This is a genomic window from Treponema sp. OMZ 855 (assembly GCF_024181145.1).
Lineage (GTDB): Bacteria > Spirochaetota > Spirochaetia > Treponematales > Treponemataceae > Treponema.
Genome location: NZ_CP051194.1, coordinates 1,554,317 through 1,611,987, shown reverse-complemented (window position 1 = coordinate 1,611,987; position 57,671 = coordinate 1,554,317). Strand labels below are relative to the sequence as shown.

General features: G+C 44.8%; 48 protein-coding genes (2 of these 48 running past the window's edge). 30 read left to right on the top strand and 18 right to left on the bottom strand.

The features are described 5' to 3' along the window. On the bottom strand, positions 1-312 hold the beginning of the coding sequence (locus tag E4N65_RS07255; protein WP_253672513.1) for a cyclic nucleotide-binding domain-containing protein. 951 nt of this gene lie to the left of the window's left edge; the window shows 312 of its 1,263 coding nt (coding positions 1-312); the start codon lies at positions 310-312; its stop codon lies beyond the left edge, outside the window. A 105-nt stretch (positions 313-417) separates the two neighbouring features. After that, positions 418-1,386 (bottom strand): UDP-N-acetylmuramate dehydrogenase, encoded by a 969-nt coding sequence (gene murB, locus E4N65_RS07250; protein WP_253672511.1) that lies wholly within the window; start codon positions 1,384-1,386, stop codon positions 418-420. Positions 1,387-1,656: 270 nt separating this feature from the next. Between murB and E4N65_RS07245 the strand changes: the two genes are divergently transcribed. From E4N65_RS07245 to E4N65_RS12215, 6 genes are all read left to right on the top strand, one after another. Beyond that, positions 1,657-3,120: a cysteine--tRNA ligase gene (locus E4N65_RS07245; RefSeq protein WP_253672509.1), complete on the top strand. Its 1,464-nt coding sequence runs from the start codon at positions 1,657-1,659 to the stop codon at positions 3,118-3,120. A gap of 16 nt (positions 3,121-3,136) precedes the next feature. Further along, positions 3,137-3,679: an RNA polymerase sigma factor gene (locus E4N65_RS07240; protein WP_044015908.1), complete on the top strand. Its 543-nt coding sequence runs from the start codon at positions 3,137-3,139 to the stop codon at positions 3,677-3,679. Further along, entirely contained in the window at positions 3,663-4,376 is a 714-nt protein-coding gene (locus E4N65_RS07235; RefSeq protein ID WP_253672507.1) for an anti-sigma factor family protein, read from the top strand. Before E4N65_RS07240 ends, E4N65_RS07235 begins: the two co-directional genes overlap by 17 nt. Further along, positions 4,373-6,049, top strand: a complete 1,677-nt coding sequence (locus tag E4N65_RS07230) for a transglutaminase domain-containing protein (protein ID WP_253672505.1) — start codon at positions 4,373-4,375, stop codon at positions 6,047-6,049. The genes E4N65_RS07235 and E4N65_RS07230 overlap by 4 nt, the downstream gene beginning before the upstream one ends. A 135-nt stretch (positions 6,050-6,184) precedes the next feature. Further along, positions 6,185-6,871: a UMP kinase gene (gene pyrH / locus E4N65_RS07225; RefSeq protein ID WP_253672503.1), complete on the top strand. Its 687-nt coding sequence runs from the start codon at positions 6,185-6,187 to the stop codon at positions 6,869-6,871. Positions 6,872-6,875: 4 nt separating this feature from the next. Beyond that, the gene (locus E4N65_RS12215) at positions 6,876-7,412 is read left to right on the top strand and encodes a DnaJ domain-containing protein (RefSeq protein WP_305879866.1); all 537 of its coding nucleotides are present in this window, start codon (positions 6,876-6,878) and stop codon (positions 7,410-7,412) included. Here the strand turns inward: E4N65_RS12215 and infA are convergent. Beyond that, on the bottom strand, positions 7,409-7,627 hold the full coding sequence (infA, locus tag E4N65_RS07215) for a translation initiation factor IF-1 (protein ID WP_016523428.1): 219 nt from the start codon (positions 7,625-7,627) through the stop codon (positions 7,409-7,411). The two genes, E4N65_RS12215 and infA, sit on opposite strands and share 4 nt — an antisense overlap. Positions 7,628-7,747: 120 nt before the next feature. Between infA and E4N65_RS07210 the strand changes: the two genes are divergently transcribed. The 13 genes from E4N65_RS07210 (at position 7,748) to E4N65_RS07150 (ending at position 21,323) form a co-directional block, all read left to right on the top strand. Then, the gene (locus tag E4N65_RS07210; protein ID WP_044015918.1) at positions 7,748-8,104 is read left to right on the top strand and encodes a TraR/DksA family transcriptional regulator; all 357 of its coding nucleotides are present in this window, start codon (positions 7,748-7,750) and stop codon (positions 8,102-8,104) included. A gap of 20 nt (positions 8,105-8,124) precedes the next feature. After that, positions 8,125-8,712, top strand: a complete 588-nt coding sequence (locus tag E4N65_RS07205) for a DJ-1 family glyoxalase III (RefSeq protein WP_253672501.1) — start codon at positions 8,125-8,127, stop codon at positions 8,710-8,712. Between the two features lie 22 nt (positions 8,713-8,734). Then, entirely contained in the window at positions 8,735-10,762 is a 2,028-nt protein-coding gene (locus E4N65_RS07200; protein WP_253672499.1) for a hypothetical protein, read from the top strand. A gap of 90 nt (positions 10,763-10,852) precedes the next feature. Next, the gene (rpe, locus tag E4N65_RS07195; RefSeq protein WP_253672497.1) at positions 10,853-11,482 is read left to right on the top strand and encodes a ribulose-phosphate 3-epimerase; all 630 of its coding nucleotides are present in this window, start codon (positions 10,853-10,855) and stop codon (positions 11,480-11,482) included. Then, positions 11,479-12,600 (top strand): tetratricopeptide repeat protein, encoded by a 1,122-nt coding sequence (locus E4N65_RS07190; protein ID WP_253672495.1) that lies wholly within the window; start codon positions 11,479-11,481, stop codon positions 12,598-12,600. Before rpe ends, E4N65_RS07190 begins: the two co-directional genes overlap by 4 nt. Further along, positions 12,600-13,811, top strand: a complete 1,212-nt coding sequence (locus E4N65_RS07185; protein ID WP_253672493.1) for a hypothetical protein — start codon at positions 12,600-12,602, stop codon at positions 13,809-13,811. Before E4N65_RS07190 ends, E4N65_RS07185 begins: the two co-directional genes overlap by 1 nt. Further along, positions 13,811-14,965: a tetratricopeptide repeat protein gene (locus E4N65_RS07180; protein WP_253672491.1), complete on the top strand. Its 1,155-nt coding sequence runs from the start codon at positions 13,811-13,813 to the stop codon at positions 14,963-14,965. The genes E4N65_RS07185 and E4N65_RS07180 overlap by 1 nt, the downstream gene beginning before the upstream one ends. Positions 14,966-14,976: 11 nt before the next feature. Then, a complete protein-coding gene (gene ispG / locus E4N65_RS07175; protein ID WP_253672489.1) occupies positions 14,977-16,101 on the top strand; it encodes a (E)-4-hydroxy-3-methylbut-2-enyl-diphosphate synthase in 1,125 nt (374 codons plus the stop codon). After that, positions 16,098-17,201: a hypothetical protein gene (locus E4N65_RS07170; RefSeq protein WP_253672487.1), complete on the top strand. Its 1,104-nt coding sequence runs from the start codon at positions 16,098-16,100 to the stop codon at positions 17,199-17,201. Before ispG ends, E4N65_RS07170 begins: the two co-directional genes overlap by 4 nt. Before the next feature lie 48 nt (positions 17,202-17,249). Next, entirely contained in the window at positions 17,250-19,268 is a 2,019-nt protein-coding gene (locus E4N65_RS07165) for an NAD(+) synthase (RefSeq protein ID WP_253672485.1), read from the top strand. Positions 19,269-19,280: 12 nt separating this feature from the next. Continuing rightward, complete coding sequence (locus E4N65_RS07160) at positions 19,281-19,898, top strand: DedA family protein (RefSeq protein WP_044015937.1); 618 nt, start codon at positions 19,281-19,283, stop codon at positions 19,896-19,898. 44 nt (positions 19,899-19,942) lie between these two features. Continuing rightward, entirely contained in the window at positions 19,943-20,659 is a 717-nt protein-coding gene (locus E4N65_RS07155) for a potassium channel family protein (RefSeq protein ID WP_253672483.1), read from the top strand. Between the two features lie 100 nt (positions 20,660-20,759). Continuing rightward, positions 20,760-21,323 carry a hypothetical protein gene (locus E4N65_RS07150; protein WP_235619685.1) on the top strand — a complete coding sequence of 188 codons (564 nt, stop codon included), beginning with the start codon at positions 20,760-20,762 and terminating at the stop codon, positions 21,321-21,323. An 18-nt stretch (positions 21,324-21,341) separates the two neighbouring features. On the opposite strand, the gene E4N65_RS07145 is transcribed toward E4N65_RS07150, so the two are convergent. From E4N65_RS07145 to dpaL, 5 genes are all read right to left on the bottom strand, one after another. Further along, complete coding sequence (locus E4N65_RS07145) at positions 21,342-23,156, bottom strand: putative ABC transporter permease subunit (RefSeq protein ID WP_253672481.1); 1,815 nt, start codon at positions 23,154-23,156, stop codon at positions 21,342-21,344. 69 nt (positions 23,157-23,225) lie between these two features. Beyond that, a complete protein-coding gene (gene yihA / locus E4N65_RS07140; RefSeq protein ID WP_253672479.1) occupies positions 23,226-23,840 on the bottom strand; it encodes a ribosome biogenesis GTP-binding protein YihA/YsxC in 615 nt (204 codons plus the stop codon). Positions 23,841-23,864: 24 nt separating this feature from the next. Beyond that, the gene (locus tag E4N65_RS07135) at positions 23,865-25,439 is read right to left on the bottom strand and encodes a glucose-6-phosphate isomerase (protein WP_371921809.1); all 1,575 of its coding nucleotides are present in this window, start codon (positions 25,437-25,439) and stop codon (positions 23,865-23,867) included. Positions 25,440-25,495: 56 nt separating this feature from the next. After that, positions 25,496-26,599, bottom strand: a complete 1,104-nt coding sequence (locus E4N65_RS07130) for an MraY family glycosyltransferase (RefSeq protein WP_081984435.1) — start codon at positions 26,597-26,599, stop codon at positions 25,496-25,498. A 151-nt stretch (positions 26,600-26,750) separates the two neighbouring features. Then, entirely contained in the window at positions 26,751-27,962 is a 1,212-nt protein-coding gene (dpaL, locus tag E4N65_RS07125) for a diaminopropionate ammonia-lyase (protein WP_044015949.1), read from the bottom strand. 260 nt (positions 27,963-28,222) lie between these two features. Here dpaL and E4N65_RS07120 point away from each other — a divergent pair, with 260 nt between their 5' ends. From E4N65_RS07120 to rlmB, 4 genes are all read left to right on the top strand, one after another. Beyond that, positions 28,223-28,435, top strand: a complete 213-nt coding sequence (locus E4N65_RS07120; protein WP_044015951.1) for a hypothetical protein — start codon at positions 28,223-28,225, stop codon at positions 28,433-28,435. 187 nt (positions 28,436-28,622) lie between these two features. After that, entirely contained in the window at positions 28,623-31,775 is a 3,153-nt protein-coding gene (locus E4N65_RS07115) for a leucine-rich repeat protein (RefSeq protein WP_253672477.1), read from the top strand. A 130-nt stretch (positions 31,776-31,905) separates the two neighbouring features. After that, entirely contained in the window at positions 31,906-33,312 is a 1,407-nt protein-coding gene (locus E4N65_RS07110) for an MBL fold metallo-hydrolase RNA specificity domain-containing protein (protein WP_044017304.1), read from the top strand. 2 nt (positions 33,313-33,314) lie between these two features. Then, entirely contained in the window at positions 33,315-34,172 is an 858-nt protein-coding gene (gene rlmB / locus E4N65_RS07105) for a 23S rRNA (guanosine(2251)-2'-O)-methyltransferase RlmB (protein WP_044015953.1), read from the top strand. A gap of 9 nt (positions 34,173-34,181) precedes the next feature. Here rlmB and E4N65_RS07100 read toward each other — a convergent pair whose 3' ends face one another. The 4 genes from E4N65_RS07100 to cfpA all read right to left on the bottom strand — a co-directional run bounded on the left by E4N65_RS07100 (position 34,182) and on the right by cfpA (position 40,985). Further along, positions 34,182-34,946 (bottom strand): TrmH family RNA methyltransferase, encoded by a 765-nt coding sequence (locus E4N65_RS07100; RefSeq protein ID WP_044015955.1) that lies wholly within the window; start codon positions 34,944-34,946, stop codon positions 34,182-34,184. A gap of 62 nt (positions 34,947-35,008) precedes the next feature. Then, positions 35,009-37,687 (bottom strand): putative PEP-binding protein, encoded by a 2,679-nt coding sequence (locus E4N65_RS07095; protein ID WP_253672475.1) that lies wholly within the window; start codon positions 37,685-37,687, stop codon positions 35,009-35,011. 9 nt (positions 37,688-37,696) lie between these two features. After that, the gene (locus tag E4N65_RS07090; protein ID WP_253672473.1) at positions 37,697-38,722 is read right to left on the bottom strand and encodes a hypothetical protein; all 1,026 of its coding nucleotides are present in this window, start codon (positions 38,720-38,722) and stop codon (positions 37,697-37,699) included. 208 nt (positions 38,723-38,930) lie between these two features. Continuing rightward, positions 38,931-40,985 carry a cytoplasmic filament protein CfpA gene (gene cfpA / locus E4N65_RS07085; protein WP_044015959.1) on the bottom strand — a complete coding sequence of 685 codons (2,055 nt, stop codon included), beginning with the start codon at positions 40,983-40,985 and terminating at the stop codon, positions 38,931-38,933. 200 nt (positions 40,986-41,185) lie between these two features. On the opposite strand from cfpA, the gene E4N65_RS07080 reads away from it, so the two are divergent. Then, positions 41,186-41,848 carry a vWA domain-containing protein gene (locus E4N65_RS07080; RefSeq protein WP_044015961.1) on the top strand — a complete coding sequence of 221 codons (663 nt, stop codon included), beginning with the start codon at positions 41,186-41,188 and terminating at the stop codon, positions 41,846-41,848. A 33-nt stretch (positions 41,849-41,881) separates the two neighbouring features. Next, entirely contained in the window at positions 41,882-43,315 is a 1,434-nt protein-coding gene (locus E4N65_RS07075) for a pallilysin-related adhesin (protein WP_044015963.1), read from the top strand. Between the two features lie 125 nt (positions 43,316-43,440). Here E4N65_RS07075 and E4N65_RS07070 read toward each other — a convergent pair whose 3' ends face one another. Further along, entirely contained in the window at positions 43,441-44,649 is a 1,209-nt protein-coding gene (locus tag E4N65_RS07070; RefSeq protein WP_044015965.1) for an acetyl-CoA C-acetyltransferase, read from the bottom strand. A 299-nt stretch (positions 44,650-44,948) separates the two neighbouring features. Here E4N65_RS07070 and E4N65_RS07065 point away from each other — a divergent pair, with 299 nt between their 5' ends. From E4N65_RS07065 to metG, 3 genes are all read left to right on the top strand, one after another. Continuing rightward, positions 44,949-45,350 (top strand): DUF1284 domain-containing protein, encoded by a 402-nt coding sequence (locus E4N65_RS07065; RefSeq protein WP_044015967.1) that lies wholly within the window; start codon positions 44,949-44,951, stop codon positions 45,348-45,350. Between the two features lie 204 nt (positions 45,351-45,554). After that, positions 45,555-46,436: an Rpn family recombination-promoting nuclease/putative transposase gene (locus tag E4N65_RS07060; RefSeq protein ID WP_044015969.1), complete on the top strand. Its 882-nt coding sequence runs from the start codon at positions 45,555-45,557 to the stop codon at positions 46,434-46,436. Between the two features lie 280 nt (positions 46,437-46,716). Then, entirely contained in the window at positions 46,717-49,104 is a 2,388-nt protein-coding gene (metG, locus tag E4N65_RS07055) for a methionine--tRNA ligase (protein ID WP_044015971.1), read from the top strand. A 78-nt stretch (positions 49,105-49,182) separates the two neighbouring features. Here metG and E4N65_RS07050 read toward each other — a convergent pair whose 3' ends face one another. The 5 genes from E4N65_RS07050 to E4N65_RS07030 form a co-directional block, all read right to left on the bottom strand. Beyond that, positions 49,183-50,775 carry an ABC transporter ATP-binding protein gene (locus tag E4N65_RS07050; protein WP_044015973.1) on the bottom strand — a complete coding sequence of 531 codons (1,593 nt, stop codon included), beginning with the start codon at positions 50,773-50,775 and terminating at the stop codon, positions 49,183-49,185. A gap of 18 nt (positions 50,776-50,793) precedes the next feature. Beyond that, entirely contained in the window at positions 50,794-51,423 is a 630-nt protein-coding gene (locus tag E4N65_RS07045; RefSeq protein ID WP_235619687.1) for an energy-coupling factor transporter transmembrane component T family protein, read from the bottom strand. 41 nt (positions 51,424-51,464) lie between these two features. Beyond that, complete coding sequence (locus E4N65_RS07040; protein WP_044015977.1) at positions 51,465-52,082, bottom strand: MptD family putative ECF transporter S component; 618 nt, start codon at positions 52,080-52,082, stop codon at positions 51,465-51,467. A gap of 427 nt (positions 52,083-52,509) precedes the next feature. Beyond that, positions 52,510-53,925, bottom strand: a complete 1,416-nt coding sequence (locus E4N65_RS07035) for a tyrosine-type recombinase/integrase (protein ID WP_253672471.1) — start codon at positions 53,923-53,925, stop codon at positions 52,510-52,512. 151 nt (positions 53,926-54,076) lie between these two features. Further along, complete coding sequence (locus E4N65_RS07030) at positions 54,077-56,155, bottom strand: DNA topoisomerase (protein ID WP_253672469.1); 2,079 nt, start codon at positions 56,153-56,155, stop codon at positions 54,077-54,079. Between the two features lie 296 nt (positions 56,156-56,451). Here E4N65_RS07030 and E4N65_RS07025 point away from each other — a divergent pair, with 296 nt between their 5' ends. Together E4N65_RS07025 and E4N65_RS07020 are read left to right on the top strand one after the other, a co-directional pair. Next, entirely contained in the window at positions 56,452-57,624 is a 1,173-nt protein-coding gene (locus tag E4N65_RS07025) for a relaxase/mobilization nuclease domain-containing protein (protein WP_253672467.1), read from the top strand. A 31-nt stretch (positions 57,625-57,655) separates the two neighbouring features. Further along, positions 57,656-57,671: the start of a type IV secretory system conjugative DNA transfer family protein gene (locus E4N65_RS07020; protein ID WP_253672465.1), read on the top strand. 2,159 nt of this gene lie beyond the right edge of the window; only the first 16 of its 2,175 coding nucleotides appear in the window; the start codon lies at positions 57,656-57,658; its stop codon lies beyond the right edge, outside the window.

The window sequence follows — 57,671 nt, the reverse complement described above, 5'->3', positions numbered from 1 at the left end:
ATAGATAATTTTCATTGCGATAGGGGTGTTTTTTTCGATCAATTCGGGAAACTGCGTATAGTGAACGGCAATAAGCACTACATCGGTAACCGCAATAGCCGTTTCAATCTGACTATGATGTGCCATACAGGCAACAACCCCTAAAAAGTCGCCCGGTCCGAGGAGATTTCCCTCTTCTTCCGCTACAACCTCTTTTTGCTTTGCAATTTGTACTTGACCGCTTTGGATAATATAAAAACGGTCGGTATCGGATTTCCCTTCAATGAGGATATAAGACCCACGTTTAAAATTTACAAAAGATAGTTGAAGCACTTTATTACCCTCTTATTTTTTTGCTTGTCATTAGGCCTGTCCGATAACTTCGTTGTCGAACAGGTTTATTATAATACCAGGCTGTTGCAATATACGTAAGCCCCTTTATCCGGCAAAAATGATCTCCGGTTCAAGTTCAAAACCGGTTTTATCTTTCACCTGTCTTTGAACTGCCTCAATGAGTTCCACTACATCCTGTGCAGTTGCGGAACCGGTATTCACAATAAAATTCCCATGCCACGGCGCCACCTGGGCGTCTCCTATTCGCAGACCGCGTAAGCCGGCCTCATCTATCAGCTGACCGGATGGTTTTCCGAATGCATGATTATTTTTAAACACGCTCCCTGCCGAAGGGAGTTTAAAGTGTCCCTTCGACGTTCTGTCCGTAATGCGGCTCTCCATTATGTTACGGATGAGTATCGCATCTCCTTGTTCAACTCCAAACGTTGCGGAAACAATTACCGGTCGGTTACCATCGAGCGATGCATATCGTTTATTTGATGGTTGAAACGGCGATTGTTTATAGCCCCAATCTTCTTTACGGCAATTATATTCCTGCAATGTGCAGCCTTTTTCAGAAAAATACAACGCCGATACGGAAAATAATACATTGGAAATCGATTTTTCGTAACAACGGGCGTTCATAAAGACTGCCCCTCCCACCGTTCCGGGAAGCCCGGCAAAATCTTCCAACCCGGTAAGGCCGTGCTCCGCGCAGAATTCCGTTAGATCTTGCACGAGCGCTCCGGCTTCCGCTTGAACAAACAGGTGGCCTGCAGATTCCTCCAGCAGGATTTTATTTAATCTACAGGTATGGATAACGGCTCCCCGTATTCCTTCATCCGGAATTAACAGGTTGCTGCCACCGCCTAATAGTATTGCCGGTATGCGTTCCGCATGAATAAACATCAGTGCCGCTACCAATTCATCCTGAGATGAAGGCCTAATATATATATCGGCATTTCCACCGATTTTGAAACTCGTAAATGAACTCAATTTTACGTTTTTTTGTATTATATCACAGAATTTAACAGGGAAACTGTTTTTTTTCTCTTTTTCTCCTAGATTAAACATACTAAAACACTATATACTATCAGCGGTATTTATAAAAGACTTGTCTTTTGAAAATATACGGCGCATCTGCGTTGTCGCGCAACGTATCAGAACCGCCATGGACGGCGGTGGGTGCAAGCAGTAGCAAGTTTTTCGTTAGAAAAACTTGTCGTTAAAAAACGTACACGGATGTACGTTTTTTAACAGGCTATTTTCAAAAGGCTTACGGAAAATGTATTTTCAGAAATGGCAAGAAAAATACCAATTGGTTATCATACAGGAGATTTTTTTATGAGTTTACGCATATATAACACATTGGGGCATAAAATAGAGGACTTTGTGCCGGTTGATCCGAAAAAGGTGGGCTTCTACGGTTGCGGTCCGACTGTATATAACTATGCGCATATCGGTAACTTGCGGGCGTATGTATTCCAAGATACGCTGTCGCGCCTGCTGCGTTTTTTAGGGTATCCGGTAACCCATGTGATGAATATAACCGATATCGGTCATCTTTCGGGCGATGCCGATGACGGTGAAGATAAGATGGTTAAGACAGCGAAGGAGCGCGGACAGAGTGTGTTGGAGATTGCCGATTTCTACACTCAAGCGTTCTTTAAGGATACTGAACGGCTCAACATTCGCCGTCCCGATGTCGTATGCAAGGCCACCGAACATGTATCCGATATGATAGAGCTGATCAAACGGATTGAAGCGAATGGACACACGTATTCGGCAGGCGGGAATCTCTACTATGATATTATGACCTTTCCAAAATATGGAGAACTTGCGTCGATTAATCTCGAAGACCTCAAGGCAGGCGCTCGCATTGAAGTTGATGAAAATAAGCGGAATCCACATGATTTTGTGCTCTGGTTTACCAAGAGCAAGTTTGAAAATCAAGCTCTAGTGTGGGATTCTCCGTGGGGTAGGGGATATCCGGGCTGGCATATCGAGTGTTCCGCCATGAGTATGAAGTATCTAGGCGAGCAGTTTGATATTCACACGGGCGGTATCGACCACATCCGTATTCACCATACAAACGAGATAGCCCAGTCGGAAGGGGCAACCGGCAAAAAATGGGTAAAATATTGGCTCCATAACGAATTTTTGGTGATGAACAAGGGGAAAATGTCCAAGTCTACCGGCGATTTTATCACCTTAGATAAGGTGATTGAGGCGGGGTATGCGCCGCTCGATTACCGTTTCCTGTTGCTGGGAGGACATTACCGCAGTCAGCTTACCTTTTCGTGGGAAGCGATGGAAACGGCAAAGAATGCGCGTAAAAACCTTGAGCAAAGGATTTCCAATCTGCTGACTGAAGCAAAAACGCTTCCCGATTTCCCCTGTGACGGTCTAACAGCCGAACAATCGATTGCGCTGCTCCATACCGAAAAAGCACGCGGTTATTTTACGGACTTTGTACATGCGCTTGAAGAAGATATTTCAACACCGCGTGCACTTTCCGTACTGCAGCTGACCGTTAAAGATAAGGAGCTTGAAGCAAGTGAGGCCGTCACGTTAATTCGTATTTTCGATACGGTACTTGCCTTACATTTAATAGAAGAAGCAGAAGCGCTTCATACCGGCGCCGAATCAGTCGATAATGCAGAAGAAATCGAACGCTTAGTTACTGAACGGACGGAAGCGAAAAAGAATAAAGACTTTAAACGGGCGGATGAAATCCGTAACGTGCTGAAAGATCGTGGAATTGCTTTAGAAGATACGGCAAACGGAACGCTGTGGCGGAAGATGTAACCTTTGGGAGACTGAGTTGTTTGATGAATTAGCGCCGTTAGATGCGCTTTCCGATAAGGATTTTAAAACCATTTATGATGCGGTAATACCGGCACTGTACAAGGTTGCCTATAATGTTGTACGGGAAGAAGATGCTGCTGAAGACCTGTGCCATGATGCGCTGATTAAGATGACGGAAAAGGAGATGAAATTTCCGTCGTTAAATGATGCAAAGTATTGGCTTATCAGAGTGGTAAAAAATGCAGCGCTGAACTATGCGAAACGGCGAGTGCTGGAGCGGAAAGTATATACGCGTGCCTTTAAAGAAGATCAGCGTAAAATAGACTCCGGTGAGACTGCGCTCTTGAAAGATGAAACAATTCAAGATGTACAGCATGCATTGGAGCAATTGCCTGAAAAACTGCGGATAGCACTACAGCTTCGCGAATATACCGAGTTGAATTATAAGGAGATTGGACGTATACTCGGTATTAGCGAAGGAAATGTGAAAGTCCGTATTTTCCGTGCACGGGAATATTTAGCAAAAGTTATAGGAGAAGATAATGTCTACATGCCCTAATAAAGATCTTTTGTCTGCTTATATCGACGGTGAAATTCTGTTCCCTTGGAAAGGAACAATAGAACAGCATTTACAGCAATGTGCTACATGCAAAAAAATATACGGTCAATATATGATGGTGCACCGTTATATGCAAAAACCAACGGCCGAAGCGGAGTTTGATGCGGGGGATTCTTTTGCTAAATTGCTTGAAAAGCGAAATGCCGTATTACAGAATAAATCGCAAACCCAAAAACGGCGATGGGCATTAAGCTCAGGTGAACGGTGGTTTTCGTCTTCCATTCGCATTCCTGTTTCTGCCGCCGCAGCCGCTATTCTGGTTTTTGTCTTTTTGCCGCTTATATTATTCTTCAAAGTAGAACATACTATCAATTCAGTTACTGCGGCTCAGTCTTCTTTTACTCCGATTATTCCCGTTTCGCTTGAGAAACAAAAGCCTATTACCGAGATAGATTACGGCATTACCCAAACAAGCGGTACTCAAAACTATGCCGTATCGACTAAAGCAGTGAATACTAATGCTAAGTTCTTTACGGTCGGTGAATTTACCCGTTTGTATTCAAAAGATGAAAATTTATTTCAGCCGGTTGAATCTACAGTCGATCTTAAAATTTCTTCTTCGTCGTTTCCGCTTTCATCGGAGTATCAATCGCTTTATATCATCGCTGATCCCAATATAAGAATAAGCAATCGATGAAGCTTTTTTATCTCATAAGAAAGTATCCCTTTTTTCGCTTTCTTATTTTTTCATTTGTTATCGGCGGTATAGTAGCCGGTATTATTTTCTTTTCTCGATCTACCATTCGTTCCAATGTTATTACAGCCGTGTCTCCTCAAGTGACCGTGCCGGGTGAACGCGTTACTGTAGCAGGTAAGAATTTTGGACAGCCTTCAATCCATTCGTGGCTTATGATCGGCAATGACAGAATTAAATCCGACCGGTGTATTGAATGGACTGATACGAGGATCGTTTTTGAAGCACCTGATACTCTCTATGAAGATATGCTGTACGTAGTGACTAAGAATAAGCAAGGAAATGCAGTCATGTTGGTGAATCAGACTGTTTTTCCGGTTAGTTCAAAACGTACCGCAGACGAAAATCTTCCGTTTATCGACTCTTTGGAGACCGATTCGGGCAATGTGGGGGATCTGATTTCCATTCACGGCAAAAACTTCGGTCATGCGCGTAATAATTCGGTTGTACTATTTACAGGAATGCAGAATGCCATTTACGCACAAAATACTGCAAAAGAAGCGGTGTTGACCGGCGCCGAATGCAGCGAATCGGATTTTGATTACGAATTTTGGAGCGATCGTGAGTTGCGGATACGGGTACCCGATGCCGCGGATACGGGAAATGTCGTGATTATTACCGAAGCGGGGATGAGTAATCCTGTAGCGTTCCGGTTGAAAAACAAATACGGTACAAAAACCTATACGAATACGAGGACATATCGTCTTGTTTCCGAAGTTGAAATTTCCGATTTTCTGGCAGAGACGCCGAATACCTTCTTTTTGCAGATACCATTGCCGCAAAAAATGGAAACACAGCGTACCGTTACTATTAATTCCGTCCAACCGGAGCCGTTTGTACCCTCATATCAGGGTGCGAGTATTTACCGTTTTCATAATGTTGAATCCGGCAGTAAAATACAGATCCGGCAGGAATACAGCGTATCCCGCAGTATAGTTGAAACGAATGTTAATGTTGCGTCTCTCAGGAGGACGGAGCAAAATAATCCGCTTTTGTATGCCGCATATACCGAATCAGATGAGTTCCTTCCTGCCGATAACGCAGTAATTAAAAAGATATGCCGGCAGATTGTCGGCTCTGAAACGAACCCTTATAATAAAGCACGGCGTATCTACACCTTTTTAACCTCCGAGATAAAAGCACGGGAAAGCAGCGTGGCAGATGCAGGGCGATCTATTCTTACTGCCTTGGAAGAGAAAAACGGCAGTGCCTATGATCTTGCATTGCTGTTTTGTACGCTTGCCCGCGCTGCGGGGGTGCCGGCTATTCCGGCGGCCGGACTATTGGTTGATCAGGAGCAGAAAGCTGTGCTGCATTGGTGGGCAGCATTCTATATAAACGGTTTCGGCTGGGTTCCTGTTGATCCTGCCCTTGCGTCCGGCATTCCTTTTGATACCGGTATCGCTGATAAGGGAAGATGGTATTTCGGTAATTTGGATGCCTATCACATTGCGTTTTCTCGTGGGTATCAAAATCAAGCACCAATGCTGCCGAACGGTAAAACGACGGAAAAGGTTCGGAGCTATGCCTTTCGGTCTATTTGGGAAGAAGCAACGCCGAATATCAGCGGCTACAGTGCACTCTGGCGGACTCCGAAGATAACAGGCGTGTACTAAAAAGAATTGCATTTTTTTAAATTAATTATTACATTGTAAAATATAAAACAGCCTGTAAATGGGCGGTAACTGATAGTGTCTTTTACTTGTTTTATGATCTAAAGTAAACTTCCAATGTGAATGAGGAGGATCTTCATGGTACGTGTTTTATCGGTAGGCGGATCAATTGTGGTGCCTCAACAGCCTGATGAAGCCTTTTTACGGGATTTTGCCGCCCATATACGCAGATGGCTCAGTGTGTCGGCAGAGAGAAAACTGATTTTAGTTGTCGGTGGCGGCGGTCCCGCCCGAATGTATCAGCAAGCATATAAAAATATTACAGATAATACGCCTTCAAATGATGAGGCCGATTGGATCGGTATTATGGCGACACGGCTTAATGCGCAGCTCTTAAAAGCTATTTTTTCGGATATATGTCCTAATCCCGTTGTGTACGACCCTACGGCTGTGGAGCTTTTTTCCGGGCAGATATTGATAGCAGCCGGCTGGAAGCCGGGCTTTTCCACCGACAACGATGCTGTTTTGCTGGCGGAGCGTTTTTCTGCAAAGCAGGTTATCAATCTTTCCAATATCGAAAAAGTATACACTGACGATCCTAAGAAAAATCCTGATGCAAAACCGATTGATTCGATTTCGTGGGAGCAATTTATTCGGCTCGTTGGTACGGAATGGGTTCCCGGCAAAAATGTGCCGTTTGATCCGGTAGCAAGTCTGCGTGCTCAAAAAGCGGGGATACAGGTAATCTGCGCCGGCGGTACTGATTTGAATAATCTTGATAATATCTTAAATGGCTGTCCTTTTAAAGGCACGACAATAGGCTAGACGTATGGATTATTATGAGGTTCTGGGAGTTTCTAAAACTGCTTCCGATGAAGAAATAAAAAAAGCATACCGCGCAAAGGCGTTGCAATATCATCCCGATAAAAATCAGGGAAATGCAGCCGCCGAAGAAATGTTCAAAAAGATAAATGAAGCATATTCCGTATTGTCCGATTCCAAGAAACGCGCCGATTATGACCTCGGCGGTACCGCATCGCAGCAATACGGAGCCTATACACAACAGTATGCACGGCAAAATCCTTTTACCTATAACCCGTTCGCAGAAGAAGATGATGATCCGATATTCGGTCAATCGTATCACTGGACGTTCTACCATTCGCCACAGCAGGAAAACGAACCGGTTTCACGGCGCAGAGGATTGAGCGCTTTACTCGCCGGTATCTTATATCTATGGTTGGGCTTGTTAAGCTTCCGTGTGATATACCTCTTCGGCTTTTTAGGTCTTTTTATCGGTGTGCCGTTGCTGGTGAAAGGTGTTAAAAACCTGAAAATAGCATTTGTGTCATTTTTTAAAAGCAGTTAGCGTTCGCGGAAAATAATTCTTCCTCTGTTAAGGTCGTAGGGAGAGAGCGCAACCTTTACGCTGTCGCCGGGAACAATGCGGATAAAATGTTTGCGCATCTTTCCCGATAAATGCGCTAAAATGACATGACCGTTTTTTAATTCAACACGAAACATCGTATTGGGAAGGGATTCTTTAACTATTCCTTCAACTTCAATTGCTTCTTCTTTAGCCACAATTCCTCCAAAAAAAACACTTGCTTTTTTATTGAAATAACGCGTATAATTGTAGAGTCTATTCATTAGTTTGTCAACTAATGGAAAGGGGCATAAAAAGAAAGGAGTTATAAAAAATAGATGGAAAAAGAGTTTTATCAAGAGATGAAGCAATCGCTGCATGAGCGCCGTGCCGAAATTATCAAAACGTTTGTAGCAAACCATGAAAGTTTCAAACAGATTATTGAATCGGTCGATCCTAAAGATTTCGGCGATATCGCTTCGGAAGATACCGATCGGAAGATGCTGGAAAGCATGAATGAAAAAGATGCCAAACGGATGCAGTTAATTGAATCCGCTCTTGCCCGTCTCGAACAAGGTAAGTATGGCAAGTGCATCAAGTGTGCAAAAAAAATACCGGAAGACCGGCTGCGGGCGATCCCTTATGCATTGATGTGTATCGATTGTCAATCTGAAACCGAACGAAAAAAACGCTAACCCATACAAGGGGAGATACAATGCAAAGAGTTTTTTTATTCATCGCGGACGGATTTGAAGAAGTCGAAGCGATTACGCCGCTCGATTACTTGCGCCGCTGCGGAGCCGATTTGACGTTGGTTGGAGTCGGTGCAAAAATTATTCGCTCGTCACGCGGACTGGCCGTTACCTGCGATCTTGCCTTATCCGAACTGATCGGAGAGGGTGCAGACGCAAAAAAAAATGCCGAGCAGTTGGCAGCAGATACCGTATTGGCAATACTGCCGGGCGGTCTTCCAAACAGTCGTACACTCAGTGAAAGTACTGATCTTCGTTTTTTTATAACCGAGACGGCAAAACACGGAGGACTGGTTGCGGCAATTTGTGCGGCTCCGGCGCTTGCGCTCGGCGAATGGGGTTTGCTTGACGGGAAACAATTTACCTGCTATCCGGGCATGGGAGAAGATTTATCGACAAAACCCGTGACGGGCGCGCGGGTTATTCGGGATGGTCAATTTATTACTGCCTGCGGAGCGGGAGCTGCCGAAGAATTCGCTTTTGCTTTGGCGGATGCCTTGTACGGCGAAAAGAAACTTGCTGAGCTGAAAAGCTCAATCGTCGCCCGGTAGTACGGTACATATTGATAGTATAATGAAGATAAACGGTTATCAAGATTGGAAAGAAGCGATGCTGTTCCTTCCTGAACGGACGTTTTTTCTCTTAATGCGTCTGTATCTCGGGGAAATTAAAACGCCTTTTAATAAGCAACGTCTTGTAGAGAGTCTGGGCGGATTTTTGTCGAAGCCGGAGACACAGCGGACGATGATAGAAAGCCTTGACCGCCTCGACCTGCTGATTTTAACAGCCGTTCATACGCTGCCGGTGGCCAACCGCGGCGCATTGCTGATATTTTTATCTTCTGAAACTGCATTACAAACGCGGCTGACCAATCTGGAAGAGCGGCTTATTCTCTATCGGGATAGTTATACCGATGATTACGATAGAGTAATAAACAACTACAAGATTAATCCTTTTTTGTATAAAGCCGTCGAACCTTTGTTGGATTCGCGCTCGCTTTTTTTACCTCAGCAGGAAAATGACTCTCAGAGTGAGGCAACGCTTTGCGATGATATCGTATTGGCGGGACTCTACACCTTTTTTCTCAAAGAACCCGATGTGCTTAAAATGAATGGTGCTTTTAAAGTGAGAGCCGAAAAGCAGCTTAAAGTGATTTTTCAAGATACGGCAACGGATATCGGCGCTTTTAAAACGCTCTGTACCGGCTTAGAAAACCTCGGTTTGCTGATACGGAAGGATGTAAGCCTTATTCCTCAGCAAGGGCGATGGGAGGAGTTTTTTAAGCAAAAGCCGTTTGACAGAAAGATGTATATTGTTGCCGCAATGTATGGTCATGTACGCCGCGATAGTATGCAAAAAAGGGCACAGTTTTTTTCGGATTTTTTGACCTCCCTTGATCCTCGCGGATTGTATGATGATATTGCGTTGAAACGTTTTTTCGATTTTTTATATATGCGTTTATATGTCGAAACAACCGGAGATGCCTCGATTTTCCCTGATATGATGAGTGAGGATGAACTGCGTATGATCGATACGCTTAAAGCGCTCAAGTTTTTACTGCCGGTTGGAGACTATTGGCAGTTGAATACAGCTTCCTTTAATCAAGAATCGTTGGAGCAGCCGTTGATAGCCGCTCCTTCATTTGAGATAACAATATTGCCCTTTACGGCTCTTGGGCGGATATTTCCGGTACTGAGCTGCATGGAACCGGTATCTATTTTGACAACCGGCCGGTTTAGTATCACACGGACAGCCTGTTTGCGTTGTTTTGAGCGGTGCAGCACCGATAAAGCGTTGATCGCCTTACTGGAGGAAGCTTCCGGAGGGACGCTTCCTCAAAATATAAAGGTAAGTATTTCCGAATGGTATTTGCAGTGTACCGCCGTCGGTTTATACTACGGATTTGTGATAACCGTTGCAGAAGACAAACGGAAGCTTTTTAAGCAAAATGCCGGGCTGCAGGATATCATCTATAAGGAGTTAGCCGACGGTGTATATCTGATAAAGCAAATGGATTTGGATTCGGTTCGCACGATGGTCAAGTCTGCCGGTTTAGATGTAACTTTTTATACTACAGGTTCTACAGACCGTTATACTGCTACCGGATTTTCTTCTATTGAAAATCGGCATTCTGTGCTTGATAATTTTGATAAAAAAGCAAAAAAACAGCATACGGCGCAATGTAAACAGGAAAAAAACTATTCTGAGCATATTCGGGAGCTGCAAGCTGTTGTAGATACGATGCCCATCGATCAGTATAATAAACAAAGTTTAAAAGAAAAGATTGCAAAAAAGCTGATTATCACCAAAGAGCAGCTATATGGAGCGCCGGCTGACAACGAAGTCCGGGAGGTTTCCGGGCTTGATTTTTTAGGCAAAATCCACCTTGCAGAAACTGCGATTACCGATAACAGCCGTTTGGAGGTGTCGATTGATGGAATTGCCGGACGGCGGACAATTACCGGTATTCCTATTGCAATTGAAAAAACGGATCATGATGCGGTATTGGTGATGCAGGGAGAAAATGCGCCATACAAAGAAAAAATTTCGATTGCCGGTATCGTAAAGATGAGAGCATTCCGCAGTTCATTGTTTTCGTAATGCTGATGTCCGGTTCAAACTTTTGAAAAAAAATCCGATATTGTAATCGAGATATTGGGTTTTCTTGCGGAACGAGGAGGATTTAAGACGATGGGGGCATCGTTTATATTAGCGCCGTCTTTATTGAGTGCAGACTTTTCACGGCTTGCTGAAGAATTACAGTTTATTGAAGCAAACGGAGGGCAATGGGTGCATCTTGATGTGATGGACGGAGCCTTTGTACCGAATTTAACATTCGGCGCTCCGGTTGTACGCAGCTTGCGGCGTAAGAGCACTCTTCCTTTTGACGTGCATTTGATGGTTGCCCGTCCTCAAGATTTTGTAAAAGATTTTGCGGCGGCTGGTGCCGATTATTTTACGTTTCATATTGAAGCGGCAATTCATGCCCATCGGCTTATTACGGAAATCCGCGCGGCGGGTATGAAGCCCGGCGTGAGTATCGTACCGTCAACCCCTGTACATCTTTTGGATGAGGTGTTACCCTTTGTCGATCTTGTGTTGGTGATGACGGTTAATCCGGGCTTTGGCGGACAAACGATGATCCCCCACTGTCTCGGTAAAATTGAGAAACTGTGTGAGTACCGTAAAAAATACGGTTATCGCTATTTGATTTCGGTTGACGGCGGCGTCAATGCGGAAACGCTTCCTGCTGTATGTAATGCAGGTGCCGATGTTGTCGTTTCGGGATCATCTTTTTTTTCCGGAGAGATAGAGAAATGAAAAAAAAATTAGTATTGGTTTATCTTGTGTGTTTTGGTATGTGCAGCCTTTTTGCAGGCAACGATGACTTAATGGCCGGTCTTGATGCGTATAGCCGCGGTGATTGGACTGCTGCTGTGGAATCATTAGAACGGGTGATTACTACGGCAGAACCGAACGACCGTACTGAGGCGCTCTATTGGCTCGTAATGTCCGAAACTTCTGCACAAAACTATGAGCGTGCATTGGAGTATGCCGATGCGTTTTTGGAAGCAGCCCCTGAGGATGAACGTGCCGCCGAGGTGAGCTATCAAAAAGGACGGCTTTTACATCTGTCGGGCTGCTATGATGCATCATCGGAGAACTTCTATGAATTTATTGAAAAGTATCCCGACCATCCTAAGATTCCGTCCGCTCATTATTGGATAGGGGAAAATTTTTACGCAGCGGGGAATCACGCCGAAGCCCGCAAAATTTTTAACGACGTTGTAGTAAATTATCCGCAGTCGGGAAAAGTAAACGAGGCACGATATAAAATCGTACTTATCGATCAACAGGCGGTTCGGGAGGAACTTTTGCGGATGGCGAGCGAAACCCATTCCGCATCGGCAGAGACCGAAAAAACACCCGAATCTACCGAACCGGAGCCGAAATCCGATAAAGCCGCCCCGAAATTCGATGAATCAAGTGCCACTGTTGCGTCAGCCAGCTCGGACAGCAATACCGCAGATGCACTGATTACGGATGAATCTGTTATAACGGTTGCTGGAGATACTCCCGATACAACCACGGATGCCGGCAAACCCGATACAACCGAGACAGCGGTTGCATCAGCCGAGCGTACGGAAGCTGCACCAGTTGTGGAGGCTGCTCCGTTAATGGAAGAAGAAAAGCAGACCGAATACTTTACCGGCCGCTTAGCGGCATTGGAGAAAAAAATCAATGAAATTTCCGCAACGCTTTCTCTGATTGTTGAAGAACAAGAAAATCAGCGTATACGGGAACAGCAGCAACAAAAAGAACAAAAAGAAGCAGAACGGCAGAAACTTGAAAGACGTCGTCAGGAATTGGCAGAGCTGATGGCTCGTACCAAGACCTTGGAAAAACTTTATGAACAGCGTACAAAAGGAGCAAAATAATGCAGATACTCAATAAAAAGATGATTCTATTGTGCCTCTCGGTATGGTTGCTGAGCGGATTATTTGCAGCGGAAAATACAGTCGAAATGGTCAGTGATCCGCTCAAGCTGGTTATTTACCCTAATACTGGTAATTTCTGTTTATATCATTCGAAGGCCGAAGATGCACGCTCGTATGAGCCGCTGTATGATGACCGCTCTCAATCTTCCGTGAATCTTTATTCAGTGCTCTTTAATGGAGAGATACACCATCTCAATAATAAAAGCGGGAAGAAAATTATTATTAGCCAGTCAAAAAATGAGATAACGGTTATGTTCCAGATCAGTATGGACTTTTTGGCGACGCAGACGTTTTCATTTGTACCTTCAAAACAGCGGTCAACGGGGAAGCTCTTAAAGGTCGTAACCGAAATTCAAAACATTTCGGGAGATATTGCTGATATCGGTTTAAAGGCGTTATTTGACACGTCGTTGGGTGAAAAGAATCTTGTTCCGCTGTATACGGACTTACGCAGCGAAATCGGAGCGGAACTGATGCTGCAGCCTGTATTGGAAAAAGATTCTGTGATCTTTTCTGCGGATAGAGGATATGCCTGCCTCTTCTTCTTACGAAATGAATATGCGACAGTACCTACATCCGTATATATTGCGAATTGGGAGCGGCTGGTAACAAAGAAGTGGCTGCCTTCTTATGTAAACGGTAGATCCTTCCGTAAGTATGCATTTTCCGATCCCGGGCTTTTATACGTATGGTCTGAAAAGAAGATTCTTTATAAAGAGACGTTCAGTGTTACAAATTGCATCGGTTTTTACGATTACCGGAGTACAGCTGATAGCGTAACGGCATATTCGGCGTATACTCAACAGGTAGCGGGAGAGACGGTTGTGCCCGTTGCAGCACCGGTTATTAGCAAGCCTACCATTACTACCGTTTACCGGGCTGCTCCCATAACTCAACCGGCTGCTCCTAACACACAGCCGGCGGATAGTTCTGTTTCTTCGGCATCTGCAGAGCAGTCTGCTGCCGTTCAAGCCGCCGAACGGAATACACCGGTAAAACCGGAAGAACCTAAAAAAGATTACCGGTATGTGCAGGAGCTGTTGGATAAAATTGCGGAGCTTGAAAAATCATCCGACTCATTATCCATGGAAGAGATTGCAAAATTACGTATAGAAGTAGATAACGCAATAGAGGCTATGCAGGAACAATAATGCCGTCATCGATTCTTGAACAAGCAAAAAAACAATTTGCGAAGGGGAATTATCAACAGGTCATTAACTTATTGGAACCGCACGTTACGCAATACGTTGTGTCGGGTGATACCAAAGATGTCGTGTATAATGCTTCATTTAACAAATCGTTTCCTTTTTATTTGTATTTAGGGCTTGCTTGTTTACATGCCGGGGATATCGGCGGTGCCGTTGATTATTTGACCTGTGCGCGGCGTATTAAAATGACTGATCCCGATTTGCTGTGTGCGCAGGCCGTGCTGTTTTTACGGCGCGGTGATACTGCTCGTGCGATCGACTATTATTTGGAAGCCATTGAGTATAATCCTAACCATGAATTGGCACGCAGCGGGTTGGAGTTTATTCGAACTCATAATACGCCGGAGGCAATAGGAGACGCCGTTCAATCGGGCGAAATAAAGAAGTTTTATCCCCGCCCCGGTGTGCAGGCCTATATCAAAAAAAGAATAATCTTGTTTGCCTGCGTTGCAGCTGCAGTGTTTATTGCGGCGATTGCAGTAACGATATTGATAAAATATCCGCTGTCAATACGGACTCGGAATAATAATAGAGCCGACCTTTCGGCGTTCACATTGCTGTCGGATGAAAAAGCGCGTCCGATTGATACGGGCGGAACGTATCGGTATACGCTTTCTGAAAAAGAGGTACTTGCGGCATATCGGAATGCACAGAAATATTTTCAGGATTCACGGGATAACCTTGCTCAAATTGAAGTTAACCGGATTTTGTCTTCAAATGCCGCTCATTCGATTAAACAAAAAGCTCGATTGTTGATGGACTATTTTGCAACACCGGGTTTCGATACCGTTCGGGATATTCCTGCTTACAGTGATGTTCGGGCTGATATTCCGCTCTATCTTGATTGTTGGACAATCTGGTCGGGGCGTGCAACAAATGTGCAATCCGATGGGGACAATACGAGTTTCGATCTTTTGGTAGGGTATAGCGAGCGCATTCAGCTGGAAGGTGTTGTCCCTATCTTTTGTAATTTTTCGGTCAGGATAGATTCTGAGCGCCCGATAGAAGTATTAGGGAAAATTCAGCAGCGGGGCGGTATCCTTTTTTTAAAAGCTGCCGGTATTCATCAAAGCCAAGTACCGGAAAACAAACGCTGATTGGAGAAAATATGTATACGGCGGAAAAAGTACGGATAGGCGGCAAGGGCAGCGTTCGGAGTATTGAGCTCGGCGGAGATAGTCCTATTGCTATCCAGACTATGTGGAAACAGCCGCTGAGCGGAGATACCTTGCAGGAGACGGCACGGAAAATTGCCGAATTGGAGCAGCTCGGTTGTGATATTCTCCGGTTTGCCGTACCGGATTCCGAAAGTGCCGAAGCGTTTGTCAAGCTTACCGGAATGACGCCGATGCCGCTTGTTGCCGATATTCACTTTGACTATCGACTTGCGTTGCGCTGTATGGACGGCTGTGCTGCAAAAATACGTATCAATCCGGGAAATATCGGAACGGAAGATCGGGTAAGCGCGGTCATTAAAAAAGCACAGGATACCGGTACCGTACTCCGCATCGGTGTCAACAGCGGCTCTCTCCCCGCCGATATACGGAACCGTATGGAGCAGGAAATCCGCGAAGGACGCAATGCAGAGGAGGCGAGGGCAGCCGCATTGGTTGCCGGGGCGCAGCGGGAAGCGGCGCTTTTCGATAAACACGGCTTTACGCAGTACCTTGTGTCGATGAAAGCCTCATCCGTAAACGAAACGGTTATTGCCAATGAACTGTTTGCTGTCGAGTCCGCTGCGCCGCTCCATTTAGGTGTTACGGAGGCGGGGCCTTTGGTTTCGGGCATTGTCAAAAGTACGCTCGCATTTTCAAAGCTGCTTGAACGGAATATCGGCGCTACCGTGCGGGTAAGCCTTTCCGATACTATGGAAAATGAGGTTATTGCAGCGCGGGAAATTTTGACGGAATGCGGTAAACGGAAAGGCGGTATCAGGTTGGTGTCGTGTCCGCGCTGCGGCCGTAACGGTTTCGATGTTCACGGGTTCGTTGCACGTTGGCAGCACCGGCTTTTTGCTGAGAAGAAAGACTTGACTGTTGCGGTGATGGGATGTGTTGTCAACGGGCCGGGCGAGGGAAAATTTGCCGATATCGGGATTACCGGTGCGGAAAACGTTATCCTGTTGTTTAAGCGGGGCGTTATCGTTCAGCGTATCGATATACAAGGCTTGACGGAAATGGAAAAAAATACGGTTGTCGATGCAGCCTTTGAAAAGGAGCTGAGGAGTTTATGAAAAAGTTAGTAATAGCATGTTTTACAATCCTTATCAGTGTGTGTCTGTATGCACAAAAAGTATCGACCGACTCGTTGGAGTACCCTTGGCATCTGCTTGAGCAAGGAAAGGTTGCGTATGAAGGACGGGAATTCGGCAAGGCTCTCCTTTTGTTCAGACAAGCGCGGGAAATGCATAAAACACAGGTAACCGCTCAATATGATTATCTTTTTGCCGCACTTAAACCGCATCAGGTACGGGCTGCCGGTGATCTTATCTCGGATGTATACCGCGTGTTGGAAAAGCGGCAGGATTATGAAGCCTGTGCAATTCTTGATAGAATTTTTCTTATCCATCCTCCTGCTTATTTTGATAAGTCGATTTCTGCAGTACTTACATGGTTAAAAAAGAGCGATGTCTATCCCGAATGTGACTATCTTATTGGGAAGGTTTATGAGCTTGAAGGAGAGCTTACTCAGTCCCGCAGATTTTATCAATCTGCATGGGAAGCGAGAGAATTTTTATACATCCCCGATATGCGGTTTGAAATTATTTATTCGCTTGCACAAATTTCCGGTTTATTAAAGCAGTATGACGATCAGGAAAAATACCTTCTCCTTATTTTAACGGAAGATCCGGTGTATGGAACTACCAATGTAGAAAGTCCGACATTGAGGGCGATGATCCATACGATTAAAAATGAACAGACGGTTGAAAAGTTTTTTTCATTATATCGGCATCATAATGATATAGCGCTTCGTGCTTATATTGAACTGACCGATATTTATCTTCGTGCCGAAGAATACGATCGAGCATTTAGAACTGCGCTGCTCGGCGCCGATATTGCCGTTACGTATTTAAGCAATACCTTGAAAAAAGCTGATTTTATGTATACGTACAGTAACTTTTCCGATCTATTGCAGAGAATCGGTACAAATAATGAAATCTTACAATGGACGGAAACCAAGCAAATTTGGAATGTCTTTTTGCAGTTCGCAGATTTGTTGTACCGGCAGGGATTTGTCGTACAAGCAAATGATCTCTATCACAAATTGTCGGAGAGCTGTCCTTCTTTTACGTATGCAAAGGAAGCAACTTACAGGCTTTCTCAAACTTTTTAAACGAAAAGCACTGCTGCATCGGCAGCGGTAAGACCGGGGAGATGGAAGATGAATATACACGACTACGGATTTTATCGGGTTGCTGCGATAGTTCCTTCTTGTGCAGTTGGCGATTGCACCGGTAATGCTGAACGGATTATCGGTGCATTGCGGAAAAGCGCCGAAATGGGAGCCGATATTGCTGTATTCCCCGCATTGGCTCTAACATCCGCCAGCTGCGGTACTTTTTTCGAACACCGGTCATTACTAAATGCAGCAGAAGATCGGCTTGCGTATATCGTCCGGCAAACTTCCATGGAGCCGATTATCGGTGTGGTTGGTTTTCCGTTCTTTTTTTCGGGTAATATCTACAGTGCTGTTGCCGTCTTCAGTAGAGGAACTATTTACGGCATTGTACCGCTGGATGGAACCGCTCACTCCCGCGTTTTTTCCATGTATGACGGAAGAGAATCTTCGGCAATTCTTACCGGTTTGCAAAATACGGCTATTCCGTTCGGTTCCGATTTGCTGTTTGAAGTAGAAAAAAGCCGGTTTTCGTTTGTAATCGGCAGCCCAAAAAATGTACTGAATCAAAGTCAAGCCGGAACTAAAAATGCTTCTCCGGATGCGGGCAACGTCCTACCGGTAACCGGATCGGCGTTATACATTGAACCGCTCGCACAGGCTTCGTTCACCGGGTCTTTTACAGAACTTTGCCGTAGCGCTGCAGCCCGGTCAAAGCAAGAAAGAAATACGGTTCTGTTTGTCAACGCTGGTTGGGGAGAGTCTTCAACCGACACTGTCTGTGCGGGCGAGCGCGGCATTTACGAAAACGGCGAGCTGCTTGCGGCGGCAAACGGGTTTGAACTGTCTTCTTTTAATAAAACAGGCGATTTCAATTTTTCCGGCTATGAAGATGACGCCGCTATTACCCTTGCAGATATGGATTGCGAAGCGCCCTCCAGTCTCGGCCGCAGTTTATCGGTTTGCCGCCGTATTGTCATTCCTGCCATACCTTCCCGAGGGGTTCTACTTGTTCGTCCGCGTAACCCCAATCCGTTTATTCCGCTTGCGGTGCAAAATAACGAGCAAGCATGGGAAAGTTTTTTCTCACAGGTAACGGAGCTTCAAGCGCGCGGACTTGCAAAGCGGTTGTACCACACCGGTTGTAAAAAGACAGTACTTGGGATTTCCGGGGGTCTGGATTCCACATTGGCGCTCTTTATTGCGATACTCGCTTCGCGAATGCTCCGTCAGAAAGCCGATTCGGTTACGGCAATTACCATGCCCGGCTTCGGAACAACGGACAGAACCAAATCCAATGCGCTTAAACTTGCAGAATTACTCGGCTGTACCGTTCTTTCCATTCCTATAGAAAAGGCGATGCTGCAACATTTTGCGGATATCGAACACCCCGCAGATCTCTGTAATACGGTTTACGAAAACGCGCAGGCACGGGAACGAACTCAAATTCTGATGGATAAAGCAAACCAGCTCGGGGCGCTGCTTGTCGGGACTGGGGATCTTTCCGAATCCGCGCTCGGATGGGAAACGTATAACGGCGATCATATGTCGATGTATAATGTTAATGCCGGGCTCCCAAAAACCATGTTACGCCATTGCATCGGCTATGTTGCGGCATATCCGTCGGTATTTTTACCGGATGCCGATAAGCATACCGAATTCGGCGTTATTGTGCAGGATATTCTCGATACGCCGATCAGTCCCGAACTGCTGCCTGCACAAAAACAAGTCATCACGCAAAAAACCGAGGATATACTCGGCCCCTATGAGCTGCACGACTTCTTTTTATATTATTTGCTGCACACGGATTTTAGCCCTGCAAAAATCCTTTTACTTGCAGAGCATTGTTTTTCTACGGAGCAGCGGTATAACCGTCAGCAGATACTCGGCTGTATGCGTATTTTTTACCGACGCCTTTTTTCTCAGCAGTTTAAACGTTCCTGTGCTCCCGACGGTGTACAGGTAGGGTTCGGCAGTTTCTCTCCGCGGGGAGCATGGCAAATGCCGAGCGACATGAATGCCGCCGTATGGCTTGCCGAACTTGAAAAGTTGTCGGAAGTGTGATATATCTTTCTAATGTTTCAAACAATTGCCGCGTGGATAGGACAGTATATTTCTTATTTTCCGTTGGTTATTTTTATCAGCTTGTTTCTCGGAGGATTCAATCTTCCGATTTCGGAAGATATCATTGTTATTACTGCTGCTTTGCTCTGCAAACAAGAGAAGGCCTCTATTCCTGCCTTCTATGCTGCTCTTTATTTCGGTGCAGTGATCAGCGATTATCTTGTGTATTTTTGGGGATGGCTTTTAGGGCGCGGCAGAATTTCGGAGAAATTTTTTTCAAAATTGATAAGTGAAAATAATATAAGGCGTATTTCCAGTGCACTTGAACGGCACGGCTTTCTAACTTTTTTATTCGGGCGTTTTATTCCTTTCGGTATACGTAATATTATTTCAATGACATCCGGCTTTGTCAATTTTCCGTTTTATAAGTTCGCTTTTTTTGACGCTATTGCAGCAGTTTGCAATATTTCGGCTTTATTCTGGCTCGTCTACTTTCTTGGACAAAGGGGCAGTCATTTTATGAAGATCATCGGAATTGTCCTTTTACTTCTTTTTATCGGCTTCAGTATTTATGTTATGCGATCAGAGAAAATCTTTAAATCTTCACAAAAGAAATACAATGCCGAATGATGTACTTATAGAAAATAGATATATATCGGTAAAGAGGAGACTGTATGAATAAATTCGCAATTATTGGTTTAGGTGCGTTCGGTGTCCGTATGTTGGAAGAACTGCTCCATTTTACCGATGAAGTTATCATTATAGATAAAGATCCTAATCTTATTAAAAAGTATGAAGGCAAGGCCGTTAAAGGCTCTGTCGTGAATATTACCGATGAAGAGAGTCTCCGGAAAAATATCCCCCAAAGAATCGGTACTGCTATTGTTGATCTGGGCGGAAGGATTGAACTTTCGCTGATGGTAACCAAATATTTAAAGCAGCTTGGTATTAAAGAGATTGTTGTAAAGGCTGAAACCGACCAGCATGAGAATCTGTTGTCCATGGTTGGGGCAACTAAAGTGATTTTTCCCGACCGGGAAGCGGCAAAGCGAGTGATGCCGATGCTGGCATCGACTCTATTGTTAAATTTTATGCCGATTTCAGCGGATCTTGCATTGGCTGAGGTAAGCATTAATGAAAAATATATCGGTATGACTCTTCTTGAAGCAAATCTGCGGAAAGAACTTGGTCTCAATGTCGTTGCGGTACGGAAGCAAGACTGCGAAAGTTTTGAATTTATTGAACCGGACTATCGTTTTGCCGCAGATGATATTCTCCTCTTAGCAGGCTCGGAAGAGCATATTTTTGTTTTTTCTCATCATAAGGAAGATTTACATAAAAAAGAACATGCAAGCCTTTTCCGTATGCTTTTTCCGCGCTTTCATCTCTAAATATAGAGGCTAAAAAAGATATATTGACGGTCAGCTCGGTTTATGGCATTATAAATCACTTATGCAAAGACTAAGGAAAACGCTCTCTATTGCGGTTGTTATGATGTTTTTAACATCATTTCCTATTTTCGCCCATGACTTTAGTTTTGGGGTAAAGCTATTCGGCTTAAGTATCCATCCAAGTGGTGCCCCAAATTATCGGCTGTTTCCATGGAAGCTTGATCCTAAGGGTATCGTTGTCTTTAATCCTGGAGTAACGTTAAATTTTGAATATTTTGTGTGGCGGGATATTATTTCCATAAAAGTGGTACAGGGTCTTTATGGTGATTGTGCGATGCAGTTTGCGGGCTTTTCTCATCTTGGTTTTAGGGTACGCTTTTTAAAAATCGCTCGGTTCTCGATGAATGTAGGCATAGGACCGACATTTTTATATAAGCGGAGTTGGTATAAATTACCTAATTATGATCCTTCTTCAGAGTCTTATAAAGGGGGAACAAAAGGTGAGGATTGGCAGCACCTCTTTTATTGGTATGCCGGCGAAATTGAGACAAATATTAAGGTAAATGATAATTTTGATGTTTCTATTACCGTTATCCCGGGAATACCGGAAATAATCAATTTCAGTGCAGGTTTTCGGTATAATTATCACGGAAAAAAGGTATAAACCTCATAGTTTCTTAATCTAAATTTCAATTTTGTTGATTTGTCGTTCCGCATACGGCCAAAAGAAATGCGCAATAATACCGCTTGCGAGCAGCGGAATACCCGCAAAGCACGGCAGATAGTAGTCCTGCGGTATGGATATCAGCGATGCTGCCGTTATAGTGATGCTGAACAGCAGTAGGTCGGAAAATAGCATAATGATAGTGTTGAGATTATGCTTGACTGCCGCTACGGGCGTGTCCCAGTGGAGTTTGGGATGGGCGGTATCCAGCATCAGTGCAAGAAGGTTGCAGAAAAGGGCAAGCGAGAGTGCAATTAGCAGTGCTGCTATAGCGGCTGAAGGCTTAAGAGAAAAAAGTAGGGTCATGCCTCCAACGCCAATGAGTGAACCGATACCGGCAAAGAGCATTGCATGGGCGAGCTTAGCTTGCATATAGTGCTTTATCGAAAGGGGAAGGCTTTTTATCAGCCAAAGATTTTTTGCATCACGGGATACGGCTGTTGCTGCTGTACCGGTTGCCGATCCGAGAAAGGCTCCACATACTCCTGCAATCACAAGTCCTGTAGTGCTTTGCATAAATAATTCTACCTCCGGCGGCAAAGTAAGCGAGCCGGTAAGGTACATAATGCCGTAGATGAGTGGCAGTAGTATCATAGTGAATGGGCCGTTTAAAAGATAAGCCGGCTCGCGGTTCATCATATGAATTTCCCGTAATAGCAGCGTACTAAAGGCTGAGCGCTGTGTGAATCCGCGGCGGATAACCTTTACTGTTTCGGAAGCTGTGAGCCGTTTTAAGGCCTGTTCATCAAACCCGTCTAGTGTCTTTTCATACACCCCCGAAAGCAGCCCGATTATTACTACCGGCACGGCAATGCAGACTGCGAGAAACGGCAAAAAAGAACCGATTGCCGTAGAAAGAGAGTTTGCTGAAAGGGCCGCTGCAAAAAAACGCACGGGTAACAAACAGCGCGTAACGGCAGCAATAAATGGCCGGTAGCGTGTAAAAGCTTCTACTAAGTCTGAACTCCCGTGCAGCATATTGATTGATTGTACAAAATAATTGATTCCGAGTGCTATTACGATGCCGAGTAAACCGGTGATCATCATTACGAATCGGCGTTGCTTAAAAATCTTCGTTATCCTCATAACACCGATATTGATTAGATAGCATAGTCCGATAAGCGGCAACGGAAAAAACACGGCGCCGGTTACTGCCATGATATAGAATGGAGCCTGGGAGTGTTCATAGTGTCCGTATACTGCTGCAGTAACTCCAAAAAAACTCACCGAAATAATCGCAGCCGGTAAACAATGTGCAAAAAATTTTGCACCGAAAAAAATACGGGGCGGAATAGGCATTGCGCGCAGCGTTTGCTCGATGTTACCGATAAAGTAAGTAGAAAGCGTCAGTAAAAAATTGGAAATAAAGAGAAATACAAAGAGCGCCGTTATTTCGATTTCAAAGAGGAGGTGTTGCGTCCCTAAGGGCTGTAAGCTCTTGTAGAGATTCACTGCAATCATTCTGAACAATGCGATAAAGCAGCCGCCGATGTATATCAAAAAAAGGATAAAAAGTCCGGTTTTAACGATAGACACGGTGGTGTCTGCATTTTCGGTAATATTGTCGGAACTTTTTCTGTTTCCGGCGATAGCTTCCGTAATATTTTGTGCCGCTTGCTCTTGTTTGTTTCGGCTGCTGCCGTGAATACGGCTCTTTTTTTCCCGGATAAAATCTTGCCACCGGCTAATACCGAATACCATCATCGCATATATGCGGAATAGGGACTTAAAAACTGCAATATACTGTATGCCGATTTTGTTTTTTTGATGCATATACATATACCTTTGCGGCTATTATAATACGGTTATCACTTTTCTGCAATTTAGCATCTTAAGCTGTAATTACACAGAAAGACAGGCGGAGAGATGCTGTAACAGCTTTTCTCTGCCCGTTTTTTTTGTAGAAGAGGTTACGATTATTTCATCCTTGCTGCATTCAAAAAAGGACGCAAGGGCAAGGAGCTGCGTTGCCTGTTCGTTTTTACTGAGCTTATCGGCTTTGGTTGCCGTCAAGACAGCGGGTATGTTGTGCTCCCGGAAAAACTGCAAGGTTTGCAGTTCTATTTCAGCAGGATCCCGCCGGATATCCATCAATAAAAATACCGTTTTAAGGGTGGAGCGGGTTGTGCAGTAATCATACAGCATAGCGTCAATCCGCTTCCGTTCCGCTTGGGATACTTGCGCAAAGCCGTAGCCCGGTAAGTCGGCAATGCAAAACGATTCCGCATTCGGCGGCTTGCCCGCAGGGGCATTTACCGCAAAAAAATTGATTTCCCGTGTCATGCCCGGCTTTGAGCCTGTTTTTACGAGATTTTTCCGATTAAGAAGCATATTGATGAGCGAGGACTTTCCCGCATTGGAGCGTCCGAAAAAAGCAAACTCGGGAACACCTATCTGCGGGAACTGCTTGCTGTTAATTGCCCCTTTGATGAACTCGGCGGATACGATCTTGAGCATACCGGTTGTGCTAATTCCCTCAGCCTATAGTCCAAAGAGGCGGGCGTAGGCGGCGAGTTCGGGCGGCATATCGTGCGATAAGACTTTTTTAGCAAGCACCTTACCGAGCTGAACACCTTCTTGATCGAAGCTGTTGACATTCCAGATAAAGCCTTGGAACATTACCTTGTTTTCGTAGTGTGCAAGCAGCGCGCCGAGCGCTTCCGGTGTAAGCGCCTTTCCGTAGATAAGGCTTGAAGGCCGCCCTCCGGCAAAGCTCTTATTCGCATTTTCATCCTGTTTACCGAGTGCAAAGGCTGTAATCTGCGCGATAACATTGGCAAGCAGTTTTTGCTGACTGGTAGAGCCTTCCACGGTAATGTCTTTGCCGTATTGACTTTCTTCAAAGCCGATAAACTGGAGCGGCACAATATCGGCGCCTTGATGCAGCAGCTGATAGAATGAATGCTGTCCGTTTGTTCCGGGCTCCCCAAAGATAACCTGCCCCGTTTTATAGTGAACCGGTTCGCCGAAGCGGTTCACCGACTTTCCGTTGGATTCCATATCGAGCTGCTGCAGATGAGCCGGAAAGCGGGAAAGCGCTTGGCTGTAGGGCAGGATGGCGGTGCTGCCGTAGCCGAGGATATTCCGTTCATAGACACCGATCAGCGCATCCATAAGCGCGGCATTGTTAGTATGGTTCGGTTCGAGGGCTTGCTTGTCCGCAGCGGCGGCTCCGGCGAGAAGGGCGTCAAAGGTATCCGCTCCGAATGCGAGCGAAAGCACCGCGCCTCCGCACGCAGAGGTAGAAGAGTACCGTCCGCCGATAAAGTCATCCATATAGAAAGATGCAAGGTAGGACGGATTGTTGGCAAGCGGACTGCTTTCGCTTGTTACGGCAACCATTTGCTTTGCAGGGTTTAGTCCCGCCGCTTGCAAAAATTGCCCGACGAAGCGTTCATTTGTGAGCGTTTCGAGCGTGGTGCCGCTCTTTGAAACCAAGATAAACAGCGTTGTTGATAAATCCAGCGCGGAAAGTACCGCCGCTGCATCGTCAGGGTCTACATTCGATATAAAATGAGCACGGAGCTTGAGCTTGTTATGCCGCTCCCCCCATGCTTTTAACGCAAGGTACAACGCACGCGGGCCGAGATCCGAACCTCCGATACCGATCTGTACAACATCAGTGAAGGGCTTACCGGACGGAGCGGTGATAGAACCGTTTCGGACAGCTTCGGAAAACTTACGGATTTTTTCCTGCTGTTCCAAATAAAAGGTACGCATATTTTTGCCGTTGTAGATAACATCGTCGCCAAGCTGTCCGCGTGTCAGATGATGCAGGACTTTCCGGCGTTCTCCGGTGTTGATTTCTTCGCCCGAAAGGAGCATTCGGTACTTTAATGTTACTTGCTGTTCATTCGCGAGCATACCGAGTTTCGTTAGGATGCTTTCGTCAACCTGCTTTGCAGCATAATTGTAGTGCAGACCGACAGCCATCGGTATGGAGTATCGTTCTATACGGTTTGCTCCTCCGGCTTCTTTCATCCATTGTGTGAGATCCGGTATTTGTGCTTCCTGCAAATCTCGAAACAGAGAACATTCATCTAAGTTTTTCCACATAATCGTCTCCTTTGTAGCTGTTTCCTATAAAATAAAACGCCGGTGAGGGAAGAAATTTACCGGTTATTCTTCGGAGCAGCCGGATTATCATTGGTAAGGTGTTTTTCTTTTTCAAAATGAATGAGCGCGAAGAATAATATCCCCACCAGTGAAAGCCCGATAAGCGTTGCTAGTGCCATCAGTCCTTGTGAGATAACCGCCAGCGTTACGAATATATCTATAATGATCTGTAAAATCATTACAGTAACCAATGCCCCTCGTGGCGAATAGCCGATGAGCATCAGCTTATGATGAAGGTGCATCCTGTCCCCTTCCCGTATCGGTTTTTTATCCCGTATACGCCGCCAAATTGCGGCAATCATATCGAAAATAGGCAGCATCATAAAAATAGCCGCAAAAGGAGCAGCAGCAGTTTCATATCCATCATTTCTGGGTACGAGCGGGAGTATTGCAAGTACAAAGCCGAGAAACTGAGAACCCGCATCTCCCATAAATATCTTTGCTTTAGGGCGGGAAAGATTAAAAAATAAAAAACCTATAATCGCAGCAGTCAATATGATGCAGGTATAGGTCATAGAAAAATGAGGCGGTAAATCCGTACAAAATAAAACGATATAGCTGATCAGCAATGAAGCGCTCAAACAGCCTACTTGTCCGTCGATGCCGTCCATCAAGTTTACGGCATTGGTAACACCGGCAATCCAGAGTATCGTTATCGGATACGCAAAAATACCGAAGGGGATGAAAAGACTGATAGGGCCAAAACTGATACGGGTGAAACGGAAGCCTGCGTAAACGACGATACCTGCTGCAACTAATTGAACAATAAGCTTATAGATAGCCCGCCAGTTTTTTAGGTCATCCCAAAGGCCCATAAAGAAAATTAAGCAGCCTCCGATGATAATAGCCGTAAATTGGTGGCTTATAACGATACTGCCCGGAAATGTGAAGTAGGTGATAAAGACGCTCAATACAAAGGCAGAAAAGAAACCGACACCGCCTAACCGCGGAATTTTCCCCGAATGGATTTTTCTACCGCCGACGTCATCGTATAAGTTGTGCCGTTTTGCAAAAAGAATTACAAGGTATACAAAGAAGGCTGATATGGCGCAGGGGATCAGCATCGTGAATATGATAAGCTGCACATGTGTCAGTTGCATTAAAACCTCAATGGAAACGTCATTATTAACTATTCTTACCTTTGTTCAGCGAAACCGCAACGCGCAGAATACGCAAAACTTTGTAGCAAATATGATAGCCGATTAAGCCGTAAGATACAAGTATCAGAGCTTAACCGGCTTTTATATTTTGTTATAGTGACGGGTAGGAACCTTCCCAGACAATTTTTTTATACATATCGGGATCGGTATCTCCTTCCGTAGAGAAGCACAGTATCTTTGAATTCTTATCGAGTTTTAATGCCGCGCGTAAATCCTTCATATCATCGTGCTGCATAATTGCGGATAAGAGGCCGAAGGGGACGGCGCCCGATTCTCCTGAGGTAACCGGCGCATCTCCCTTAATAGGAGCCGCAAGCATACGCATACCGCGGGCGGAAACCCAATCGGGTGCGGAAACAAAGCAGCTGGTGTTATTCTTTAGGATGTCCCAAGAAATGGTGTTCGGTTCGCCGCATGCGAGTCCTGCCATAATGGTTTGCAAGTCGCCCGTTACAAAATGCGGTTTTCCGTCTGCTGCAGTTGCCGACCGGTACAAGCAGTCTGCAGCACGCGCTTCCACGACAACGGTAATGGGGCAATTATTGGGGAACAGATTTTTAAAATATCCTTGTACGGCTCCTGCAAGTGAACCGACCCCTGCCTGTACAAAGATATGGGTGGGGCGGTCTACGCCGGCTGCCTTGAGCTGTTCGGCAGCTTCAAGCGCCATCGTACCGTAGCCCTGCATAATCCATGCGGGGATTTCTTCGTACCCATCCCATGCCGTATCCTGTACCATAACGCCGTGTTCCGTTTTTGCGGCAAGCGCTGCAGCCATACGAACACATTCATCATAGTTGACGTTTTCTATAGTAACCTTTGCGCCTTCTTTTGCGATATTATCGAAGCGGGTTTTAGTAGAGCCTTTGGGCATCAGCACGACCGATTTTTGACCGAGTTTATTTGCAGCCCAGGCCACGCCCCGTCCGTGATTGCCGTCGGTTGCGGTAAAAAACGTAGCCTGCCCGAATTCTTTCCGCAGTTTTTCACCGGTTAATACATCGTAGGGGAGTTCTGAAACATCTTTTTTAAGCTGCTTTGCAATATACTTTGCCATCGCAAAGGAACCGCCGAGTACTTTAAAAGCATTTAAACCGAATCGCCATGATTCGTCTTTGATAAATACCGACCCGACACCAAGCATATCCGCCATATTTTTTAATGGAACGAGCGGTGTTGGTGCATACTGCGGGAAGCTTTTATGAAACGCGTGTGCCTTATTGATTTCGTCTAAAGCCATTACCGCAAGCTGTTTGTTGTCCGTTTTCGGAAGCTTATTTTCCGACCACAGAATCTTCTCCATAAGATAACTCCTTTTAATCTTTTAAAATAGAGAACCGCTAAAATCCGTTTTTTTAAGGATTCTCATTCAAAAAAAAATTGTTAGAATCAAAATATTTATGAGCTAATCATAGCACAGATACAAGATATGTCAAGTTTCCCTGTATTCTAAAGCTCTTTGAGGCGGTGCCGAAACTATAAATAGATGCCGTCTGCTGCAAGCGAATAATTTTACGGAGAGCGGCACACTGCATCGTTTTTCGTTATAGTGGAGGGTAATGTATGAAATTGTATTCGATTAAAAGTAATCCGGGTGATGTATCCTATTTTTCAATTTTGAACGAAACGGATAAAGGATATTTTATCCGCATCTGCCATGATAAAGAAGGATATGAGAAAATCAGCGAAGAATTTCTTGATAATGATATGTTTGCACTCTGCCTGCGTACCGGATATATCAGCGAAGTTCCTGCCGAAGCTCACGGAGTCGCCTAATTGGTTAACAATGCTGCACCTCTCTAAATACCGAAGCTTTTAGAGGGGGGCGGGTATACACGGCGGAAACGCCGAAATTCTTATCTTTTTCTCTTGTCATTTGTATAAAAATAGTACATAGTAGGCCGTAATACGGCTGTTTTATCAGCATCATTGTCAAAAAAACGGGTAAAAGAGAGGAGCGTGTATGCGTAAACTTTGTACTATTCTAACAGGAATATTTTTAACTCTTTTATTTACAAACTGTCAGCCGTTTAAAGACAATATAGAAGACTATTTAAGTTATTGGTCGGCGGAGGTGATCGCTACGGACTACCGCATTAATCCGCCGTATTCAACGAATGCTGCCGGTGCATTGTGTGTACCGTCCGCTGGCGATGTAACGGTTACGGTTAAACTGCGTAATCCTAAAAACTTTACCCTCAAGACGCCGTCCTCCCCCGCCGATGCAGGAAAGGTTATCCGCTTTCCCGAGCTTTCGCCGCAGCCGGAGTACGGCGATACAAAAGACTATACCTTAACGCAAACGACACCCGATACGCTTACCCTTACGTATAAAAGCAGCTTTTTAAAAAAGTATGAATGGGGCACCGGAGATATCAGTCCCGAAATTACCCTCATCGCTACCGATAATGACAGAGTATTCGGTCAGAAGTTTCGCCTAAACCTCAAGGCTGACACTGCCCCTGCTTTGGAGTACAGAGGTGTCGGGAAAACACAGGTAGACAGCAAATGGTACTATGTGCTCATATTCCAAGCACAGAATATGAACGCTTCTCTGCCGTCTCCTCTTTTGCATCTGCATGGGGACATTAAAAAGCTGCACATTGCAAAAGAAGGCGGAGCAAGCGCTGTTTACACCATACAAAATATTAATTTTAGCTCCCAAACATTCAGCTGGAGCCCCGGTGATCCGCTTTTAAATACTGCAACACAGTTGGGTTTTGGTGATTATGAGGGATCCGCGCCTCCGTTCCCGGCGTCGACGGATAAATGGCTCATATACTATCAAACGGATATCGAAATATCTCCTTCGTCGGCAGCAAAAACATACACCGCACAGCTCAGCGATGCGGCGGGGCTTCGTTCAAACGAAGTTGAATGCAGTACCGTTAAAAGGAAAGTCGGACTTATAGACCTTGAGGTAACTAACCCATCCTCGCATACCTCCACACCGGGCGAAACCGGCGGACATGATCATCCGTATAGCGTAAGATGTAATGAAAACGGTGCAACGCTCAAAGCAACATGCAATACGCCCGGCGTTACTATTTCGTATACGGTTTACGACATAACAAACAGTCCGGCGGTAGAAACAAGCAAGAATTCGGGTGCTTCGCCGCTTACGGGGATACGGCTTATCGCGCCCGGCACTGTTGGGCATACAAAGCAGTATAAAGTTGTTCTTAAAGCAACGGCACCGGGATTTACCGAAGACACCCGTGATGTGTACTACACACTGACCCGTGTAGGAGACGTAACTATAGATGCTAGTACACTCAATGAGAATGAAAAATGGAAAAAGTTGAGAGAGGCTGTTGCACACGCTACCGCAGGCGACATTATCACCATAAATGGAGAAATTAAGGCAACGTCTGCCGGCTCAGGTTCAAATGCAAACTATGGCGAAATCATCATCGATAAAAACCTTACGATACGGGGCAAAAGCGGCAAGGATACCGATATTCTCAATGCAGATACGGCTATAACCGGCAAAACACACCGTATTTTCAACGTGCAAACAGGTAAAACACTCACCCTAAGCGGTCTGACACTCAAAAATGCTACGGCTCCCTCAGGCGGAAACGGCGGCGGCATTTTTGTTGCGAGCGGCAGTAAGGTAGAGCTTTCAAACTGCACGATTGAGGGTTGTAAAGCGGGTATCGGCGGCGGTATTTATGCAAAAGATTCTATTGTTTCTCTCTCTGATTCAACAATCGTAAACTGTACCGCGACACACGGCGGAGCTGTCTATATTGAAAGCAGTACTTTTACAATAAAAGGCGGTACTAGCATAACGCCCTCATCAGGCTCTGATGAAAATGTTAAAGGTAAAAACGACGTGTATCTTAAAAACAGTCAAACAATTACCATTGACGGCAGCCTGACGGGAACAAGCCCGATAGCACGCATAACGCCTGAACACTACACTGACGGTGCCATTGTGGTACAAGGGACATCATCTTTTACACTTCCTTCAGGCTACGCTCAAAAATTCGTTATTACGCCATCCGCTAATAATAATCAAAGCTGGGCTCTCGATCCACCCGCCAATAATCAGCTCAAATTAAAAGATTACGGTGTATTCACTATTGCAGCTACACCAAGTTTAACTGGAGACAAGATTACTCTTTCATGGAAGAATAACGAATCGAGCAAAACCGAAACAATAACAAACCAGCAGTATCGTCTTATGCTGAATCCGTATATTACCGACATAAAACTAAAGGCGGAATGCTCATCAAGCACATTCCTAAAGAAATGGACACTGACAGGAGGAGATACGCCGCCGTCCGGCTATACCGTAGAATATCCGAATAGTACAAGTGTGAAGGGAAAAACCATTACAGCAGTATTTGCCTCCCGTGCTACGCTTCCTCCAGGCTTGAACCTTTCTTCCGACGGAAAAACGATAGAAAAATATACCGGCACAGAGTCTATTATTAATTTTAATGATCGCGGTCTCGGTTGCGTTGAAGAAATCGCAGCAAATGCTTTTAGAAATGAAAGCGGCGGCAGTTTCATCAATAATACTACGATACAAGAAGTTGTATTGCCGAATGGTTTAAAAAAGCTCGGCTCGTATGCTTTTTTTGACTGTAAAGTACTAAAGAAAGTTACCATCCCAAGCGGTTTTACCGGAGATATTAACGAAGTCTTTCCAGGCTGTACTGCCTTAGAAAAATATGTGATCGCTGACGGCAATCCTCGCTACTGTCTTTCAGCTCAGAAACACCTGTGTTCGAAGAAAGAGACCGCTCCCGGCAGTTATGATCAGAATGACTTAACGCTTGTTTCGGTGGTATTCAAACCGTCAACTTATCCTATTCTGAAAATTACGGATAGCAAGATAAAAGAGATTAAAAATATGGCTGCAGAGTTTCATACCTTTACCAAGATACAAATCTCCGGCCTAGCAGATCTTTCAAAAATATACCAGTATGCTTTTTTTAAGTCTGGAGTAGGTGGATATGAAGTTACCATTAATACATCTACACCGCCTGCGCTGCCTGCAAATCCGGGCTCAGTATTTGTCGGTGCAACCAAAATAAAGGTTCCTTCCGGTTCCGTTACTGCGTATAAAACTAAATGGTCCAATTATGCCAGTATAATAGAATAGAGGGATACTAAACCGGCGGTTTGAGGTGTCCTTAAATATAGGCAGCCGTAGATCAACATACCGATGAATGCGTGATGTAAGGGATTTTTTAAAAATTGACATTTTCAAAAAATCCCTGTATCATTTTTTTATGAGCATCAACGTGTATTCTCTGGGAGCCGCAGAGGAAGTAACCGGTTCAAAGCATATTCTCGATGTCGATGGGTATTTGTATCTTTTTGACTGCGGGGCTTTTCAAGGGAAACGGGCGGAAGCCGATAAAAAGAACCGCGATTTTAATGTTCCCGCCGATAAATTAACCGCCGTTGTTCTTACCCACGGGCACTATGATCACTGCGGGCTGTTGCCGCTGTTGGGTATACACGGGTTTACCGGCAATATCTATGCGACGCCCGCGTCACGGGATATTGCCAACCTCGTGCTGATGGATTCCGCCCGTATACAGGCGCGGGATGCCGAATATTTACAAAAACAAGCAATCAAAAAACATGAAAAATTCGACTGGAAGCCGCTTTTTACCGAAGAAGATGCCGTACAAACCATCAATCAATTTGTAACGGTTTCGTATCATCGTCCCGTGTGGATCGGCCCGAATGTGCAGCTTGAATTTTATGATGCGGGGCATATTCTCGGTTCCGCAATCGCCTTTATTACGGCAAAAGATTCCGCCGGTAAGACTGTAAAAATTGCCTTTACCGGAGACCTCGGCAGAAAGAATAAATCGATTATCCGCGACCCTGATATTATCCCTGCTGCCGATTATATTATGATAGAAAGCACCTACGGAAACCGCCGGCATGAGGATATTCACAATGCGATGGAGATGCTGGAACGTGCGGTTAATGACGCGGTAAAGATGCGCGGTAAGATTATCATCCCCGCCTTTGCCGTTGAGCGGACGCAGGAACTCATCTATTATTTCCATCTGCTGACGGATCAAAAACGGATTCCGCAGATTCCCATCTATGTCGATTCGCCGATGGCGGTGAACGCAACGACTATCTTTCAGGTGCATCCCGAATGCTTTGACCAAGAAACACAGGAAGCCTTTGTCAAACACCACAAAAACCCGTTCGGCTTTAATGCGCTCAAGTTTATTACGAGTGTCGATGAATCGAAGGCGCTGAACGCGATGGAAGAGCCGATGGTTATTATCAGTGCGGACGGTATGTGTGAATTCGGCCGCATTACCCATCATCTTGCAAATAATATTTCAAAGCCTTCGACAAAAATTATGCTGGTCGGCTATATGGCGGAAAATACGCTCGGCAGACGTTTGATGAACCGTGAACCGGAGGTAAAGATATTCGGAGAATGGCATCAAGTCCGCGCGGAAATTCTTCAGATTAATGCGTTCAGCGCCCATGCCGATTATGTCGAAATGGTCGAATGGCTTGACAGCCTCGACACCGGAAGCTTGAAAAAGCTGCTGATGGTGCACGGTGAACCGGACGCACAGAGCTTTTTTCAAGCATATTTACAGGAGCATCGCTATGAATCGCATATTATGCGGTACGGCGATGTAATCGAGTTATAGCGATGCAGATTATTACCGGTTTTCATGCGATAGAAGAATTACTGCGCTCGGTTGAAGCTCAGTTGGAGAAAAAAAATTCGGAAACAAAAAGCTCCGCAACAAAGAATTCCGATGCGGGGAAAAAGATTGGCGGCGGACAGGCTGCCTCCGGCGGAAAGGTGTCCGGATTGCGGCTCAAGATCCTTTACGCCAAGCAGGGGCCGCGCGTAAAAAAGATCCTTGCGCAGGCGGAAAAACTTTCCGTAACGATAGAGCAGCGGACTGACGCCGAGCTTGACAAATTGACGGCATCCCTGCCGGAATATCTGCAAAATCACCGCGGAATTATCCTGATCGATGAACGTCCGCAGGATCAGGCGCCGAAGCTTTCTGCCGATGCACTGCTCGCCGCGCTTGCTTCCCGCGAAAAAGCCTTTGTGGTCGTCCTTGATTCAATCACTGACCCTCACAATACCGGCGCGATTATCCGCAGCGCCGATCAATTCGCTGTGGATGCCGTTGTGCTGCCCGAACGGAGATCCGCCGGAGACTTTCAGACTGTCAGTAAGATCAGCGCGGGGGCGGCGGCGTGGGTACCGCTTTTATACACGGCGAATTTGGTGCGGACGGTAGAAGAGCTTAAACGCAACGGCTTCTGGGTATTCGGCGCCGACGCCCAAGGCGACCTGCTGCCGCACACCAAGTTCCCCGACAAAACCGTGCTGATTATGGGCAGTGAAGGGTCGGGCATCAGCCGCTTGTTAAAAGCCTCCTGCGATTCTTTTACGGCAATCCCCACCTCCGGCAAACTGGACAGTTTGAATGTCTCGGTCGCCGCCGGTATTTTGATGTACGAGGTACGCCGGCAGCAAAACGGGTAGGGGAGTGCCCTATTCCCGCCGGAGTTCGGCAAGTGCGGAACAGAAGAGGGTACCGGCTTGCGCTACGTTAAGGCTTTCGATTGCTCCGCTGCCGTTGATTTTAACCAGCACATCACAGAGTTTTTTCGCTTCGGCAGAAATGCCGTGTTCTTCATTTCCTAAGACTATAACGACCGCTTCGTCCGGCTGTACCACTGACGGAATATCTTTTAGACTGCGGTATGCCCGATGATCCGCCCCTATCCGTACCAAATATCCGCTGCTCATCTTTAAAAAATGTTCGGCGGAAGGAGTGGTATACAAGGTGATAAATTCCATACCACCTTGTGCAATCCGGTAGGTGCTCGGCGTCAGCTGCGCTTGTGCATCCTCTCCGCTTATCACGATATGTTCTATGCCGAAAAAGGCTGCGCTGCGGATAACTGCTCCGAGGTTATTTGCATTTCCGACACGGTCGCACAGCAATACTGCGGCTTTTTCGGTTTCCCACCGTTTCATCTGTTCCGGTGTTACGGCAGCGACGTGGGGTGCTGCAATCATGGCGACTACCCCTTGGTGGTGAACAGAGCCGCAGAGTTTTTCCAATTCCGCATCCGACTGCACGAGCCGGTAGAGCCGTTTCCGCTGAGCAAGATATTTGCAAAGGCTGCCGAATGTTTTTACCCTGCTTCCGGCAAAAAAAAGTCTTGAAATTTTTTCAGGATGTTCGGCGGCGAGCGCTTTTACCGCTTCAAAACCGCACACCGCCAATTCTTTTTGATATAATTCACTCATAGTGCACGTTACGGCAAGGCAACCGCAAAAATAGATACGGCTGCCTTGTTATACCTCTTTTTTTACCTTGAAACTGCTTTGCGTGTGAGCTTACGCCCTTCGTTTTCCGCCTTTTCCAATTCTGCCTGTGCAATCGACAAGAGTGCGATAGGTACCGAATAAGACGAACAGGAGACATAGTTCAAACCCGCCTTCATACAGAAGGGGATGTTTTCGGGGCGTGCGCCTTGCTCTCCGCAGAGTCCGAGTTTAATGTCGGGGCGGGTGAGCTTGCCGCGTTCAATTGCGATACTGATAAGTTCCCGCACACACGGATCCAAAATTGCAAAAGGATTGCCGTCGATTAAGTCATACAACGTGTAATCCGGCATAAAGCTGTTAAAGTCATCGCGTGAAAGTCCGAGCGTTGTTTGCGTAAGGTCATTGGTTCCGAACGAGAAGAATTCCGCATAACGGGCAATTTCTCCTGCCGATAACGCCGCAACGGGCAATTCAATCATCGTGCCGATTTTGAAGTCTATCGGTTTCGCTTTGAACTGTGCGCGCATTTCCTGTTCAATCGTACGGATACCGAGGTAGGCATGCCCTTCGATCTTCTTTCCGTATGCAATTTGTTTAAGCTCACGGAAATTCATGATAATTGGAACCATGATTTCAACGTGCGTTTCAACGCCTTCTTTTTGCAGTTTGTAGGCTGCTTCAAAGATAGCGCGGACTTGCATTGCGTAAATTTCAGGATACGAGATTGCGATACGGCAGCCTCGGTGTCCCAGCATGGGATTTACTTCCGCACAAAGCTCGATTTTTTCCGACAATGCTTTTTTAGTAACGGTTTTTTTTGTTTCTTTTTTAAGGTAATCGATAAATTCGTTCAGCTCCGCGTCATTATGCGGTAAGAATTCGTGTAACGGAGCATCTAACAGGCGGATGGTAACTTCACGTCCTGCCATAGTCTTAAAGATACCGTAAAAGTCTTCCATTTGAACTTTTTGGAGCTTGTTTAAAACTTTAATACGTTCTTCCGTTGTTTCGGCAAGGATCATCTCTCTAAAGGGATTGATACGCTTTGCCTCAAAGAACATGTGTTCGGTACGACACAGCCCGATACCTTCGGCACCGAAGCTGACTGCTAAGGCAGCATCGCGGGGACTGTCGGCATTAGCACGGACATGGAAGTCTTGGATAAACGAACGGGTAAGATCAATAAAGTCAAGCAAGCCGGATGTCTTGGGATCAGGTTCGATCAGTTCTGCCGCTCCGAAGTATACGGTCGATTCGCCGTAATAGGGTACTTGCAAGGTGATGTAATCCCCTTCCTTAATGGTAATACCGTTAATGATAGCTTTGTTCGCCATAATTTTCATGTCGGGGCGTACCAATGAGATTTTCCCATATTGGCGTGAAACAACGGAGGCATGTGCCGAATAGCCGCCTTCATTCGATAAAACACCGGTAGAAACTTCAATCGCCTTTACATCGCCTGCATAACTCGCCGGTAGGCAGAGAATACAGCGGGTATCAGCGCTTTGCAAACGTGCAATATGCTGGGCTTCAATCAGTGCGTCAGCACTGAAGTATACGCGGCCGACTGCCGCACCCGGCGCGCCTGCGATACCGCCCTTTGAATGCTGGAGATTTTTGACGCTCGACATATTGATAACCGGATGTAATATTTCATTTAACTGCCCCGGTTTGACATTTTTTACGACATATTCAGCATCAACGATTTTTCGATTGTACAAATCGAGGAGGAAGTGTACCAATGCAATCGTGCTTTTTGCTTCAACGGATTTTTGCTCGATAAGCCATAGTTTTCCTGCTTCAATCGTAAACCGGATTTCGCGGACATCTTTACTATGATCTTCCAACCGCCATGCAATAGCTTCCAATTGCTCAAGGTATACCGGCTTTATGTCGTTAATATCTTTTCCGAGGGCATCCACTTCATCAAATTTTTCTTGGAAGAACATACCCTGTAATTTCTTTTCACCGGTAACGATATTGCGGCTGAAGAATCTGCCGGAAAAGGATTCCTTGTCATAGTTACCATATACTAAGGGCTGAATCAATAATGCAACATCATTTTCATTATCAGGTTCAAGACTGAGCAGGGTGCTGATGAGCTGGATGGTTTGATTGAGCTGTACTTCTGCGGTGCTAAAAAATTCTTGCGGCAGATACGGTTGGTACTTATCCATAACGGTAGTACCGGATTCATTTCGTTTTTCTTTCTTTAGTTCATGTTCAATTTTTTCCAGCTGTTCTTTATAGAGGTGCTGTTTTGCGTTGTCTTCCTGTAACTCTGCAATCTTAAATAAAATTGAAAAGATACCGCGCAATAAGAACAGAACTTCGTGACTTGCAAAATCTGTTCCGACTTTCTTTTCAAAGCCGCCGATGGTTGTTTTTGCCAACCCGAAGTTATGGAGCGTCGGATAGTTGGCGATAACAAGGTTGGGCGAAATAACGAGCTTTAATAAAAGAGGATTTTCCGGATCACCGAATTCTTTTTTAACCGCTTCGCCCATTTTCTTTAAGAACGGCCGCAGCGGCGATAACACATTTGCCTGTTGCAAGGTTTGTGTAATAGTTGCATCCATGACAAGACCCGGTACGATAGGTAATCCGAGTTCCGAAAATTCATTCAGCTGGCGTCCGCGGATACCGAGAATTGTTTTGTCGATGTTGCTTTTAAGTGCTTCTTTATTAGTAAAAAAATGGATTGATTTAGACATATTCATAATAAACTCCTAGAAAAGGTTAAGGACGGTACTGGGGGAACCGCGCAAAAAGGCTTCAAAACGCGGACTTGCGCCTTCTGCAAAATATTTCGACAATTTTGACAAGTCTTTAATTTCCTCACCTGCAACGGCAAATTGGATGCTGCTGCCGTGCTTTACCTTTCCCCATTTAAACAACGTATTGATATCGACAATCTGCTCGCCGTCATAGAATACGATAACCTTATTATGCGGATAGCGTGCATTGTAGCTGCGGATAATCCGCTTCCATGCTTCGACGTTGCCGTTATGAAACAGTTCGTTGGTAACAACAACCGAAATTTGTTGAGAGATGCGGGTTTTTCCCGATGGAACCTGCATTTGAGCGGGGGCTGCCGCCTGTTTTGCTTTTGCAGGACTTGCTGCTGCTGTTTTGGCTTTTGCCGTTGCCGGAGTTTTTACCGCTTTTCGCTTTCGCTCTTTTACCGGCTGTTTTTTTGCTTTAGGTGCAGTAAATACAAACGGCCCGTTCAAAAGTTTTGCAGGAACCGACGGGGTTGTACCACTTAAGAGGTCAAAAAATGCGTTGAATACCGTTTCTGCAACAGAAGTTTCTATTATGCCTTTATCTTGTTTTCCGACATAAATATTTAAGAGTTCATTTTTTTTCATCGTTTCAAAAAGAGACGCATTTGCAGGATTTTTAGGGTTTATCACCAAAAAGCCTAAGTCAGGGTGATGATAACCGATTACGATATCGATTCCTTTCCATTTTGCTGCTTCTGTGATGATATTCATCGGCGTCGTAGTGATTTCTCGGATGTTTTTAGATATAACCTTATATCCCCACATATCGAGTAGTATAACAGATAAAAACGCCGGAATTTCTTCATTTATTAATTCTTTGTTTTCAAGTAATATACTAATTTCATCGGCAATATTTTTTTTAACATTGCTGGCATCCAGAAGCGATAGAGCATTCTGAATATGTGTTACAGAGGCATTAAACCCCTGCTTTGTAGCAAGCGGTACATAAAATCCTAATGAATCGAGCATTCACTTCTCCTTTGCATCGCAAGGATGGTTTTAGAAGCATTGATTAAAAAACGTCCTTGCATTTACTTTCAGTCTTATGGGAAAAACAATTCCTTCAGGAATCCTTGAATAACACGGAATGTAAGTTCCCTATAGATAAAAGCCCTCCGAAACGAGCGTTTCAGGGGGCTTTTATACATAACTTTAACTTATTGCCATACGATAAGCTTTACAGGGTTCTTACACCGGATTTGCGTCCCCGGCGTCCTTTGCTTGCCGTACTATCAACAGCACCCGCTTTCTTTGTTTTAGCGGTACCTCTGCGTCCGCGGGTTGCGGCCGGTGTTCTGCTCACAGTTTCAGCGGCAGGTGCCTCCAAACTCGGAGTTTCGTTTAACACATCGAGGAACTGAGCGCGCCCGCTCGGTGTTCCCGCAGCAGGTTCATCCTCTTCGCCTGAACCGAAGGTCTGTGCAATATCTGCACGTACTGTCGAGCGGCGGCGGCTGAAGGAAGCAAATGCCTGATCCATAAAGCCTTTGGAAACTCCATGGAGGAATTCGTTTAAGACGTTTGCCATACCGTCAAGAGTTGCCTTCTTGCGTTTGATGGAGGTGATATCCACGTCAAGCAAGAGACCCGGCTGCATATGGAACGGGTTGATGAGGTAGTCGAACTTGTTGAATTCAGCCTCGAGGAAGGCGAGCCGTTCTTCCATAACACGGCGTTCAACAGGGTACTGATAATCATACATTTTCTTGAGCCGTTCACGCATGATTACAAGCTTCTTGCGCATCTTGTCTTTTTCGTAGACAAACGTGCGGTTCATTTTTTCGACGTCGGTTTCAGCTGCATTGACAAACGAAATTTCGTCCCAGACTTTTGCAATATCCTTATAGGCGGGTTCACCCTTGGGCATCTTGTACTTCTTCTGGATGTGCTTTTCGTAGAGCTTTGCCAAATCGCCGAAATCGGTAATACGTACCATGAACTTCGACTTGTCATACTGGGTCTGTAATACGTCCCAGAGGTGCTCGACTTCGGTTTCAAATGAACGAACCATAACCTCATACGCTTTGCGCTCTTCAAGCAGCTGGGCATTATCGTAGTAGCGTAGACGAATCTGGTAGCGTTCGTCGGGGAGGTTTGCAACGTTCGTATCATCGTATTCGCGCAACAGCAACTCACGGGCGTTCTTCAGGTTTTCAATGTACTGATATCCCATCTTAGAGGTGTCAAGAATTGAAGTTAACGAGTTAATTGCCGTGTTAAAGCCGCGGTTACGGATGTTTTCGATATCGATAATGTGTTTGATATTCTCACGCACATTGAGCTGATCGAAAGTCTCCGGATCAATTTCGGCTCGCAAGTTTGCGATGCGTTCCATCAATTCCTTTGAAACTACCGAATAGCGCTTGCTTTCAGGATTTTCAACATCATCGTCGGTAACATCGAGAACTTTTCCCATCTTCTTGAAGATGATTTCGCTGTCGGTCATCTCTTCTTTGCCTTCGTCGATAAGTTCATCTTTTAATACTTCGATTTCTTTATCGATGAGGTTCATCAGGTGGCCGGAGAGCAAATCTTTGATTAAGTATTCAACCGTTGCCTGATACTGGAAAATCGGGCTGATAAGCTCGGTGTCGAGAATGTTGACTGAAAGTTTTACATCTGTTACCGTTTTGGGCTTAATGATGTTGTCTTTAAACGCACACTTTACAATTGAGTAAGCGTTTTCACCGCGGACGAAAGCACCGACGTCGGTTTTCTGACGCAGAAGCGAATTGGTCAGTGTTTCCAAATCGTTGATTCCGCGCTGTACGTGTCCTTGCAGGTGTCCGTACATATTGACGATCGATTTTTCGATTTCACCGGTATTGAACTTATCGGCGCCGCCGACTTCATCCAACAGAGTTGCGATCTCTTTCGGCGTGTAGCGGTTCAAAACCTTCATTTCTTCCCTATCGATAAATCCGCGGACTTTTTTGAGCATTTCATCTTCTGCGGTTACCATATAGCGGTTGAACATATTCTGATAGTTCTGGTTAAAGTAATTGTATAACTTTTCCTTTAAACCACCCATTATATCCAATCTTTCAAGAACATCTTTGGGTAGTTTTGTTGATAAGTGATGCAATACTTTATTGGTCTCTTCTTCAATCAGCTGATTCACTTCTTTTTGCTGATCGCGGTAATCCTGCGCCAACGAATTCCTAGAACCGACAGCACTGGGCTTTTCGGGATGGAATACATTTGGACTTTGAGGTAAATCTAAACTTGCCATCTTACTGTCTCCTTATTGCAGTAGATTTATATCCGTGACGGATATACTAACACACTTCTCATTATAAGGCTATTTGATAAAATGTAAAGGCTTCTCCCCCCTTTTTACTTTCTTTTTTTTGTAATACTATAGGTTATATCTAAAAACACGGTGTATTTTTAGAAGGGTGTTATACAATATCTGTAATGAAAGGAGTTATTATGTTGAAAATCAAATCTATTTTCTTTGCTGTTTCTTTTTTTATTATTTCTTTTACGGTATTTGCCGGTGAAAGAACTATTCCCGTCGATATTTTTTTGATGATTGATAAATCGCAATCAATGAATGAACCCGGTAAATTCGAGAGTTTGCATAAATGGGTACGCGATACGCTCGTTGCCGAAATGCTGATACCTGATGATTGGATAACTGTCTGGGAATTTTATGAAAAGCCTCATGAATTACAAACATTAGTTATTAAAAATGAAAACGATCGTAATTCATTGATAAAAACAATCGACAATATTACTCCCAACGGTGCATTTACCGATATCGGCAGTGCATTGGATGCAATCCAAGATTCATTAAATAAACGAGGAAAAAACAACCGATATAAAATTTTATTATTGGTAACGGATCTTGAACAAGATGCGCCGTGGACATCAAAATATCGCGGAAAACAGGAATCGTTTAAAAGTCCGTATCTTGCAGAAGCGCGCATTATCAAACATGATAATTGGTACGAAATAACACTGGATATGGATATTCAGGATAAGGTTGTTAAAACGACTCAAGAACTCTATACGAATATTATTGATAATAAGGGAGTGCCCCGTAGTAATGATGACCAAAATAAAGTGCTTATCACCGAAGAAAAAAAATAAATTGCGGAATTATAAAGCAGGGCGTTTTTAAAGATGAAAAAATTGTTTTATATACTTTGCATTGCGGCGGTTATTGTTATTATCGGTCTATTGACTTATCAGCGTATTGTTCGCCAACGGATGCAGGTAATACCACGGAATGCTCAAACAATTATTCCCGTTGCGCCGCAATTGCATCAGCAAGAAGTTTCCGCTTCGGAAGTAATACCGGAAACCGTACAATCGGTTATTACGCTGCTCAGCGATGAGGTACTTGTTGAGGATATACAAGCGGATCTGAATGGTGATAATAAAGAAGATAAAATTATTGCTGCAAAAAAATTATCCGATCAATTCATCTATCTTTTTATATTTTTACAGGATAATGATGCTTACACTTTTACAAGAGCGGCAGAAATAAAAACGGAAGCAACCCATGCGAAAACGCTTTCCGTTTATACGTTAATGGTACAAGAGTACCCATATCCTGTTATAGCGTATAATGGAATGAATGCCGACAGTATGCAGGTTTTCGGTATGTATGCGTTGGAAATCGATGACAATAAAATGATCAGTATCAATTCTTTAGCCGGTATACAAGCGGACGGTCAAATTATACTGAAAAATGAACAGAATAATTCGATTTCCGATTATACGATATCTGCATATTATTCCGATAAAGATGCTCCAAATACGCTCAACCAAATAGAAAAACAATATACATGGAATGCTAAAAAAGAATCTTTTGTGCAAACAAAAGAAATAAAGATTCCCGGAAAAAGAATTGAAAGTCAATTTCTTCAAAAATTTCAAACAGGGGATAGTAATTCTTTTCAAGAATTTCTTGATGGATTATGGTATCAGCCAAGTGCAAAAAGAGATCAAAACCGGAGTATCTTTTTTAACCGGTCAGAAAATGAAATCATTTTTTCCGTTGATAATATTCAAGAACTGTTCACTATTGATTCGATAACACCGCGCAGATTCGGTATTTATTTTTCTACAAAAAATGCTTCTATTTCGAGTATTCATCGGCGCATCAGTATTGAGTTGATTGGAGTTGATGAGGTGCATGTAAGAGTTATCGATGATATTGCACGTTTGAAAATCGGTGTTGCATCAAACTGGGATGGAACATACCGAAAAATAAGCAATACCGTACGAGAAGTGCAGAGCAGTACCATGCTTGACAATATAAAAAAGATATTAACTGCGGATGAAAAAACATGGGCAAGTGCAGAGGGTTATTCTTTATCTTTTTCGGATAATTCGTATCGCTTGCTGCAAGATACGGTGCAGCAATTAGGATGGTATACGATTTTGCAGATAAAAGGTAATACTGTGTTGCAGCTTAAAGACACTGAAAATAATGAGCGCTTTTTTAGTCTTATACTTGATAATGCCGGTAAGCGATTAAGCTTAATAGAAGTTTCCGTTACGTTGAGCGGTATTACACCGATTGGAAAATCACCGCTTATATTTGAATAAGCTTTTGAGATGCATACCGTAACATATCCGCGAGGCAGAGCTTTTGTATAAAATTCTACCTCGCGGAATATCGCAGAATACCGCGTCTTGACTTTGACTGTTTCGGCAGCGGAATGTGTTTTATCTTATCGTTTTACAATAACGGCAGTACCTTGACCTCCGCCGATACACAGAGAAGCAAGACCGAGCTTTTTATCCGATCGAATCATTTCGTGCAGGAGGGTTACTAAAATACGATTGCCCGAAGCTCCTACCGGATGTCCAAGCGCAATGGCGCCGCCGTTGACGTTCGTTCGTTTTAATAGAGCATCACGATCAACACCGTGCTCCTGTACCAATTCATGGATAACACCTAGAGACTGAGCCGCAAATGCCTCATTCAATTCAATCAGTTCCATATCGGAAAGTTTCAGCGATGCATAGTTTAATGCATTACGGATTGCCGGAACGGGACCTAATCCCATTACGAGCGGGTCGACGCCGCCTTGCCCGATGCCGATAATTTCCGCAAGAGGTTTTAGGTTATATTTCTTTACGGCTGCTTCACTTGCAATCAGTACAAAAGAAGCCCCGTCATTTATTCCCGATGCATTGCCCGCTGTAACGGTACCGTCGCTTTTAAAGGCAGGTTTGAGCTTTGCAAGTTTTTCGAGGTCGGTGGTACGATTGGGGTATTCGTCGGTGTCAAAAACGATATCGCCTTTTTTATTATGGATGATAATCGGAACTATTTCGTTTTTAAATTTGCCTGCATCGATAGCGGCAATCGCTTTTTGCTGGGAGGCGAATGCAAATTCATCCTGCTCTGCTCTGGTAATATTGAATTTTGCCGCGATGTTTTCGGCTGTAATTCCCATGTGGATATTTGCACGGGCATCGGTTAAGGCGTCATAAATCATGTGATCGACCGCCTGCCAGTTTCCCATCTTATTTCCGCTGCGGGTATTTGCGGGTACGAGATACGGAGCAAGAGACATTGATTCTACACCGCCTGCAACAACAATATCATTAAAGCCCGCTTGAATAGACATGACCGCTTCCATAACCGTCCGCAAGCCGGAACCGCAGACCATATTGGTTGAATGAGCGCACACGGTTTCGGGGATTCCCGCTTCCAATGCGATGGTACGTCCGATATTTTGTCCGAGTCCGGCGCCGAGTACGTTACCGCAAATAAGCTCCGAAACCTGATCGGGCTTTACCTTTGCATCTTCCAGCAGCGCTTTTACTACTGCTGAACCCATGTCTTTAGGCTGTACGGCGGATAATCCGCCGAGGAATTTCCCGATAGCAGTACGTTTTGCACTGACAATATACGATTTTGATAATGTCATTTTTGACCTCCTAGAAATCCGGGGAATATGTTTACGTTAAAGAAAATTTCTAAAAACTTTGGTTTATGAAGTAATTTAGAACTATCCTTTAGTTAGGATAAATCCCCTGTATGATTCTATCATATCACGCTTACAACAATCTGACTATATTAGGCGATCAGGGTAAACGCATCAGGCGGTTTTTTATCAGCCCTAATTATTCTACGAGAATGTTTTCTTGTATGACGGTTTGCTCTTTGATATAATTCGGAACAATTTAGAATGAATTTCTAAAATACACATTGCAAGGAATATCATACATGGAAACACTCTGTCTGCGTCCGCACCATCTGTTATGCACCCGTGCATTTAAAGGTAACGGCTATTCTCCCGCATTTGTTGAAAATATGCAGCGTGTTATCGATCGGTTAAAAACCGGCTGCGATATTACCTTAGTGACAGGCGTCGATGCCATTTGCGCCCTATGTCCCGAAAGAATCGGCAATCACTGCCGCTCGGAAGCAAAAGTAATGGGCTTTGATGAAGCTGTCCTATCGCAGCTCGGATTGGAAAGAAAAACATATACTTATACCGAAATAGAAAAGGTACTTACAGCCCGATTAACCGAACCCGTATACGAGTGCATTTGCCGTGGCTGTGAATGGAAGCAAACCGGCATCTGCTGTTACGCTGATGTAAAACGGTCTTTACTCGCAAAATAAAATATGGAATGCTATAATAAAAATACAGTGCATTTTTGAAAGTAAGATGAAACTGTGACGATCGGACTCAAGATGTCTGATTTTTACGGTGAATTTCAGCGGAAATTTTTTTTTAATTTTGCACAGCACAGGAAAAACTCAAAAAATTTGACTTTCTTTAGCCAAAAATCTCCAAAAGTCGCATAAGGACTGTAGGAGGCAAATATGCAAAAATTACCGAATATCCCAATGCGTTTCACCGCACGAAACGACTACGCATTCAAAAAGCTCTTTGGTACCGAGGAAAATAAAGACATCATGATTGAATTCCTCTCTTTGGTTACCCTTTTGAGCACAGATGATTTTGACGATGTTCGTATCGAAAACAGTGAACAGATTCCCCGATTCTACAACGATAAAACCGGGCGGCTCGATATAAAAATCCGCTTACGCGACGGCCGTAAAATCGATGTAGAGATGCAGAATACCTATTTTGATTATTATCCTAAACGCAGTATCTTTTACTGTTCTAAACTGATCCATGAACATTTTATGAGCGGCTTCCAGTATGCGCAGTTGAAAAAGTGTATTGCAATCAATGTGCTGAATAGCCCGTTTAAGCTGAGTGAAAAGATACATTCAATCTATCAGATACGGGAAACGGAAGAACAAACACTCTTGGATGAGCTTTTGGAGATTCACTTTTTAGACTTAACAAAGCTGCAAAAAGAGAATTTGACAAGCCTAGAAAAATGGCTTATGTTTATCAAAACAGACAGTAAGGAGGAGCGGTCTATGCTCGCACAAGGGAATCCTGTAATGGCGAAGGCAAACAAAGTAATGGATATCTTTTATCTAGATGAGCAAGAGCGGAAGCGGTATGAGGCAGCGTGGGAATATGAAAGCGACCGGCTCTCGATGATAAGCGAGTCTGAACGGAAAGGTCTTGAACGCGGGAGAGCTGAAGGCAAATCGCTCGGTCTTGCCGAAGGTTCCCGCCAAAAAGCGCTCGAAACGGCAAAAACCATGCTTACAATGGGCTATCCCCTTAGCGATATTTGTAAAATTGTAGGACTCCCTCAAGCAGAAGTGGAAGCACTTAAATAAATTTTAATTTAAGGAATGATGAATTTTTGATGTGAATTATAGTAATTTTTCCAGCCATTTTCCTCCAAAAGTCGCATAAGGATTGTAGGAGGCTGAAAATGAGCAAATCCCACAGCAGCCCAATGCGGTTCACCGCTCAAAACGACTACGCATTTCTTTCCATTGTACATCCGTGTACACTTGTACATCCGTGTACACTTTTAATGATGCAACGAAGTAGATGCGCCGTATATTTTCAAAAGATTGACTGATTTTGTCCCGAACACTATAATAGCCCGATATGAAACGAAAATTGATTACTTCAGCCCTTCCTTATGTGAATAATATCCCGCATCTCGGGAATTTAATTCAAGTCTTGTCCGCCGATGTCTTTGCGCGTTTTTGCAGGCTCCGCGGATATACGAGTTTATATGTATGCGGTACCGACGAATACGGTACGGCAACCGAAACAAAGGCCCTCGAAGAAGGGAAAACGCCGCGCGAATTGTGCGACTACTACCATGCGATCCACCGCGATATTTATCATTGGTTCAATATTGCGTTTGACTACTTCGGACGCACCTCCACACCTCAGCAAACAGAAATCGTTCAGGGGATTTTTAAAGATATTGAAAAAAACGGCTTTATAAAAGAACATTCGATGGAACAGCTCCATTGTGCACACTGTAACCGCTTTTTGGCAGACCGCTATGTACGCGGTACCTGTCCTCACTGCGGTTACGAAGATGCGCGCGGCGATCAGTGTGAAGCCTGCGGCAAGCTGCTGGAGCCGACCGAACTAAAAGCTCCCCGCTGTTCAACCTGCGGAGCTGCGCCGGAGCCGCGCAGTACCAAGCACCTCTACATCGATTTGCCGGGCATTGTGCCGCAGTATGAACCGTGGATGCAGAAAGCAAGCGTAGAAGGGCAGTGGAGCAACAATGCCGTGCAGATGACCAAGGGATGGCTGCGCGACGGTTTACAGGAACGCGCCATCACCCGCGACCTGAAATGGGGCATCCCTGTTCCGAAAGCGGGTTTTGAAGATAAGGTATTCTACGTTTGGTTTGATGCCCCGATTGGCTATATCTCTATTACAAAATGCTTTACCGATTTAACCGGAGCCGATTGGAAAAACTGGTGGCTTGAGCAAAACGACATCGAGCTGTTTCAGTTCATTGGAAAAGATAATATCCCCTTCCATACGGTGATTTTCCCCAGCTCACTCATTGCATCGGGGAAGGATTGGGTAAAGCTCCATCATATTTCAAGCAGCGAGTACCTCAACTACGAGTCCGGCAAATTCTCCAAATCGAAGGGGATCGGCGTGTTCGGCTCCGATGCTAAGGATTCAGGGATTCCGGCGGATATGTGGCGCTTCTACATCTTCTATAACCGCCCCGAAAAGAATGATGCCCTGTTTACGTGGAAGGATTTTCAGGAGCGGGTAAACAGCGAGCTGGTGGGGAACCTGTGTAATCTGATAAACCGGACGCTCACCTTTGTGTCGCGTTATTATGACGGCGTTATCCCGCAGCGGGATGGGATGGCTTTCGCCCGTGAGGATGTCCGTGCGGTAACGGAAGGCTTGCGTGCTGCAGCAAAGTATAGCATTGAAAAAATTACCGCACTGCTTGAAGAAGCGGAACTGCGCGATGCCTTCCACGAGCTGTTTACACTTTCCTCAGTTGCCAACAAGGCGTTCCAAGACGGAGAGCCGTGGAAAAACCGCGAGGCTGATCCCGAAAAAGCGGAGGCGCTCCTCTTTGAACTGTGCTATTTAATCAAGGATTTGCTGATATTGATGCACCCGTATATGCCGGAATACGCCGATGCGGTTGCGTCGTTCTTAGGTATTAAGATATGGTCGGGCAATGTCTTTGACTGGGAACATCCCGTACAGCCCCGTCCTGAAAATACCCTTGCGTGGAAAAACCTCTTGGAGCGGAGCGGTTTGGAGCGGGTGCAAAAGCCTGCAATCATCTTTAAAACGCTGGAAAACGATGCGATTGCAGCATATCGTGAGCGCTATGCAGGCAGTCAAAAGGAACGTGCCGCGCAAGCCGGAAAACAGGCTGCGGGAAAGCAAGCAGGCGGAGAACAGGGCGGAAAAAAACAGCAGAATGCGGGAAGCAAAAACGAGAAGCAGAAAGCCAAGCCGGAATGGGCGGATATTTCTCCCGAACAGCTGTTTACCGATTATATTTCGTTAAAAACTGCGAAAATCCTTTCTGTGGAAAAACATCCCGATGCGGATAAACTCTTTGTGGAAACCATTGACGATGGATCGGAAGGTGGGCGGGTTATCCTTTCCGGCTTAGCGCCGTATTTTGCGCCGGAAGAGCTGGTTGGTGCGGATATTATCCTCGCAGAAAACTTAAAGCCGCGGAAAATGCGCGGTATTGAATCGAAGGGAATGCTCTTAGCGTCTCATTATACCGATGCGGACGGAACCGAGCGGGTTGAACTGGTCGGAATGCCCGGTGCGGCTGCCGGTACACCGGTAATGCTGGGAGATGCCGAAGCAGCTACGTCGCCGGTACAAAAACCGCAAGCTATTGATGCGGAGATGTTCTTTGCGGTGCCCTTTACGGTAGAAGATTTCCGCGTATGCGCTGCCGGAAAACAGCTCTTGGTAAACGGCAAACCGCTCGTAATGAAGCACGTTAAAACCGGTACGGTACAGTAACAGCGCAGATATCTCCGTGAAAATACACGGAGGTGTGTTTGTAGGGGAGGGGACTGCCGTTACGGTAATACTCAATGATCAAGAGTGTATAATTTTTAACCGGTAATCACAAGCGAGTTCGGTCAACAGCTCATCATGGGTGATAATGACAACGGTTTTTCCCGCTTGTGCAAGCGCATCAACCCACTGCACCATACTTAAAAGCCCTTCGCCGTCCATACCGCTGGTCGGCTCATCGAACACAAAGAGCTGCGCTTCCGAGCAATACGCCGCGGCAATTACCACCCGCTGTTTTTCTCCGCCGGATAGCGACGCAGGATGCCGGTTCCGTACCGCCTGCAAGCGGAACAGCTCAAGTGCTTTTTCCGCGTGCTCTTTTACGCTTTGAGACAGCTTTCGTCCCAGCAGCAGCTCATTGATGACGCTGTCGGAGTACAGCTGATAATCGGCATCCTGCATCACAAAATAGCTCATTCGCCGCCGCTGTGCACACGAGAGCTTCTGTCCGTGCAGGGTAATGCATCCACTCTGCTGCCGCAACAGTCCGCACAGTATCTTGCACAAGGTAGTTTTACCGGCACCGTTTTTTCCGGTCAGTGCAGTAATACTCCCCTGCGGAAATGTAAGACTGATATTCCGTATACCGCATTCCATTGCCCGACCGGAACCGTCTTCGCCGTGACATTCCGTATACCGTCCATTCCGGTATAAATACGTTACATTCGACACACATAAAGCAGCTCGCGATGCATCCGGCTCTATTTTTGCCGCTTCCGGTAATTTTACAACCGGATCCGGTGTTGACGTTTCTACTGCTGCGGCTCTTCCTTGCGTTTTTTTTAGTACGGCTCTTTCAGCTGCTCCTATCACTTCCGTTGTATGAATGTGATTTGTCCGCAAAGATAAGTCCGCCATACCGGGATAGCGAAATCCGAATTGCCGTAGCTCACCTTCCTGCAAACGGCAAAACTCCTCTGCCGTCCACCGGTGTGCAGCCCTACCGTTTTCGATATGCAAAAATGAATCTGCAATTCCTAAAAATGTGTGCAGCCGGTGCTCACTGATGATAATCGTTGTTCCCCGCTTTTTAATCTCCGCCAAAAGACCGGTAAGAATTTCGATACCGTCCGCATCCAAATTAGAAACAGGTTCGTCTAAGATCAAGATTTGAGGCGATAAAATAAGCGCTGCAGCAATCGCTACCCGTTGTTTTTGCCCTGCCGATAGGGTATCAACGGTTCGGCATAACAGCGGCTCTATGTTAAGAAGTGCAGCCGCTTCTCGTACCTTTTCTTTCACGTACATCGGCTCCAGTCCGATATTCTCTGCGGAAAACGCAATTTCATCCTGCACACTGTTCATAAAAAATTGACTGCGCGGGTCTTGAAACACAACTCCGAACGTCCGCACTCGCTGCTCAGGCGGCATAGACGCAGGTTCTCTCCCGGCAACCAGCACCGAACCATGTAGTGTTCCCTCGTAAAATGCCGGAGCTAAACCATTGATCAGCCTCAACACGGTACTCTTTCCAGCCCCTGATCTTCCGCACAAAACAACGCATTCCCCGTTCCGTATATCGAAGAACATTCCCTCAATGCAAGCATCCTGCCGGTTCCCTACCGCAAGCTCCGCTTCCCCATAACAAAACGATACATCACAAAATGTAATCATAGATATAGCAACCGTATTTTACACAATGGCAATGAGAACCATTGCGGTACCGTATAGTCCAACCGCAAGGTAGTCGTAGACAGATAGCGGAGCGGCATATATGCTGCTTCGTTTTTGAGGAGCGTCCAAACCGCGCAGTTCCGCTGTTGCACCCAATTCTGCCGACAGCTTTAAACAGCGAACGGTAAACGGTACAAAAAAACTTTCATACACAATAACCGGATGACGGACATAATCATGCCAATGCGGAAACAATCCCCGTGCCTTAATCCCCTCCCGAATCGATGCCATCTCTTTCCACAGTACCGGAAAAAAGCGCATCATCATGCAGAGCATAATCGTCACGGACTTAGGAATATGCAGGCTTTGCCAGCTTGCCATCAGCCTACTCGGATTGCTTTTTACAATGGCGGCAGCGAACATCACGAGCGGAATTGATCGGGCAAGGGTATGCAGGATCACATAGAGCAGCGCTGTATGCGGCGCACAGATCCGGGCAAGTACTTGGAGAATAGTATAGAAAAAGCACAAACGCCCTGCCGTTCGCACCTCCTTCACCTGCAGCAGATAACAGCCTGCCAGCAGGCACAGGCAATGCATTTGCCCGATCTGCTCGTAGAAGAACCAAACAGCCGTGGCGCACAGCATAACAGCAAGGTGTGTTCGGGGGTCGAGATTCCGCACTGGCTTTACGCTAACTTTGCTTTTTGAATATGTTTTTTGAAAAACAGCATACCGACCCAAAAACCTGCAGCCGCAAGTGCCGCCGAAATCAAACCGATAAGCAGCATCATATCAAGCGAACCGTAAAAACGAATCAACACTTGCTTGCCTTCTTCGGTATATGAATCACCTAAGCTCTTCAAATACGGCTCTTTAAAAAAGAACAACGGAATTGAACTACCCCAAGCGTACAGCGTCCAATATACCACATAGCCGATACCGTTCCGCACCGGGTTTTTGTAGGTAGTATTACCAAGCATCAAAAGCTCGCAGATGAGACCTACTGCAAGCATCACTGCAGAAAACCATGCCGAACCGAACGCAGCCATCATCAATCCGCAAAAAATTGCCGTTACAAGGAATGTTCCGTGTTTTGCTGTTTTGTTTGACATAACAATGTAGAGCGGTGCGCAGAAAAAAGCCATCACGCCGACGTAAAAAAGGTAATCGAGTGCGGGTGTTGCCGCTATTGTCATAACCATCTTAACGATAACCATAATCACCAGCATCGCAATATTAAAAATCGAAAGCGTGATAATATCCTTTAACCGCAGTCGAGCCGAATCGTTTGTTTTTACTTCCATAGTATTTCCTCCTCTTGAGTTAGCACCTACTAACTTAAGAGAATACTATAGCGGCAATGAACAGCTGTTTTCCACTCCATTCAGTCAAAACCTATCCAAAAAGCCGTGAAAATTGGCCAGGGTAAACGCATCAGGCTGTTTTTTTAATATCCCCGCAGAAAAATTGAGACTATTCGACCGAACTGCCAAGGATGGCAGTGGTTCCATACAGTAGTGATGTTTTGTGCACGCACGAAACTTGATAGTAAAAAGGAAAGTTTTTTCAAGGGGTTTGCCCCTAAAACAGCAGTTAATAGCACACGAAAAAGCATCATCGTTAAAAAATCGTTACAGCTTTTTCTACACTTATTTTTTCTATATTGCTATCGTACACCATATTCATAAAAAGTCAAGCCCTTTTTGATATATTTTTGGACATTTTATATATTTATGCAATAAGCGTCTCGCTTGTAATTGCTTGTGCAATTGCCCTGCTCATCTCTCGCTTCTTTTCTTTCCTCGCCTGCGTTTCATGGTTGCAGTAATGGCGTAATACCCAAAGACTTTTATGTCCGGTAACCATCATAATTTCCCGCTCTAGGAATCCTTTATCCCATAAAATGACAGCTGCTAAATGACGATAGGAATGAATACTCAAATGCGGTACATAAAAGCCGAGCGCTTTCATCACGCGGATAAATTCTTTCCGTATTGAATCATACCCGATGGGACGATCTGCCCTTGTGCTATTATAGAACAAGAACGCATCGTCGTTATCTTTTTGCGGATGGGTCTCAATGAATTCCTTTAATAAGACGGTAAGGTGCGGGGAAATAGGAACTTCTTTATGAGATTTGTTTTTTGTGTCTTTCAAGATATGGCTACTGAAATGATAGTTTTTTGTAATACGCACGGTTGCCTGCGTTTCGCCGTCATTAAAAAGAATATCGGAAATTTTAAGAGCAGCGACTTCACCGATACGGCAGGCTGTTTCCAGAGCGAGTTTATTGATACAGTAGTGCATTTTATTCTTAAAATGTTCAGTAGTCGAAAAGAGCTGTACCGATTGATCGATGGTTAAAATGGGCTTTATCTCACATTCTCCTTTCGGCGGATGAATTTGCGAAGATATATCAGTATCGAGTAACCCTTCTTTATAGGCGAACTTAACCGTCTGCTGGAGCCATTCACTCATTTTCTTGAGGCTACTTACTTTAAGAGAGCCCAAAAGGGAGACAAGAAATTTATTGATGTCTTTGGCCGTTACTGTATGAAGCGGGGTATTCTTAAAATACGGGAATAAACGCTTTTGCAGCATATAGCGTATTTTTTGAAACCGTGTTTTCCCCGGGAGGAGTTTTTCCGGTACGCCTTCCTCACGGAGGGCGGCAATATAGGGGGAGCATTTCCAATCCCAAAAGGCTAAGGTGTAATCGACAAATGAAAGAGATGCACGGCTATTTACGGTAGCGTTTTTTTTTACGTCGAGCGATTCAGTGTGTGGTGGTTGTTGAGGATGCTCGCTCTCTTTTTGATTATCACAAGGATGAACGGAAGAGGATAAACCGTACATATAAGAAGCGAGGGAGAGAATGTGAGAAAGCTCATCGGAAGGAATACGCTTATTTACGATCATTTTTTTGAATGTTTCGATAACCGCATGAACTTCAAGGGTTTGTTTTTCTTCTTTATTGTGTTTTTTCGGTATGCCGCCATAGAGCCATGCAATAACGACTTCTTCAGCTTCTTGTCTGGAAGACTTACCCGTTGAGCGGGCTGTTAAGGGTTTGCCGGTTACCGGATCGGTGAAGCGGCAATACCAAATGCCGCCGCGGAGATAAAGGTAATATTTTTTTGTTTTCATCAGTTCGTGTGCTCCTTAAAAAATCCTTCTATCAGGAAATAAAAATACTTATGGAAGGGTGGTATTCGCGTTGTATACCGGGGGCAATTGTTTCATAATGAAATGAAACACCCCTCCCTGTCCATATTTTTCCGATAAAGGCGGCGCATACTTACCGTCGTATCTTTCGTTCTTTTGATGTGTCGAACGATAAGTTTATTGTACCATTAACAAGGGAAAGAATGCAAGAGAAAACTTTTCCGGCTTTGCTTTTACAGTTCTTTTTGCGCACGGATTTTCCATTTAAAAGCAGTGCTGCATCAGAAGCAGATAAAAGCGTGCCGTATGTTTTTTTCCATATGGTGAAGCGGCAGCCGGTAACGGGATACTGATTACAAGAGAATGCTTTTCCCATTTCAACAACTGCGCCGCCACAGAGCGGACAGGTACCAATTTTTTGTTTTTCAAATACGGCTATAGAAATCTGCTCTTTGCAGACATTCGAGACAAACGCTTCTATTTTTTCTAAGAACGTTTTTGAATCGGTTTTTAAGGCATATTCCCATTCGGCTGTTTCCCGTGCTGAAATAAGCGGAGAAAGAAGCAGAAATTTTTCAAGCTGCTGAATTAAGAAAATCCCTTTTTCCAAAAGATGAAGATTCTTTTTTTCCTCATGTATGTAGGCGCGATCCAAGAGCGTTTGAATAATTGCAGCGCGGGTTGCTTCGGTGCCAAGGGAGGCACTGTACTTTCCGTTCTCTTTCGGCTTTTCCATAAATTGCAAAAGCGAATCATAGCGATAGGGCTTTTTACTCTGTGTTTTCTTTTTTTCTGTTCGTACTTCCTTGCAAAGAAGATGAGTTGTATCAATATCATCAAAAGTATTTTCTTCACCCTTATCCGGTACACTGGTTTCATCGGAGGATTCACCTTCCTTTAAAAAAAGCGATTTCCATCCGATTTCAAGCGTCTTCCGTCCCCGTGCAATAAAAGGTACACCATCTATCATAAGAAAGAGTGTTTGCATTTCATAAACAAAGAGATGAGAAAAAGAAGCAAAGAATTGTTTTACGACAAGAGAGAATACCGCCTTTTCAATTTTTGAAGCAGTATCGGGAATTGCTTGGAGGGGGATTAGTGCATGGTGATCTTCAAGCTGCGCATCATTAAAGAGACGAGCATTACGAGCATCCAGTAACGCAGTATCAACAGCGTCCGTATATTCAGGATATACAGCTCTCATACGTTCAAAGATATCTTTAATAAGCGGAACGTCAGCACTTCCCATCACACGGCTTGGAGTGCGGGGATACGAGAGGCATTGATACTTTTCATAGAGTGTTTGTGCAATGGCAAGGGTTTGGTCGGGAGAAAGGGAAAGAGAAGCAAAGGCAGCACGTTGCAGGGCACTTAAATTAAAAAGGAGCGGAGGGACTTCTTTTTTTTGTTCTTGTTTTATTTCTTGTACGACTACCGGTTTTTTTGAAAACCGGTCAGGAGTAAAACAGTCGTTTGGGAAGGCTGTTGTGATTGAACCGTCCTCATGGTGCGTATAGGCCTTTGCCGTGAAAATAGCCTCACTTGAGGCTATTTCCGCGACATACTCATAATAAGGAGTTGGGATAAAGTCGGCGATTTCTTTTTCCCGCCTGAATATTTCGGCGAGTACGGCTGTCTGCACTCTTCCGACCGAAAGGAGTGTTTTTGCATGGAGAGACAACAGACGGGAGATATTGATTCCGACAAGCCAATCGGCTTTTTGGCGGGCATAGCCTTGACGAGCGATATCATTATAGTCGCTTAACGGTTTCACCTTTTTTAAGGCCTCTGTAATGACAGGCGGGGTCAGCGCAGAAGATGTCCAAAATCTAAAAATATTTTTCGTATCAGTGATACCCGCTTCGCTTAAAACAATGCGAGCAATAAGCTCCCCTTCACGGCCTGCGTCGGTCGCGATAATGATAGTGTCACTTTGGTGTGTTTGTAATAATGACACGACAAGGTTAGCTTGTTTTTTTGACGCTTCAATTTTTTTAAAACGTATTGTGTGAGGGATAATCGGCAAATCCGAAAGGCTCCACTTTTTATAGTGTGCTTCATAATCTTCAGGATCGAATGCTTGAAAAAGGTGTCCGAGACAATTGGTAATAAGATAGCGGTTGTTTTCATAGTAGGAGCCGGTAAAGGGAACAGCGAGGGCGTGGGCAAATGCTTTAGCGACGGAAGGTTTTTCAGTTAAAATAAAAGTCATAAAAATAATATAAAGTATTGCAGTAATAACATCAATATGCTATATTCACAGGTGTCCTAAAGAGGCAAGATAAAGGAATGTTAACGCATTTTTTTTTCTGCCTAGTGCATGAGATAGAAATTTGTGAACACCTGTGCGCAATGTTATCTGAGCAAACAAAATTATATTTGGTGCATCAAATATAATTTTGTTATACATGGGGCGTTTTGGTGATTTTTCAGTTCTTACCGGTTTTTAGCAATACACTTGAGGCTTAAATAGCCTCAAGTGAGGCTATTTAATTTTAAAGGAAAACGATGGCAATACAGTTGAACCTTGAAAGGCTTGGTGCATACGAAAAAGATCTTTTTAAGATCAAGCGCGCGCATAAAAAGAATGACATGAAAGAAGCGCAAAAGCTTTTTACTCGACTCAAACGCCGACTGCACAGCGGTGGACAAATAGGGGTGCCAAAAAACGGCGGTAGAATAGTCGGCTCTTTACGAAAGCGTCAGCAGCGCTGCATGGTGAAATTTTTTTATGGGACAAAAATGAGTGCGCATCAAAAATATCTGGAAGAATATATGCCGCAAAAAAATAAAGAAGCGGTTCTTGAAAAACCTGAACTATTCGGAAGCGATAGCGAAGAATATAAGGCGCACATGAGTGATAGACATTTTAAGTTTATTATTTCTCCCGAGCGAAGCGATATAAACTTAAAAGTCTTAACTGAAACACTGGTGAAAAAAATCAATACGCTTTACGGGCTTGATGTTTATTATCAAGCGGCAGCACATTACGACACCGCGCATCCGCATGTACACCTTCTTATCAATGGCGTCGATAAAAATGGGCGTGTTATTGAACGATTTCCGAAAGATTTTATCAAACATACCCTTCGTGTGATGGCACAGGAAGTATGTACTTCACTTTCAGGGTATCGTACGGTCGAAGAAGTTCGGCAAAGTAAAAGCGACTTATATAAAAGTAATCGCTTTACCGCAATTGATAAAGCAATACAGGCAAGTGCATGGAGACGTGATGAGCGAAGTAAAGCAATTATTTTCACCCATGATTCACTGTCAGTAAAAAAGCGGCTTGAGTACTTATCAGCGCTTGATCTTGCCTGTCATACCGGAAGCGGCCGGTATGAGCTTAAAGACGGATGGGATGAATCGCTTAAAAATATGGGCAGGTATAACCGCTTCCTTGAAGTATGGAATACTTATAAAGGAAGCGGAAAACAGGTGAGTGTCTATCAAGGAAAAGAGGAGCTCACCGGAATTATAAAGAAGGTGTATACGATGAATGACGAAGATACATGGAATAACGGGTTTGTCCTTGAGACGGAAAAAGGGATTTATTATGTTCCGACACTGCACAATATCGCAGAGCGTTTTATTGGAAAGACAGTGAGGTATCGCGGCGGAAATACCCACGGGAGTGGAAAGCAGCGAGGAAAGATCACGCTTTATGGCAGAAATACGTAGGCATTTTATATGAAAATGAAAGGAGCAAAAGATGAGTAAGAAAAGTG

Excerpts from the sequence above, each read along its gene's own strand:
- murB (WP_253672511.1), bottom strand. The coding sequence starts at position 1,386 with ATGTTTAATCTAGGAGAAAAAGAGAAAAAAAACAGTTTCCCTGTTAAA.
- E4N65_RS07245 (WP_253672509.1), top strand. The coding sequence starts at position 1,657 with ATGAGTTTACGCATATATAACACATTGGGGCATAAAATAGAGGACTTT.
- E4N65_RS07235 (WP_253672507.1), top strand. The coding sequence starts at position 3,663 with ATGTCTACATGCCCTAATAAAGATCTTTTGTCTGCTTATATCGACGGT.
- E4N65_RS07230 (WP_253672505.1), top strand. The coding sequence starts at position 4,373 with ATGAAGCTTTTTTATCTCATAAGAAAGTATCCCTTTTTTCGCTTTCTT.
- pyrH (WP_253672503.1), top strand. The coding sequence starts at position 6,185 with ATGGTACGTGTTTTATCGGTAGGCGGATCAATTGTGGTGCCTCAACAG.
- E4N65_RS12215 (WP_305879866.1), top strand. The coding sequence starts at position 6,876 with ATGGATTATTATGAGGTTCTGGGAGTTTCTAAAACTGCTTCCGATGAA.
- E4N65_RS07210 (WP_044015918.1), top strand. The coding sequence starts at position 7,748 with ATGGAAAAAGAGTTTTATCAAGAGATGAAGCAATCGCTGCATGAGCGC.
- E4N65_RS07205 (WP_253672501.1), top strand. The coding sequence starts at position 8,125 with ATGCAAAGAGTTTTTTTATTCATCGCGGACGGATTTGAAGAAGTCGAA.
- E4N65_RS07200 (WP_253672499.1), top strand. The coding sequence starts at position 8,735 with ATGAAGATAAACGGTTATCAAGATTGGAAAGAAGCGATGCTGTTCCTT.
- rpe (WP_253672497.1), top strand. The coding sequence starts at position 10,853 with ATGGGGGCATCGTTTATATTAGCGCCGTCTTTATTGAGTGCAGACTTT.
- E4N65_RS07190 (WP_253672495.1), top strand. The coding sequence starts at position 11,479 with ATGAAAAAAAAATTAGTATTGGTTTATCTTGTGTGTTTTGGTATGTGC.
- E4N65_RS07185 (WP_253672493.1), top strand. The coding sequence starts at position 12,600 with ATGCAGATACTCAATAAAAAGATGATTCTATTGTGCCTCTCGGTATGG.
- E4N65_RS07180 (WP_253672491.1), top strand. The coding sequence starts at position 13,811 with ATGCCGTCATCGATTCTTGAACAAGCAAAAAAACAATTTGCGAAGGGG.
- ispG (WP_253672489.1), top strand. The coding sequence starts at position 14,977 with ATGTATACGGCGGAAAAAGTACGGATAGGCGGCAAGGGCAGCGTTCGG.
- E4N65_RS07170 (WP_253672487.1), top strand. The coding sequence starts at position 16,098 with ATGAAAAAGTTAGTAATAGCATGTTTTACAATCCTTATCAGTGTGTGT.
- E4N65_RS07165 (WP_253672485.1), top strand. The coding sequence starts at position 17,250 with ATGAATATACACGACTACGGATTTTATCGGGTTGCTGCGATAGTTCCT.
- E4N65_RS07160 (WP_044015937.1), top strand. The coding sequence starts at position 19,281 with ATGTTTCAAACAATTGCCGCGTGGATAGGACAGTATATTTCTTATTTT.
- E4N65_RS07155 (WP_253672483.1), top strand. The coding sequence starts at position 19,943 with ATGAATAAATTCGCAATTATTGGTTTAGGTGCGTTCGGTGTCCGTATG.
- E4N65_RS07150 (WP_235619685.1), top strand. The coding sequence starts at position 20,760 with ATGATGTTTTTAACATCATTTCCTATTTTCGCCCATGACTTTAGTTTT.
- E4N65_RS07145 (WP_253672481.1), bottom strand. The coding sequence starts at position 23,156 with ATGCATCAAAAAAACAAAATCGGCATACAGTATATTGCAGTTTTTAAG.
- yihA (WP_253672479.1), bottom strand. The coding sequence starts at position 23,840 with ATGCTCAAGATCGTATCCGCCGAGTTCATCAAAGGGGCAATTAACAGC.
- E4N65_RS07135 (WP_371921809.1), bottom strand. The coding sequence starts at position 25,439 with ATGTGGAAAAACTTAGATGAATGTTCTCTGTTTCGAGATTTGCAGGAA.
- E4N65_RS07130 (WP_081984435.1), bottom strand. The coding sequence starts at position 26,599 with ATGCAACTGACACATGTGCAGCTTATCATATTCACGATGCTGATCCCC.
- dpaL (WP_044015949.1), bottom strand. The coding sequence starts at position 27,962 with ATGGAGAAGATTCTGTGGTCGGAAAATAAGCTTCCGAAAACGGACAAC.
- E4N65_RS07120 (WP_044015951.1), top strand. The coding sequence starts at position 28,223 with ATGAAATTGTATTCGATTAAAAGTAATCCGGGTGATGTATCCTATTTT.
- E4N65_RS07115 (WP_253672477.1), top strand. The coding sequence starts at position 28,623 with ATGCGTAAACTTTGTACTATTCTAACAGGAATATTTTTAACTCTTTTA.
- E4N65_RS07110 (WP_044017304.1), top strand. The coding sequence starts at position 31,906 with ATGAGCATCAACGTGTATTCTCTGGGAGCCGCAGAGGAAGTAACCGGT.
- rlmB (WP_044015953.1), top strand. The coding sequence starts at position 33,315 with ATGCAGATTATTACCGGTTTTCATGCGATAGAAGAATTACTGCGCTCG.
- E4N65_RS07100 (WP_044015955.1), bottom strand. The coding sequence starts at position 34,946 with ATGAGTGAATTATATCAAAAAGAATTGGCGGTGTGCGGTTTTGAAGCG.
- E4N65_RS07095 (WP_253672475.1), bottom strand. The coding sequence starts at position 37,687 with ATGAATATGTCTAAATCAATCCATTTTTTTACTAATAAAGAAGCACTT.
- E4N65_RS07090 (WP_253672473.1), bottom strand. The coding sequence starts at position 38,722 with ATGCTCGATTCATTAGGATTTTATGTACCGCTTGCTACAAAGCAGGGG.
- cfpA (WP_044015959.1), bottom strand. The coding sequence starts at position 40,985 with ATGGCAAGTTTAGATTTACCTCAAAGTCCAAATGTATTCCATCCCGAA.
- E4N65_RS07080 (WP_044015961.1), top strand. The coding sequence starts at position 41,186 with ATGTTGAAAATCAAATCTATTTTCTTTGCTGTTTCTTTTTTTATTATT.
- E4N65_RS07075 (WP_044015963.1), top strand. The coding sequence starts at position 41,882 with ATGAAAAAATTGTTTTATATACTTTGCATTGCGGCGGTTATTGTTATT.
- E4N65_RS07070 (WP_044015965.1), bottom strand. The coding sequence starts at position 44,649 with ATGACATTATCAAAATCGTATATTGTCAGTGCAAAACGTACTGCTATC.
- E4N65_RS07065 (WP_044015967.1), top strand. The coding sequence starts at position 44,949 with ATGGAAACACTCTGTCTGCGTCCGCACCATCTGTTATGCACCCGTGCA.
- E4N65_RS07060 (WP_044015969.1), top strand. The coding sequence starts at position 45,555 with ATGCAAAAATTACCGAATATCCCAATGCGTTTCACCGCACGAAACGAC.
- metG (WP_044015971.1), top strand. The coding sequence starts at position 46,717 with ATGAAACGAAAATTGATTACTTCAGCCCTTCCTTATGTGAATAATATC.
- E4N65_RS07050 (WP_044015973.1), bottom strand. The coding sequence starts at position 50,775 with ATGATTACATTTTGTGATGTATCGTTTTGTTATGGGGAAGCGGAGCTT.
- E4N65_RS07045 (WP_235619687.1), bottom strand. The coding sequence starts at position 51,423 with ATGCTGTGCGCCACGGCTGTTTGGTTCTTCTACGAGCAGATCGGGCAA.
- E4N65_RS07040 (WP_044015977.1), bottom strand. The coding sequence starts at position 52,082 with ATGGAAGTAAAAACAAACGATTCGGCTCGACTGCGGTTAAAGGATATT.
- E4N65_RS07035 (WP_253672471.1), bottom strand. The coding sequence starts at position 53,925 with ATGAAAACAAAAAAATATTACCTTTATCTCCGCGGCGGCATTTGGTAT.
- E4N65_RS07030 (WP_253672469.1), bottom strand. The coding sequence starts at position 56,155 with ATGACTTTTATTTTAACTGAAAAACCTTCCGTCGCTAAAGCATTTGCC.
- E4N65_RS07025 (WP_253672467.1), top strand. The coding sequence starts at position 56,452 with ATGGCAATACAGTTGAACCTTGAAAGGCTTGGTGCATACGAAAAAGAT.